Source organism: Geothrix terrae, assembly GCF_022808775.1.
GTDB classification, from domain to species: domain Bacteria; phylum Acidobacteriota; class Holophagae; order Holophagales; family Holophagaceae; genus Geothrix; species Geothrix terrae.
Genome location: NZ_JAKZLA010000005.1, coordinates 54,664 through 110,161 on the forward strand (window position 1 = coordinate 54,664; position 55,498 = coordinate 110,161).

Consider the following 55,498-nt stretch of genomic DNA (forward strand, 5'->3'; position numbering starts at 1 on the left):
GCGAGATCCGCTACGTCCTCGAGAACAAGCGCGTCTTCAAGTTCAAGGAAGACCTGAACACCCAACCCAACTTCTTCTACTTCTACGGGGTGTAGGGCCATGATCACGCTGAAGAACTTCCGGCAGTTCATCACCGACACCCTGCGGATCATCCTGAAGGGCGACCGCCTCTACTACGCCTGGGTGGGGTTCCTCGTGCTCCTCATCGCCATCGGCGCGGCGGCCTACCTGGGCCAGCTCAACAGCGGCCTCATCGTCACCAAGATGCGGGACCAGGTCTCCTGGGGCTTCTACATCGGCAACTTCACCTTCCTGGTGGGCGTGGCGGCGGCGGCCATCATGCTGGTCATCCCGGCCTACATCTACGACTGGGAGCCCATCAAGGAGATCACCATCCTGGGCGAGATGCTGGCCATCAGCGCCCTCATCATGTGCCTGGGCTTCGTGATGGTGGACATCGGCCGGCCCGATCGCTTCTGGCACATCATCCCGCTGGTGGGCCGCCTGAACTGGCCCCAGTCCATGCTGGCCTGGGACGTGATCGTGCTGAACCTCTACCTGCTGCTGAACTGGTTCGTGGTCACCTACCTGCTCTTCTGCGCCTACACCGAGCGCCACTACGTGAAGAAGCTGGTGCTGCCGCTGGTGCTGCTGTCCATCCCCATGGCCGTGAGCATCCACACGGTCACGGCCTACCTCTATAACGGCCTGGCCGCCCGCCCCTTCTGGAACTCCGCCATTCTGGCGCCGCGCTTCCTGGCCTCGGCCTTCTGCTCGGGCCCGGCGATCCTGCTCATCCTCCTGCAGATCCTCAGGAAGACCACCAAGCTCAGCATCAAGGACGAGGCCATCTTCAAGGTGGCCGAGCTGATGGCCTACACCATGGGCTTCAACCTCTTCCTCACCGCGGCCGAGGCCTTCAAGGAGCTCTACTCCGGCACCGAGCACATGGTGTACTTCCAGTACCTGCTGTTCGGCCTCAAGGGCCACACCACGCTGGTGCCCTACGCCTGGGCCTCGATCCTCTGCGGCCTGGCGGCCTTCATCCTCTTCCTGGTGCCCCGCACCCGTACCAACTGGGTGACGCTCAACATCGGCTGCGTTTTGATCTACGCCAGCGTCTACATCGAGAAGGGCATGGGCCTCATCATCCCGGGCCTCACGCCGGACGTGCTGGGGGACATCTACGTCTACCGCCCCTCCTTCACGGAGATCGCCGTGGCCGCGGGCATCTTCGCCACCGGCTTCCTGGTCTTCACCCTCATGCTGAAGGCCGCCGTGCCCATGATGCTGGGCGAGTTCACGATCTCCAAGGGACAGCCCCCGCAGGGGGCCCCGCCACAGAAAGCCTAGAGCTCAGATCCCCGGATCCTCGTCGCGCTCCTCATCGGGGTTCGCGGCGAGGATCGCGGCGAACCGGTCGACGTGGGCCAGGAAGAGATCCACCAGATGGGGGTCGAAATGGACGCCCCGTCCTCTCTGGAGCAGGGCCACCACCTGGTCTTCGGGCCAGGCATCCTTGTAGTGGCGCCGGCTGCTGGCCGCATCGAAGACATCGACCAGGGTGGTGATGCGGGCCTCGATGGGGATGGCCTCCCCCTTCAGGCCCCTCGGATAGCCAGTGCCGTCCCACTTTTCGTGATGGCCGAAGGCGATGCGGGCCCCCATCTGGATGAAGGGCACCTTCGAACCCTTCAGGATGGTGGCTCCCATGGAGGTATGCCGCTTCATGGTCACCCATTCCTCCACCGTGAGGGCTCCCGGCTTCTGGAGGATGGCGTCCGGCACCCCCACTTTCCCGATGTCGTGCATGGGCGCGGCGGCCCGGATGGTCTCGATGGCCTCCTCGTCCCAGCCCAGCAGCCGGCCCATCTCCGCGGCATAGAGGCCGATCCGCCGGACGTGGGTGCCGGTCTCGTGGTCCCGGTGCTCGCTGGCGGAGATGAGACGGAGCGCCACTTCCTCCCGGGAAGCCCGGATCTGCTCGGTCTGCTCGCGGACCTTCTGGGCGAGCTGGGCCTCCCGGTCCCGGAAGGCGATCTCCAGCATCCGCCGCCTCAGCGCGGCATTCACCTGGACCAGGATCTCCCTGGGCTGGAAGGGCTTCAGCACATAACCGAAGGCGCCCTCCTGGAGGCATTCGATGGCCGTCTCGGCCGCCTCGGTGGAGCTCACCATCACCACGGAGATGTCCGGGATGCGGGGCTGGAGCGCCTTCACCAGATCAAGCCCCGAGGCCCCAGGCATCTGGATGTCGCTGAGCACCAGGTCGGAGGGTTCCTCCTCCAGGGCCTTGAGGGCGGCGGGCACATCGCCGGCCGTCCGGCACCGGTACCCCGCCTTCGCCAGGATCCGCTCGAGCGACAGGCGAATGATGGGCAGGTCATCCACGATCAGGATGCTGACCTGCTGGGGCACCACTTGGATGTCTTCGCCCATGGACCTTCCCGGGACTGGGGTTTAACGGCAAGCCTGTCGGATGGCTATCGGGATCGATGATGGCACAGGAGGAAAAAACCATGAAGCCTCGGTGCGGGGCAGGTGCAGGGCGGGTCCGAGGCCGCGCCTTTGCCCCTCCGCTACCGGGCCCACTCCAGGGAGTCCCGCTTGGCCCGGAAGTGGGCGCCCAGATCCAAGCCGATGGCCCGCTCGCAAAGGGCCAGGGCTCCGTGGAAGTCCCCAAGCTCGCTGTGGGCCTGGATGCCCCGCTCGAAGCAGGTGAGGCTCTCCAGCATCCGCCGGTACTCATGCGGGAAGGCCACTTCCAGATCCGGCAGGTGGCCGATCACCGCAGTCACGGATCCGGCGCAGGCCTCCCACTGGCCCAACTGCGCCAGGGCCTCGGCGGTCAGGTCGTGGGCCACGCATTTCACGGCGTTCGGCAGGCTGGCCTGCCCCTCCAGGGTACGACGCAGGTACTTGAGCGCGGATTCCGGCCCACTGAAGGCCGCCTCGCGGTGCCCCGCCAGCAGGTCCTCCAGGATCTCCTTCACCGACTTGCGGATGGGTTCCTGTCGCTTCGCCACTATTCGTACTCGATCGTGGCGGGGGGTTTGGAGGTGATGTCGAAGACCACGCGGTTGATGCCCTTGACCTCGCGGACGATGCGCTGGGCGATGCGGTCCAGCAGCTCGTGGGGGAGCCTCGCCCAGTCGGCGGTCATGAAGTCCTCGCTGGTGACGGCGCGCAGCGCGCACATCCACTCGAAGGTGCGCTCATCGCCCATGATGCCCACGGTCTGCACGGGCAGCAGCACGGCAAAGGCCTGGCTGGTGCGGCCGTACCAGCCGCTCTCGCGCAGTTCCTGGAGGAAGATGGCGTCGGCGTTCTGGAGGATGGTGGCGCGCTCCCGGGTGATGGCGCCCGGCAGGCGGACAGCCAGCCCCGGTCCGGGGAAGGGATGCCGCTGGTTCATCTCCTCGGGCAGGCCCAGGGCCAGGCCCGTGGCGCGCACCTCGTCCTTGAACAGCTCGCGGAGGGGCTCCACCAGCTTGAGCTTCATGCGCTCCGGCAGGCCTCCCACGTTGTGATGGGACTTCACGAGGATGGCGCCGCCGATGCCGCTCGACTCGATGACATCCGGGTAGGTGGTGCCCTGACCCAGGAAGTCGGCCTTCACCTTGCCCGCCTCGCGCTCGAAGACCTCGATGAACTTGCCGCCGATGATCTTCCGCTTCTGCTCAGGGTCGGTCACGCCCGCCAGGGCTCCCAGGAACTCGTCCGAGGCGTCCACCCAGATCACGTTGAGCTCGAAGGGGGCGAAGTAGGCCTGTACCTGCTTCATCTCGTCCTTGCGCATGAGGCCGTGGTCCACGAAGACGCAGGTGAGCTGCTTCCCGATGGCCTTGTGCAGCAGCAGGGCCGCCACGCTGGAGTCCACGCCGCCGCTGAGGCCCAGCACCACCGTGCCCTGCCCCACCTGCTCGCGGATGACCTTGACCTTCTCCTCGATGAAGTTGCCGGCGTTCCAATCCAGGGCCATGCCGCAGCGCTTGAGGAAGTTCAGCAGCAGGGGCGTGCCCTGGGTGCTGTGGGTGACCTCCGGGTGGAACTGGAGGCAGTAGATCCCGCGCTTCGGATCTTCCATGGCCGCCACGGGCACACTGGGCGTCTTCGCCGTGACCGTGAAGCCCGCCGGGGCGACTTCCACATGGTCGCCGTGGCTCATCCACACCTGCTGGGCGTGCGGCAGCCCTTCGAACAGCATCGAGCCCTCAGGCGCGGCCTGGATCTCCGCCTTGCCGTACTCCCTGCTCGCGGAGCGGTGCAGCTGCCCGCCCAAGTTCCGGGCCAGGAGCTGCTGGCCGTAACAGATGCCGAGGATGGGCACGCCGAGGTCCAGGATGGCCGGGTCCAGGTCCGGCGCCCCCGGCTCCAGCACGGAATTCGGCCCGCCCGACAGGATCACGCCCTTCAGGTCCGTCCCCGCGATCTCCTGGGCCGTCGCGCCGGAGTTGTACACCAGGCCGAAGGCCCCCAGCTCGCGCAGCCGCCGCGTGATGAGCCTCGTGTACTGGCTGCCGTAGTCGATGATCGCAATGCGCTCGTGGTGCATGGGGCCCCTGCGGAAGGATCCAGGATGGCCGCCAGCCAGTCCGGATGCTTCCTCCAGTGTGCCCCATTCCCCTCGTCAGCGGGATCCGGCTCCCCTGCCTACAGGTCTTCGGGGGAAGGGTCAGTATCCGGCTTTCCTGGCCTTGAGATGGTCCAGCAGGGCCTTGAGGGAAGGTTTTTCGTAGGGTCCCTTGGCCTTGGGGAGGGCGGTCTTGACCATCTGGATCGCCTCGTCCAGGCGGCCCTGCATCACCGCGAGCTGCACCTCCCGGTGCAGATCGGCCAGGGAGTCCGGCAGCCAGAACTTCAGGGGCTTGGCACCTGCCGGGGCCTGTGCGGGGACGCGGCCCGGCTCGGGCACGGGCGGAGGAGGCGGAACGAACACCTTGGCCATGGATTCCCTCTGCTCCACGACACGGGCCAGCTGTGCCTGATACGAGGCTACGGCCTGCTTCTCCCAGGCCTCGCCGGCCATCCGGGCGGCCTGGTTGCCGATCTCCCTCGCCCCCTCCTCCTGGCCGAGGGACAGAAGCACGCTGCCGAAGTTCAGCCGCATCGCGAGGTCCGAGGGTGCCAGCTTGATGGCGGTCTTCCCAGATTCGACGGCCTTCTCGGTCTCCTTGGGATCCCTCGCGTAGAACCGACAGAGGGCCATGTGGATGCTGGGAAAGTCAGGCTCGAGCTGTCTCGCCTCCTCCAGCCAGCCGAGGATCGCTTCCGGCGAAGCGCCCGGCTGCTGGGTTCCCATCAGGGCGAGCTCCGCCAAGCACAAGGGCACCCGGAAATCCTTGGATCCGGACTCCCGGGCAGTCTTCAGGGCCTGCTCGGCCCCGGACCAGTCCCCGCGGCGGAAGGCAGCCAGGCCCAGGCCGGCCTGGACCTGGGGCGATCGGGCATCCAGAGCTTTGGCCTGGTTGAGCAGGTGCCCCGCCTCCGCCTCCTTCCCTGATTGAGCCAGGACCTCCGCCCGGATCACCAGGGCCTCGGCCTCGCCCACGGGCCGGGCGTGGAAGTCCTTGTCCGACAGGGCGATCTGCAAGGGCAGGTTCATGTAGGAGAGCGCGGGGCGGCCCACATACTGGGCGATCCGCCCCTCGAAGGCGGCCAGGTCGCCTAAACCTGCCTGGGCCGCCGCCAGAGGATCCGGCTGGCTGGAGAGCGCACGGAGGTAGGCGGCGAGCGTGCCCGCCTTCCGAGCCTCCTCGTCCATGAAGAGGTAATGCACCATGGCCCAGCTCTGAGCGTAGAACTGGTTCGCCTTGCTCCCCTCCCGGTACTCCGGGGAATCATGGTTGACCAGCAGGACGGCCTTCAGCGGCATGCGGCCCCGCCGAAGGGTGGCCATGTGGTGAAAGGGAATGCGGCCCAGGTAGACGCGCTTGGAGCGGATCTCGGTGGATCCGTAGAAATCCGCGATTCCCTCGTCCAGCCAGGTCGGCAGCGCCGTCAGGTTGTTGTGCACGATGGCGTGGGTGTACTCGTGGAACACCACGGCGAAGGGCTGGTCTTCCTGGTGCCCCTGGTCCAACCGCACGATGGCCAGGTCCCGATCGCGACCCCGCATGTACATGCCACCAGGTCGCTTGGGATCCTTACCTGAGAACGCGTCAGGAAGGAACCGGGCCATGGAGGCCTCGTTCTCGGCCACGACGACGACCACGGGCTTGTGGAGATCTGTCTGCAGCCCGGGAAGGATCGCCGTGAATACGCTCCGGATGCCCTCGAACCCCTCAAGGGTGCGCCGCGCCTCGGCTTCGCCGGCATCGCTGTAGGCCACGAAGTGCGGTGAGCGGACCTCAATCCACGACCCGGGCCGGGGTGCCCCCGCGAACGACGGCCCCTCGGACCAGGTCAGTAACAGCAGGAGCGCGAGGACTCGCCAGGGCCTATTCCAGCGTGTGGGCATCCCGTCTCCCATCCAGGTGAGGTGTGAATTCGACCGATCCGGCCCTATTGCCAGAGGCTGAAGTCCGCCACACGTAGGAAGGCCTGGCGGAGGCGGTGGAGGAGGCTCAGGCGGGTGGCGCGGAGGGCGGGGTCCTCGCACTTCACCATGACGGCGTTGAAGAAGGCTTCGAGGGGATCCGCCAACTCAGCGAGGTTGTTCAGCGTGACAATTATGTCGTGCTGGGTTTCCACACGATGCAGGTGTTGAATCAGGTCGATCTCCGCAGGCTCCACAAGGAGCGCGGCCTTGAAGTCATTCAGGGGAGCCTCGTCCTTCAGGATGTTGCCGATCCGTTTGGCACTCTGCCCAAGAATGGCAAAACGGGGATCCTCGCTGAAGAGGGACAAATTCTCGCAGCGCAGCTTCAGATCCACCAGATCCATCCATCCGACCGCCATCGTCGACCGACGGACGGAACCCACGTACTTCGCCAGTTCCAGCTGGTAGGCCACGCGGTCTTTGAAGAAGGTCAGCAGGGCCTCGCGGGTGTCGGCCTCGGGCTTGGTGGCCTTCGGAGCCACGACCTTGAGGGCCGCCTCCACCAGGTCCGCCAGGGTCAGAGGCCAGCCCTGCTCCCAGAGGATGCGGACGAGGCCCTGGCCAGCGCGGCGCAGGGCGAGAGGATCCTTGGAGCCGCTGGGAATGAGGCCCACGGCGAAGCAGCCGGCCACCGTGTCCAGCTTGTCGCAGAGGGACAGCAGGCAGCCCATGGGCGTGCCGGGGATGGCGTCCTCGGCGCCGACGGGCCGGTAGTGCTCCTTGACGGCCTTCCACACCTCCTCGTGGGCGCCCTCATGCTTGAGGTATTCGCCGCCCATGACGCCCTGCAGCTCGGGGAACTCGCCCACCATCAGCGTGCGGAGGTCGCACTTGGCCATGCGGGCGGCCTCGAGGGCGCGGTCGATGTGCTCGTCATCCGTGGAGAGACGCCTGGCCAGCGCCTTGGTGAGGGCCACCACGCGGCCTGTCTTGTCGTGGTAGCTGCCCAGCTCGCGCTGGAACGTGAGCGCCTTGAGCTTCTCAAGCCGGTCGGACAGAGGATGCTTCCGGTCCTCCGCGAAGAAGAACCGGGCATCGTAGAGGCGCGCCTTCAGCACCCACTCGTTGCCGGCCTTCACGAAGCCCGCCGGATCGTCCGTGCGGTTGGCGGCGGTGAGGAAGAAGGGCAGCAGGGCCCCGTCCGGACCCTCGATGCAGAAGCTCTTCTGGTGCTCGCGCAGGCTGGTGACCAGCACCTCCTTGGGCAGCTCCAGGAAGTCCGCCGGGAACTCGCCGCGCACGATCTTGGGGAACTCCACGATCTCCGCCAGGGTGTCCAGCAGCTCCGCGTCCGCCACCACGCGGCCGCCCGCTTCGGCGGCCAGCTGGTCCAGCTGCTGGGCGATGCGCGTCCGGCGGCCTTCGAGCCCAGCCACGACGCCGGCCGCCTCCAGGGCCGCCTCGTAGACCTCAGGCGATGCGATCTTCACCGGCTCGGGATGCTGGCGGTGGTAGAGCCGATGACCCCAGGTGGTGGACGTGGCCGCCACGCCATCCACGGTGATGGGCACCACCTGGTCCCCCAGGAGGCAAAGGATGTTGCGGATGGGCCGCACGAACTCGAATTCGGAGTTCCCCCAGCGCATGGCCTTGGGCACGTGCAATCCGGCGATGAGCCCCGGCAGCGCCTCTGCCAGCAGGTCCGCCGTGGGTCGTCCCTGCTTCGTGATCGTCACCACCGCGCAGGGCTCTTTCTTGCCGGCGGGCTGCTCGAAGCGCACGGCACCGAACTCCACGCCCCACTTCTCCGCGAACTTCAGCCCCTGGATCGTGGGCTGGCCGTCCTCCCCCACGCACATGCGCTGGGGCGGGCCGACCTGGGTGTCGGTCTGATCGGGCTGGGATGCGGGCAGGCCCGCCCCTCGCCATGCCAGCTTGCGTGGGGAGAAGAAGATCTCGAGGCCGGAGGTCACGAGGCCCTGCCCCGCGGCCCAGGCCGAGAAAGCCATGGCGAACTCATCGGTCAGCGGCTTCAGGAACCGCGCCGGAATCTCCTCGCAGTGCAGCTCGAGCAGGAAGGTCTTCGCGCCGCTCACTTGGCACCTCCCTTCCCGGCCACCGTGCTTTTCTCCGCGATCTCCGCGTTCCCTGCGGTTGGCGTTTTCCCGTTCTCGAACTCGAGGTACGCCCGAGCGCAGGCACACGCCAGGTCGCGCACGCGCTTGATGATGCCCGGCCGCTCGGTGGTGCTCACGGCGCCGCGGGCGTCCAGCACGTTGAAGGTGTGGCTCATCTTCAAGGCCTGCTCATAGGCGCTGAGGAAGTGGCCGTGGTCCTTGAGCAGCCGCCAGCCTTCCTTCTCGAACGATTCGAAGAGGGTGCGATGCAGGTCCAGGTCGGCGTGCTCGAAGCTGTAGGCGCTGAGCTCGAATTCCTCCCGCTGGCGCATCTGGCCATAGGTGATGGGGAACACGCCGTCGTCGGTGGTCACCTCGCCGTGGATCAGATCGAAGATGTTGTCGTAGCCGCCCAGGAACATGCAGATGCGCTCGATGCCGTAGGTCAGCTCGGCGCTCACCGGCCGGCAGTCCAGGCCGCCCACCTGCTGGAAGTAGGTGAACTGGCTGATCTCCATGCCGTCCAGCACCACCTGCCAGCCCACGCCCCAGGCTCCCAGGGACGGCGACTCCCAGTTGTCCTCCTCGAAGCGGAGGTCGTGCTTGGAGAGGTCGATGCCCAGAGCCTCCAGGCTCTCGATGTAGAGATCCTGCACCTTGGCGGGGCTGGGTTTGAGGATCACCTGGAACTGCAGGTGCTTGTAGACGCGGAAGGGGTTCTCCCCGTAGCGGCCGTCCGCGGGCCGGCGGGAAGGCTCCACGTAGGCCACGTTCCAGGGCTTGGATCCCAGGGCCCCGAAGAAGGTGAGCGGGTTCATGGTGCCCGCCCCCTTTTCCAGATCGTAGGGCTGGCCGATGAGGCAGCCCCGGTCGGCCCAGAACCGCTGCAGGCGGAGGATCAGTTCCTGGATGTGCATGGAGGCCCACCAAAACGAGCATTGTAGCGGGTTTTCGGCCCCTTGATAAGCTGCTGGAATGCTGATCCGCATCGCCCTTCCTTCCGAAGCCCTTGCCCTGGCGGCCCTGGGTGAGCGCCTGTGGCGCGCCACCTACACCGGGCTCATCCCGGCCTCGAATCTGGAGCTCCACCTGGCGGAGACCTTCGGTCCCCGGCAGCAGGCCGCGGAACTGGCCGACCCCGCCTGTCGGGCGCTGGTGATCGAGTTCGATGGCGTCCTCACGGGCTACACCCTCCTGAAGGCCCACGCCCCGGACCTCGCGCATCCGGGTTTCCGCTTCGTCAATCCGCTTGAAGTGGCGCGGTTCTACGTGGAGGCCTCCTTGCATGGCCGTGGGGCCGCCCAGGCGCTGATGACGGCGGCGCTGGACCACGCCACATCCGCTGGCCACGACGGCGTCTGGTTGCAGGTCTGGGAGAAGAACCCCCGCGCCATCCGGTTCTACGCCAAGGCGGGCTTCCAGGATGTCGGCGAGGCCACCTTCCGCGTGGGCGAGCAGGTGGACCGGGACCGGTTGCTGGTGCACAACCTGATGACCCGGAGCCTCTAAAGCCCCCCGCTCCCCCGGCCCGAGGAGTTCGGCTGGGTCAGGAATCCTCGTCGGGCTCGGGCAGCGGAGGCAGGGTGAGGCGCTGGTAGGCCGCCCGGGCCTCCGCATCGCCAGCCTCCATACCCTTCCGGTACCAGGAGAGCGCCTGGTCGATGTCCCTTGCGCCGCCCAGTCCCTGCTCCAGGTAGTTTCCGAGCTTTCCCATGGCGGCCGCGTTCCCGCCTCCGGCGGCCTCAGCGAAGGCGTGCCGGGCCTTTTCCAGGTCCTTTGGAACCGTGCCTTCGCCCGACTCGTAGATCAGGCCCGCATTCCACCAGCTGGTGGCACTGCCCTTGGCACCGGCCTTGAGATACCATCCGAGGGCCATCTCCGGAGCCCTGGGCACGACCAGGCCCTGGGCGTAAAACCAGCCGAGCTGATTCATGGACGCCCCGTTCCCCAGGTCTGCGGCCGCCTGGTAGCACCTCATGGCCTCGGTGAGGTTCACCGGCACACCCTCGCCGTTCTGATGGGCCCAGCCGACCTGATGCAGGGCGGTCACATTGCCCAAGTCCGCCGCCTTGCGGAAATAGTCCAGCGACTTGCCGAGATCCCTGTCCGCCCACCCCTCGGACTTGTAGCAGAAACCCAGCTGCACCCAGGCCTGCACCCAGCCCCGCTCCCCAGCCCGCTGATAGTGGCCGATGGCCGCCTGGAGGTCCTCGGGCCCGCCCCACCCATGCTCCGCGAACCACCCCAGGAGGTAGATCGACCGCGCGGACCCCTGCTTGGCCCCTTGCCTCAGCCAGGTGAGGGCCCGCCGGTCATCCTGGCCGACGCCCTGGCCCTTGTGGTAGAGCCAGGCGAGCTGGGGGAACGCCCCGACGTATTCAAGCCCGGCGGCCTTCGCGTACCAGGAGACGGCTTCCGAGTAGTCCGCCGCCACCCCGATGCCGTATTCGTAGCACTCCCCCAGCCATCCCATGGCCTGGGGAGAGCCCATCCGTGCGGCCTGCCTGCAGAGCAGGACGGCGCGTTCAGGGTCCTTGGGAACACCCTGGCCCCGGATGAGCATCCCGGCCAGCATGACCAGGGCCGAGGGATCCTCGAGTCCCTGGGCCTGCGTGAGCCAGGAGAGGGCTCCCGTCGGGTCCCTGGGCACGCCGATGCCGTCGAGGAGGAACCGCCCCATGAGCCGCGGCCCATCGGCGTAGCCCGCCTCGGCGGCTTGCTTGGCGAACCGGAGCGCCGCTGCGGCGTCCTTGGGGAACCCCAGGCCCCGCTCATGCATCCAGGCGAGCGTCATGGGGTAGAAGCGCGGCTGGGGCTGGCTCGCGGCCCGGCTGAACCAGGCCTTGGCGGCCGAGGGGTCCCAGTCGACGCCGGTCCCGCCATCGAAGCACTGCCCCAGCTCCGCCATGGCATCCGGAGATCCCTTCTCCGCCGCCTGCCGGAGCAGCCTGGCGTACTGGACATGATCCACCGGCACGCCGAAGCCGTTCTGATGGAGTTCCGCCAGGTGGTAGAGACCCCGGGCATTGCCTTTGGCCGCGCTGGCCTTCAGCCATTTCAGGGCCTCAGCAGAATCCCTGGGGATGCCTTCACCCCGGAAGTGCATGCGTCCGAGATGGGCCATGGCCTCGGCATCGCCGGCCTCGGCCGCCGCCCGGTAGCAGGCCGCCGCCCTAATCCGATCGCGCGGACAGCCCTCCGAACCGAGCCAGCGGCGATGCCCCTCGGCCAGCAGGCCGCCTTCGAGGCCGGGGGCGCCCGGTGCCTGGGCGAACGCCATCGCGGCAGGCATGAGCAGCCACGGAAGGAGGGTGGGCCTGAGGATCGAGGGGCGCATGGGTAACTTTTGACATGGTGCAAACATCACGGGCATCCCGGCAAGGAAATTCCGTGAAGTGCCCTGCACTGTGACGCCCGTCCTTTGGCCCGCCCCCCGGGCCCTGTAGAATCCTCGTTTCCCGGGGACCTGCATGACCCGAAAAATCGCCCTCCTGGCCATTGGTGGCAATGCCCTTCTCTCGGCATCCGCTTCGCGAATGCACGAGACGCTCGGCCACGCTGGGGGTGCGCGGTGAATCCTCGCCGGATCGCGCTATTGGCCATCGGGGGGAATGCCCTTCTCAAAGAGAAGGAGCGCGGGCTCCAGGAGGAGCAGCTGGAGAACGCCCGGGAGACGGCGGAGATGCTGGCGCGGGTGGTGGCGGAGGGCTACGCGCTCTGCGTGGTGCACGGCAACGGGCCCCAGGTGGGCAACCTGCTCATCCAGCAGGAGGCCGGATCCGGCCAGATCCCGCCCTACAGCCTGGACATCTGCGGGGCCATGACCCAGGGCTCCATGGGCTACATGCTCGAGCGCATGCTCATCAACCGCCTGCGCTTCACGGGCCTGGATGCGCCCGTGACCTCCGTCCTCACGGAAGTCGTGGTGGACAAAGAGGACAAGGGTTTCCAGGACCCGACCAAGCCCGTGGGCCCCTTCTACCCCGAGTTCCGCGCCCTGGAGCTGATGCGCTCCAAGCGCTGGAAGATGAAGGAGGACTCGGGCCGCGGCTGGCGCAAGGTGGTGCCCTCGCCCAAGCCCATCGAGATCGTCCAGCTGGACGCCATCAAGACCCTGCTCCAGTCCGGCAGCTCGGTGATCGCCGGCGGCGGCGGCGGCATTCCCGTGATCCGCGACGCCAGCGGTTTCCTGGTGGGCGTCGAGGCCGTCATCGACAAGGATCGCCTCAGTGCGCTCCTGGCCGCCCAGCTGGACGCGGACCTCTTCATCATCCTCACGGGCGTGGCCAAGGTGGCCCTGGACTTCGGCAAGCCCTCCCAGCGCTGGGTGGACCGCCTCACCGCCAGCGAGGCCCGGAAGCACCTGGCCGAGGGCCAGTTCCCGCCTGGCAGCATGGGCCCCAAGATCGAGAGCGCCCTGGCCTATCTGGAAGGCGGCGGCCACGAGGTGCTCATCACCACCGCCGAGGCCCTGGCCACCGAGGACCCCGCCACCGTGGGCACCCGCATCGTGCGAGACTGAGGATTCTTGGGAGGAAGCTTCCGATGTACGCCCTCATCCTCGTTCGCTACCGCCGCCCCCTCGCCGAGGTGGAAGCCGTCACGGAAGCCCACCGGGCCTACCTCGACACCCTGAAGAAGCAGGGCATCCTCCTGGCCTCGGGCCCCCTGGATCCCCGGTTCGGCGGCGCCTGGCTGGTGCGGGTGCAGGACGAGAACCCCCTCGCCGACCTGGACACCCTGCGCGATGGCGATCCCTTCCACAAGGCTGGCCTCGCCAACTACGAGCTGCTGCCCTGGAAGGTGATGGCCGGCAAGGAAGCGTTCGACAAGATCTGATCCCCGCCCGCCGGGCCTCCCCTGCGGGCGGAGATCCTCCTGAGCTCCGCTCAGTGGCTGAGCTTGATGTCCACAGGGTTCTTGAAGGTGTCGTAGAGGGGCGACGTCCGCATGACGCAGTCGTGGAGCTCCTGGATCTGCGCCGGGGTGCCGCTGCAGGCGAGGTTCACCTTCACGCGGATCTGGGACAGCCCGGGCCGGATGTTCTTGTCGAGCTCCAGGAAGCCCCGGAGGTCGGAGTCCGTCTCCATGTCGAAGCTGAGGCTGCTGATGTCCAGGCCCATGGCCGCGGCCGTGTAGGCGTAGGTCACGCTCAGGCAGGAGCTGAGGGCGTGCAGGGCCGCTTCCCCGGCATTGGGCGCCAGGTCCGAGCCCAGCAGGGCCTCCGGCTCATCGGCCTCCAGGAACATCGGTGTGGTCCGCTTGTGCTCCATTCCGGCTCCGTAGAGCGAATCGAAGGTGCTCTGGGAGTGCGCCCCGTTGATCCATTTGGCCTTGGACCGGAAGGTGAATTTGGCGAGGGCGGGATTGGCCTTCACCATCGAGACCGTGGTGTTGAGGGCATCCACATTCACGCCGTTGTGGATGGTTGCGATGCTGCCCATGGATCCTCCTCGTGGATCGGGCGCTGCCCGGACGGGGGTCGGGCCTCCGAGGGGAAGCGCGTGTAGGACACCCACAAGGGTCCCGCAAGCCACGGGGCCCCCTGGAAAGAGCCCCCAGGATGGGCCCAGTTGAGCCTGAAACAAGATCGCAAAATTCGAACCAGGGACCCGCTGGTCCATCTGTCGAAGGCACAGCTACTTCGGCGCCGGCGCTGCCTTGGCGGCTTCCACCGCCTGCCGGGCCCGGGTCCGTTCCGCGTCGCTGGGGGTGCCCCAGACGGCCCGGCTGGGCTTCTGCTTCAACAGTTGCAGCAATTCCTCCGCGGAATCCAGGGAACGCCGCAGCGCCTTGAGGCTGGCCTCCAGCTCCGGCTGGTCCTCGGCCCGGAACCGGGCCAGCAGCGTATCCGACTGTTGCAGCACCGACGCCAGGCTCACGAGGATCCGATCCAAGTCCGGCGCGCGCGTTTCGAGGAGGGTCCGGGTCACCGCCAGGCTCTTCTCCAGGTCGACCAGGGCCTTGTCGGCCTCTCCCATGCTTCGGTCCGCATGGGCGGCCAGTCCACGACCCTCCCGGGCCAGGGCCTGGAACTCGCGCAGGGTGGCGTCCATCGATCGCAGGGCCCGGGCCACGGAAGGATGCTCCAGCAGGTCGCCCAGACCCTTCGTCTGGATGCGATCGCGCACCGCGTCCAGGGAGGCGTTCAGGTTGGCCAGGAGACGGTCCGCCCGCTCCAGTACGCCCCCCAGGGAGACCCCCTCCTCGCCCGGGAGCTGGTCGCCCGCGGCCAGGGGCACCGTGCGGGTGTCAGATGGCGGCAGCCGCAGGTCCAGCATCACGCTGCCCACACCCTTGGGGGCCACCACGGCCCGGGTGCCGCGCCACAGCTGGATGTCCGAACGCACGGCCAGGGTGGCCAGGAAATGGTAGTCCGTGCCCTCGCGCCGCATGTCCACCCGTTCCACGGATCCCACGCGATAGCCCTTCAGCTGGACATCCGTGCCGGGCGCCACCCCCTCCATCTGGTCCAGGCGCACCACCAGCGGATAGGTCTTCTCGGTCACGACCGCGGCGTTCTTGTAGGCCAGGAGACCCCCGAAGAAACCCAGCGCCAGGAGGACGAAGAGGCCCAGGCGGGCGTCCTGCTTCTCGAAGTTCATGACGGCTCCGAAGGCGAGTGGGGCGCGTGGAGGTCCAGCGTCTGGAACTCCGGCCCCGGAGGCAGGTCCCTCCCCTCCATGGCCAGGAGGAGGGTGCGGCCGGAATCCAGCGCCCAGCCCGAGATGAGGCCGAGGGCCAGGTCGCGGTCGGTGGCGTCCAGTCCCTCCAGGGGCCCGTCCAGGAGGATCAGCTCCGGGTCCAGGGCCAGCACCCGGGCCAGGTTGGCATGCTTCCGTGCCGCCGCGCTCACCGCATGGGGGCGGAGGTCCGCCACGGACTCCAGCCCGAGTCGCGCCAGGGCCTCCCCAACCCTGCGGGCGACCTCCGCCCTGGGGAGCCCCAGGAACCTCAGCGGGAGGGCCACGTTGTCCACCAGGCTGAGGTTGGACAGGAGCCCGCCGGCAGGGAAGGCGAACCCCATGCGCACCCTTCCCGCCAGCCCGAGGGCGCCCTCTCCCGGCCAGACGGGGATGCCCGCGATCTTCACCTCGCCGGCCCTGGGACGCTCCGTGCCGGCGAGCACCTTCAGCAGGTGGCCCCTTCCCGTGCCCACGGCGCCCGCCAGCAGGAGGTTCCGACCCCGCGGAAGGTCCAGATCCATCCCCTCCACCAGAGGCCGGCCATCGGGGAGATCGTAGGCGAGGCCGCGGACCTGGAGCATCAGAAGTAGAAGCATGCGGCCAGAAGGCCGTCGATGACGAACACCGCCACCAGGGCGGAGACCACCGTCCTCGTGACGGCTTGGGGGACCTCGGTCTGGCTGCGCTGGACGCGGAGGCCGAAGTGGCATGCGTGGAAGGTGATGGCGCCCGAGAAGAAGAAGACCTTCAGCAGGGTGGCCGTGAAATCCAGATTCGACAGCGCCTGTCGCACTGAGCCCATGAAGAAGCCCCAGGTGATGCCGTATTTCAAGCGCGCCACCAGGAAGCCACCGCCCAGGGCCGCCGCATCGAAGCACACCACCAGTGCGAAGACGGCCACGAGCACGCCCGCCCAGCGGGGCAGGAGCAGGTAGCGGTAGGGGTCCACCCCGTGGGCCGCGAGCGCATCGACCTCTCCGTTGAGCTGCATGGTTCCCAGCTCCGCCGCGATGGCCGTGGCGCTCCGGCCGATGACCAGCACAGCGGTCAGCAGCGGGCCCAGCTCCCTCAGGATGATGAGCACCATGAGGGTGCCGATGTAGTTCTCCGCGCCCAGGCCGGAGAGCTGGCTGAACGCCTGGATGAGCGTCACCGCGCCCAGCAGCAGGGCCGTGCCCACCACGAGCGCCCCGGCGTCGAGGCCCGTGAAGCGGATCTGGAGCTTCGTCTGCCCGCCCACCACCGCCAGCTGGCCGGATCGGAGCGCCAGCCCGGAACGCAGGGTCCGCCACACCAGGTGTGCCTGGTCGCCCAGGAACTCCAGGAAGCCGCGCACTGGCGCGCCAATCCGCGCTAGGAAAGCCATCATTCACCCGAGGGATGGTTCCAAGGCTAGCAGAAAACCGTTCAGGGCTGAGCCGCGCCACCCCGGCTGAGGCGCGGCCTCCCCGCCTCCAGGCTGAGGGTCGCCTGGTAGCCGAGGTAGAGGTGGGTCTCCCGGTCGCCCGACAGGTTCCGGCCCGCGCTGATCAGGACGTGGTCCCGCTCCGACAGGTTGAGGATGGCCCCGATGTTGAATCCGGAGGAGGCCACCCCATCCTGCGTGGCCGCCGAGCGCTGGAACAGTTCTCCGCCCAGGGTGATCCGCGCCGACAGATCCCGCTGGAGGAGCCACCCGAGGTAGTGCCAGTTGCGCTGGCCTTCCCCTGGATTCCGCCACCAGCCGTACCCGCCGTAGCTGGTCCAGGGGCCCCAGCTCTTCTGGAGCCACAGCGGGAGGTACACCTGGGTGTGCCCTGCGCCGAGGCCCCGTTCCGCGGCCCCCGTCGGAACCTCCACCAGCGGGAAGACGCCCACCTGCGGAAGGACCTCGGTTTCGCGCAGAAGGCGGATCTTGAGCCCGACCTCCGTATCGCCGTAGCCCCGCGTCACGGGCTCACCCGCGGGCTTGGCGTAGGCGAGGGGCGCCACGAGGTGGAACTGCGTTTCCGGCAGGATGCCGGCGTTGAACTCCACCAGAGGCAGGCTGCCCGACGCGCCACCGGGCGCCCGGAGTCCCATCCAGCTCAGGTAGAGCTCCATGTGGTGGTGCTCCACCGGCTCCGGATCATCCGTGAAGAAGGGCGGCCCCGCCTTCAGGCAGGTCCCCAGGAGCCCGGCCACAACCAGCGCCCGCCACCGTCCGGCCCGCGAAAGGAGGGTTCCAGCCTGCCCCATGCCACGGCCCCTACCGGCTCTCCACGAACCCGTCGGCGTAGTCGATCACCGTCACGGTGCGATAGTCCCTGTGGGGCGCGGAGCCGGCGCCGGCCTGGTGGAGATCCGGATTGAAGAGGTTCTTCCGGTGGCCGCGGCTGGCCACCCCATCGTCGATCAGCAGCTGGATCACCACCTGCCGGGCCTCGTCCTCGCCGGCGCTGATGTTCTCCGCGATGAGCCCCTGCCACCGCCCCAGCCGGTTCAGGCGGTCTCTGAGGCGGCTGCCATCCGAACCGGTGTGCTCGATGCTGCCCTTCGGCCCGATGTCCTGGGCGTGCAGGCGGGCCGCCCGCGCCAGCCCCTCATTGAAGCGCAGGGGACCCACCGGCCGCGCGGACTCGAGGAAGGCGATGGCCTCGTCCAGGGCCGCCACGCCCTCCTCCGTGCGCAGGGGCACGCGGCCTGGGCGGCTCCAGAGGGTGCCGTCGAAATACGGCCGCAGCTCCCGGAGGTACTTCGCGTAGGCCTTCGGCCGCACGCGCGCGTCGCTCATCTCCTGGACCACCGCACGTTCGAAGGACGCGGCCTTCGCCGGTTCACCGGACACCCCGTGGATGGGAAACAGCAGCGCGGCAAGGGACAGGGTGGCGATCCTCATGGGCATCTCCCGACGGACCCTCAAGGATAGGCGCTCTTAGCGCGCCGGTTCATCGGCTCCGGTGGCAAGCAGTTGGGTCGAGGCGCTCCGCACCCAGGGCAGCCAGGGATGGATCCGGCAGGCCAGGCAGAACCCGAAGAAGGCCTCAAGGCCCGCACAGGTTCCCAGGATGAACGCCAAGGCGAGGCCGGGGGACCGGAGGCCGGTCACGAATGCCAGGCCGATGCCGAGAGAGAACAGGAATCCCACCGAGGCCGCGAAGCGCTTGGGGCCCGCGTTGATTCTCCGCTCGGGAAGACCCGTCCGGCGGCGGAGGAAACCTGCCGCGCGGGCCACCGGGCTGAAGGCCGGGCGGCCCGCGGCGCGGAGGAGGAAATCCGCGGCCAGGCCCAGGACCGCCCAGCCCCAGCCCTGCCAGGCGGACACCCCGAGGAGGCCCAGCGACAGGAAGGCGGCAATCCGCCCGGCCGATTCATCGGTCAGATCCGGGGCGATGGGGCAGCTCGGCCCCGGACGGAAGGCCTTCTGGCTCATCGGGGCTCCCTCAGATCGCCGGCCCATCGATCTCGGCGAAGAGCGGATGCGTCAGGTAGCGCTCGCCGGTATCGCAGAGCACGGCCACCACGGTCTTGCCTTCGCCCAGCTCCTTGGCCACTTCCAGGGCCGCGAAGACGATGGCGCCCGTGCTGATGCCCGTGAGCAGGCCCTCTTCGCGGGCCAGGCGGCGGGCGATGGTGATGGCGTCGTCGTAGCCGACGGGACGGACGCGCTGGAAGGCCTTCTTGTTGAGAATGCCCGGCACGAAGTTCGGCCCCAGGCCCTGGAGCTTGTGCGGACCGGCCTTCCCTTCGCTCAGCAGGGGCGACGTCTCGGGCTCCACGGCCACCACGAGGGTGCCGGGCTTCTTCTCGGCCAGCACCTCGCCCACGCCGGTGACGGTGCCGCCGGTGCCCACGCCCGCCACAAAGGCGTCCAGCTCCGGCACCTGCTCGAGGATCTCCAGGGCCGTGGTGCGGCGGTGGACGGCGGGGTTGGCGGGGTTCTCGAACTGGCGCACCAGGAAGTAGGACGGATCGCCATCCGCCAGCTCCTGGGCCTTGTCCACCGCGGCCTTCATGCCGCCCGAACCGGGCGTCAGCAGCAACTCCGCGCCATAGGCCTTCAGCAGCGATCGACGCTCCTGCGTCATGGTGTCCGGCATCACCAGCGTGATCTTGTAGCCCTTGGCCGCCGCCACGAAAGCGAGGCCGATGCCGGTGTTGCCGCTGGTGGCCTCCAGCAGCGTCATGCCGGGCTTCAGCGCGCCGCGGGCCTCCGCGTCCTGGATCATGCTCAGGGCGATGCGGTCCTTCACGCTGCCTCCGGGGTTGGCGCTCTCCAGCTTCACGTAGACCTTGGCCGAGCCCTTGGGCACAAGGCGGTTCAAGCGCACGACGGGCGTGTAGCCCACCAGCTCATAGGCGTGCTCGACGCGGTTGGGGCGTTCAGTGGGGCGGGCCATGGCTTCCTCCAAGCTTCGGACGCTGCCGAGTCCTGGAGTATGAAGAAGAAAAATAGATTGTCAAGTTTGTCAATTTATTTTGTTATATATTAAGCTATCCAGGCTGGAGGGGGGGTCACCATGCGGGGATCGGCCAAGGGGCGCTACGGACTGCAGTTCATGGTGGAACTGGCTCTGCACGCCGGACACGGCCCCGTCCAGGTGGAGGCCGTGGCCCAGCGCCAGGCCCTGCCCCCCAAGTTCCTCCGGGTGCTCCTGGGTCCCCTCAAGGCCTCAGGACTGGTGAAGGTGCAGCGGGGCCCCAATGGCGGTTGCGAGCTGGCCCGACACCCCAGCCACATCACGGCCCTGGAGGTGCTGGAAGCCCTCGAAGGCCGCCTCGGCCCGGCCAGCCTCCCCCTCGACGCGACTCCGGGCGCCCGGGCTGTCCGCGAGCTCTGGACCCGCAGCACCGAGGCTGCCCGCACGGTTCTCCGCGGTACCACCCTCGCCGACCTCGCCTTCAAGCAACAGGCCATTGAAGTGGACAGCCAGGGGTACTCCATCTGACCGGCTCGGAATCCGCCCCCGCGGATTCCGAGCCGGCAGGGGACGCTCAGGGTTCGAAGTCCACCACCATCCCTTCGGTGGCGGGCTGGCCCTTCTCCTTCACCTCGCCGCCGCGGTAGATCGCCCAGCCAGGCAGGCCGCGGGGCACGGTCTTCGTCATGGCCCACTGCTGCACGCGGCTGTTGGCCAGCACGAAGACCATCATGCGCTTGGGGTTCCAGGGGTTGGGGAAGGCGGCCAGCAGACCGTCGTCGGGGCGGCCGTAGGTGCGCCCCTGCCACGTGAACCAGCCAGGGCCGGCTTCGAAGGGCAGCTTGCCCTCGGCCTGGAGGCGGGCCACCACGCCGTTGTCGGCGGGACCGCCGAAGAGCACCAGGTCGCTGGCGGCCAGGTCGCCATCGCCTACTTCGGCATCAGGCTTCAGGGGCAGCAGCACCTCGGTCATGTTGTCCGCCAGTGTCTCGCGGTAGTTCAGCGCCAGCGTGCGCTGGGCCTCGACTTCGCGGGCGGTGCCGAAGACCAGCAGCGCGCGGCTCCAATCGTCCAGGAGATTCCCCGGCACCCAGACATTGGCGCGGGGCATGGGAAGGTCGTTTCCCGCATTGAGGACGAGCCTCGTGGGCTTCGACTCGCTGCGGAGCGTGAAGGCCGCTTTCGCGCCGTTCACCTCCAGCCGCTCCAGCTTCGCCCCCGTGTCCGTCTCCACACTGGCGAAGGCCACGAAGGGGTAGGCGAAGCCGGGCTGTTCCACCTCGACCCTCACCTCGTAGGCGCCACCCGCCTTCTCGACGTGGGCCCGGACCTTGGGCGCGGGCAGGTCCGCCCGCTCCAGCCAGGGCTTCAGGATCGGCGCCACATCCTTTCCGGCGCCCTCCGAGAGGGCCTTCAGGAGCTCGGCGGTGGTGACCGCCTTGCCGGCGAAGCGGCCGTGGACCGACTGCATGGCCTTGGCGAAGGCCGCGTTGCCCAGGTGCAGCCGGAGCTGATGCAAGGCGAAGACGCCCCGGATGCGGGGGATCTGATAGGCCCCATAGCGGTCGTACTCCGTGACCGTCGCCAGCGGGGCCTTGGCCCCTTCCGTGGCGCCCAGCCAAAGGTGGCGGGTGGCAAGATCCGCCAGGGCCGCGGACTGCACCTCGAAGCCCTTGGCGGGGCTGGAGGGCTGATGCTTCAGCTGCTGCCAGTAGGCCGCGGACCCGCTGATGAACCAGTTGTCCGCGTCCGAGGCCGGGCGGGCGGTACCTGTCCAAAGCCCCTTCGCATCGAAGACGAAGGCCTCCTTCACGCCGCCCACCTCAGGTGCTGGCGCGACCTTCGCAGGCTTCTCCTGACTCCTGGCCGCCCGGGCAGCCTGGAGCTTGGCCGTCACCCAGATGGGACTGAAGGCCGTGTAGCCATAGGTGAGGTGCGGCGTGGCGCCGGGCAGATCGGCGATCCACCGGCCCCCCACCATCTTCTCCCGCTGGGTGGTCTTGCCCTGGTGGGCGATGAAGACGAGCTTCTCGGCCATTTCCGAGGTGGTCAGCTTGGCGTCGCAGGCGTGGGGGCGGTTGATGGGGCTGCTGGCCATGAGGCGCGTGGAGGCGTCGATGTCGAAGCCACCCTTGCCATAGGTCCTGAAGGCCTCCTGGAAGGCAATGTCGCGGTTCCAGGTGTTGAAGGCCAGGTCTGCGGGGGCGTTCTCGGGGTTGGCCACGTACTCGCCACGCACGTCCAGGTCCCGGTTGTTGTTGTTGGCCCAGATGAAATCCCGGTGGTTGCCGGGCGTGTCCGCGGCCTTCCCCTTCGTCCCCGTCCGCCACAGGCGGGTCTTCGCGGTGCCCAGCAGGAAGCAGGCGCCTTCGTCGGTCTTGGCGTCCGCCATGGTCCAGTCGTTGGTGTAGAGGCCATTGTTCTGCTTGAAGAGGATCTCCGCGGCCTCGTCGATGCCGCCGGCATACTGGGCGGCCTTGCGGATGCGATTGCTCTGGGGCGTGCCGTCGGGGTTGAAGGGTGTCTGTCCCACGGTGGTCTCGCCCATCACGAGCCCCGCGGCGTTGAGGTACCAGTCCGTGCCGCTGTGGATGCCGCCGGCGAAGGTCTGCATCACAAAGCGGTGGCCCTTCTCAGGGACGACATCCAGCATCACGTTCCACTCGGTGCCCGTGTAGCCGTTCCACATGAACATCTGGGTGAAGATGAAGCGGCCGCTCCTGGTGGCGCCCTTGGTGGCCACGAAGGAGGAGCAGTGGTCGCCCTCGCCGCCCTTGGCCATCTCGTCCTCGCCGGTCATGAAGGTGCGTCCGGTGAGGGGGTTCGCAGCGCGGGCCAGGCCCTCCTGGAGGGAGCTCATGTCCACGGCGCTGTTCAGGGTCACGATGTCCAGCAGGTCCACGGGGCGCCCCTTGAACGCCGCACCCGCCTTCGCCGCGCCGTCCGCGATGCCCTTCATCTCCTCCAGGAACTCCACGTCGTACTTGCGGAAGAAGAGGGCATCGGCCATCTGCCGCTGGTCGGCCCAGCCGCGGGCGGGATCCGCCGCATTCTTCAGCACGCCCAGCTTCGTCATGTAGCGCACGATCTCGTCGGCCATGAGCTCGCCGTGCTGGCGGCCCCGGGCGTAGGGTGCGCCCTCGATGTGCAGGAAGGTCCAGCCGCCCATCTCGTAGCGGAAGCCCTTCCCGGCCCAGCGCACGGTCTGCATGGGAATGAACTGGGTGACGTCCTCCACCTTCTCCAGCTTGACGGCGCTGAAGGTGACGGCGCCGGTGGCCTTCCCGTTGCGGCCCAGGTGCAGCTGCACGCGGTCCGCCGGGGCCGTGGCCAGGAACAGCACGGAGACCTTGCGTTCGGAGGTGCCGGCCACGCTCTGGGAAGCGTTGGTGAAGGGGAAGCTCTCCATGGAGAGGCAGGCGCCCAGGGCCGTGGGGTAGCGAGCCAGCGCGTCGGCCTTCACGCCTTCCGTGCGGAGGGTGGCGCTGAGCCGGTACAGTTCGCCTACCTTCAGCGTCACGGGAGCCGAGGCCAGCGTGGCTTCCGCCCCGGCCGCCGGAGCAATGAGGCGCAGGCCCTGGACCTGGGCCGTGGAACCGGGTTTCAGCGTGAAGCCGGACACGGGGATCTCGGCGGCCATAGGCAGCACCGACAGGGCCATCAGCAGCCCGGCGCGAAGCAGTCGGATCATGGGGGGAGCCTCCACCCTCCAGCATGCCAAAATGCGGCGCCAAATTGCCTCGCTTTTTGAGGCAGCCCCTTTATCGGTTCCACCCACTTGGACAAAACAGGAACGCGAAGAGCGCGAAGGGCTTTTTCGGGGTCTTAGCGTTCCCCTTATTGACGGATCAGACTGCCCGCCGAAGGGGTGAGTTCGTCACACCCGCTACGCTGGAGCCATGACGCTTCGGAAATGGACCTTCATCGTGGACCTTGAGGATGCGGAGCTGCGCCTGGACCAGCTCATCGCGAAACGGACGGAGCTGTCCCGCCGGGCGGCCCGCGAAGCTCTGAAGCTGGGCGGCGTGCAGGTGGACCGCAAGCGCGTGAAGGTGGCGGGCAAGCTGGTGAAGCCGGGGCTTGAGATCCGCGTGGCCTACGATCCCGACCTGCCGCCGGTGCCGACGACGGCCATCCCCATCGTGTTCGAGGACGCATGGCTCCTGGCCGTGGACAAGCCGGCGGGCCTCGCCACCCAGGGCACCTGGGCCACGGACCGCCACGACCTGCTCGCCCTGCTGAAGACCCAGCGTCCGGACCTGAAGCTGTTCCTGCACCACCGCCTGGACCAGGGCACTTCGGGCCTGCTGGTGCTGGCGAAGGACGCCAAGGCGAACCCGGGCCTCGCCGCCGCCTTCGCGGACCGGAACCTGGAGAAGCTCTACCTGGCACGGGTCTCCGAACCCCTGGAAGCCTGCACGGTGGAGGCCCCCATTGGCCGCCTGCGGGGCGCTGATCCCGGCCGCTTCGGCTGCGAGGGCGACCTCATGGATCCGAAATCAGCGCGCACGGACTTCCGCCCTGCCACCGCCGAGGAGATGGCAGGCCTCGTCCCGGGGCATTACATCGTGGCCCGCATCCACACGGGCCGCACCCACCAGATCCGCGTCCACCTGGCCCACCTGGGCCGCCCCATCCTGGGTGACGCCCTCTACGGCGGCGCGCCCTCGGACCGCCTCTGGCTCCACGCCTGGCGGCTGGGCCTGAAGCATCCTGTGACCGGAGCGGACCTCCGGCTGGAAGCGCCACCTCTCCGGTTCAAGGCCTGACCCGAGCGCTGGCCCCAACCTATCTCCTGGTCCAGAATGGGCCCACGGAGCCTCGACGGGCCCTGCACGGAAGGCACGCATGAACCTCCCCGCCCAAGCACCTGTCCGGGTGGCAGTCCTCATCCCCTGTTTCAATGAAGAGACCGCCATCGCCCGCGTGGTGGCGGATTTCCGCGCCGTCCTGCCCGGCGCGGCCATCCACGTCTACGACAACAACTCGACGGATCGCACGGTGGAGGCGGCCCGGGCGGCGGGCGCCCTGGTGGGCTTCGAGACTGCCCAGGGCAAGGGCCACGTGGTGCGCCGCATGTTCGCGGACATCGACGCGGACGTGTACGTGATGGTGGACGGCGACGCCACCTACGGCGCCGCCAGCGCCCCCGCCCTGGTGGACCTCCTCCTGCGCCGCCAGCTCGACATGGTGGTGGGCTGCCGGGTCGAGACGGGGACCGAGGCCTACCGCCGGGGCCACCGGTTCGGGAACCACCTGCTGACCTCCGCCGTGCGCCTGCTGTTCGGCCAGCGCTTCACGGACATCCTCTCGGGCTACCGGGCCTTCTCGCGGCGCTTCGTGAAGAGCTTCCCCGCTCTGTCGAGGGGCTTCGAGACCGAGACGGAACTCACGGTCCACGCGCTGGAACTGTCCATGCCCGTAGCCGAGCTGGCCACGCCCTACGGGGCCCGCCCCGAAGGCTCGGCGAGCAAGCTGCGGACCTACGCCGACGGATTCCGGATTCTCCGCCTCATCGCCTCGCTCTACCGGAACGAGAAGCCGCTCCAGTTCTTCTCCGTGCTCTCGACCCTCCTGGCCCTGGCCGCCATCGGCCTGTCGGTCCCGATCTTCGTGACCTACTTCCGCACAGGCCTCGTGCCTCGGTTCCCCACGGCGATCCTCACCACCGGGATGATGGTCATCTCGGCCCTGGGCTTCACCTGCGGCCTCATCCTCGACACGGTCACCCGGGGCCGCAAGGAGCTGAAGCGCATGGCCTACCTGGCCATCCCGCCGGTGGAAGCCGGTCCGGCGGATCCGGAGGGCCACCGATGACCCTGCTCCACCCGCGTGAAGGATGGGCGTCCCGGCTGAGGGCCTGGGCTGCCCCGGGAGGCCTCCTCCTCTATGCCCTGCTCCTGTTCGGGGGCACCGCCTGGCTCCAGCGGGGTCTCTTCGAGCGGGACGGCTACTTCCACGCCCGCTTCGCGGCGCTGATGCCCACCCAGGGCCTGTCGCGGGCCTTCCCGTGGACCCAGCTGAGCACCTGGCGGGAGCACTTCTGCGACAAGGAGTTCCTCTACCACCTGGCCATGGCCCCCTTCGCGCGGATCGGCGGCGACCCGATCCTGGGGGCGCGGATCTTCGGCGTGCTGCTCTCCGTGGCGGTCCTGGCCGCGCTCTATGCGGTGCTCCGGGCCCACCGCGTCCGCTTCCCCGCCTTCTTCGCGGCCCTGACGCTGGCCACGGGCGGCCTCTTCATCGCCCGCCTGGGCATGATCCGCTCCCACGTGCTCAGCATGCTGCTGCTGGTCCTGGGCCTGCACTTCCTGCTGCGGAAGCGCTGGAAGGCCCTCCTCGTCCTGGGCTTCGTCTATGCCTGGGCCTACACCGTCCCCTTCGTGCTGCTCATGACGGCGATCCCCTTCGTGCTGGGGGCGTGGCTCGGCCGCGAACGGCCGGACCTCCGGCTGCCCCTGGCGGCGGGCGCCGGCTCCGTGCTGGGGCTGGCGATCCATCCCTACACGCCCCTCACGCTGGAGACCTTCCTCACCTACATCCAAGTCTTCCGCCTGGGCCTGCAGGGGTCGGCAGCCTCCGGCTTCGAGCTGGGGAACGAGCTCTATCCCTACTCTTGGCCGGTCTTCTGGGACATCTACCCCCTCCTGCTGATGCTGGCCTTCGCGCTGCCCCTGGTCCTCCTCCTCACGCGGAAACGGCTCGCCCCGGGCACCCTCGGCCTGGGCGCGGCCGCCCTCTTCTGGTTTGGCCTGACCATCGCCACCCCCCGGTTCGCCGAATACTCGGCCCTGCTCATACCCGCGGCCTGGGCGCTGGTGGTCCGCGACCTGTGGCCCCTCCTGGAGGCGTCGGCCTGGTGGACCGCCCGGCGCCCCATCCGCCTGGCGGCGGGCGCGCTGGCCCTGATCGCCCTCGCAGGGTTCCACGCGAGATCCCTGACGTTCTACCGGGTCTACCAGATCCAGGCGTCGCCTCCCCGCTTCTTCACCGGCGCCTGCGCCTGGATGGCCCGGAACCTGGCCCCGGGCGAGACGGTCATCAACCTCTACTGGGACGACTTCCCCGAGCTGTTTTACGACGGGTACCGGCAGAGGTTCCTCTGGGGCCTGGATCCCACCTATTCCCTGCGCGACGACGCGGACCGGGCGAGGCTCCTCGAGCGCCTGCGGCGGCACCAGATCCGCCTGGACGCCGAGCAGATGAAGACCCAGTTCCACGCGCGGTATCTGGTCCTCCGCGCCGCCCGGGCGGCCGGCTACCCCGAGCTCCGGCAAGCCCCCTTCCGGGTGGCCTACGAGGACCCCACCGCCCTGGTGGTCGCCCTGGATTGAGGGGGCGAGCGGGTATCCTCGCCTTATGAGACTTCCGATCCTCTTCAATCCCGCCTCGGGCACGACCCCGAAGGATCCGGACGCCCTGCTGCGGCCACTCCCGAAAAACCTGCGGGACCGCGTGGAGGTCCTCCCCTTCGGGCCGCCCTGGGACTTCGAACCCGCCATCGACCAGGCCCGGCGGGCGGAAGGGCCCCTGCTCGTGTGGGGTGGGGACGGCACCATCCACCACGCAGCCCGGGCCCTGTTCGAGCGGGGCTGCCCCGTGCCCCTCGGGGCCATCCCCGGCGGCAGCGGGAACGGGCTGGTGCGGGGCCTGAGGACCCCGCTGGAGCCCGCCGGCGCCCTGCGGCGGCTGCTCGAAGGCCGGGAAGTGCGCATGGACCTCCCCTGCCTGGATGGCGCCCCTTTCGTGAATGTCTGCGGCACCGGCTTCGAAGCCGCCGTGGCACACCGCTTCGCGGGCCTCCCGGGCCGCGGCTTCGCCGCCTACGCCCGGGCCACCCTGGAGCTCTGGCGCACCTGGAAGCCGACCACCCTGGCCTGGGAGGCCGAAGAGGCGCCCATGCCCCCCTCGGACGGCCGGATCGAGCGCATCCGCGCCGCCTTCCACCCCGGCGCATCGAAGCTGCCGGAAGCCGCCTGGAGCCTCTGCTTCGCCAACCTCCCCACCTACGGCAGCGGCCTGTGGATCGCCCCGTACGCCGACCCCACGGACGGCTGCCTCCAGTGGGCCACCCTGGCCCGGCCCACCTGGCTCACCCTGTTCACCGAAGCGCCCAGGCTCTTCCAGGAGGGCGGGCACACGGCCCTCCGCCACGAGGGGCGGATCCGCCGCGCCACCCTGCGCCTGGAGCGCCCCCTGCCCTGGCACCTGGACGGCGAACCTGTCGCAGAGCGCGACCGCGCCGAGCTCACTGTGGAGCCCCGGGCCTTCCGGATGTGGGTGACGGGAGGCTGCCCCTGGCAGTAGGCGTAGCCCAGCGCAGAAACGGCCCCGAACGGGGCCGTTTCTGCGCTGGTGAAAAAGGTGAGTCAATGCGGAAAGACCGCGGGCCCGGTGAGGCTCGGTCCGCGGAACTCGGCGCTGACACTGGGGCTGGCGCCCCAGAGGCCGGCCACCATCTTCACCCCGCTCAGATCCACCGTGGCGGGGTCCCAGTTCCGGCGGACGACCAGGGTGTAGGGGTCCCGGGCGTCTGACCACCAGGCGGGATCATCCACGATGACGTAAACGGCCGTGGCCTCCTTGTGGGGGTTCTTGTAGGTCACGAGGATGGGCTGGGGCGCATAGGCGGCCTGCATCATGCCGGGCCCGGGCTGGCCCCACTTGTCCACCAGCATGAGCCGGAACCAGGCCAGCTTGGTGTGCTGGACCTCGACCTGGACGGTCCCCCCCGCGGGGACGGAGACGCCGTAGGCGCGCCACCCGGCGGGAACCTGGACATAGTCCGAGAGGGACTCCACGGTGCCGCCCAGGGGTGTCACGGGGATGTAGCCTCGGCGGGAGAGCCACTGGATCTCCGCCATGATGTCGCGCCGCTGCCAGTAGCGGACCGAGGGCATGGCGGAGCAGCGATTCCAGGCCGGGGGCACCACCACCTGGGTGCCCGGGTACAGGCTGATGCGGGTGGCCCGGGGGGCGAGATCCGCCGGACGGGGATCGACCCGGGGCGTGCGGATCCCCGGGTGGCGCTCCGTTCGATCCATCCGATCGGCCGCCACGGGCCCGGCCAGGTTTCGGGGACTGTCAGACCGTGAGGCGTCGGGAGCGGGCCGGTCGGCCGTGGGACGCATGGGCTGTGGCGTTGCGCGACGGCCCCGCTCCTGCTGTGGCGAAGCACCACAGACGGGAGCCATGGCGAGAAGACAGGAAAAGAGCGCGGTGGCGCGGAGTTGCGTATCGAGCTTCCTCATCACACACCCCCATGGTTCCGGTAGGAACCCCATCAGGATGCCAGAGCCATGCCAGGAGCTGGGGTATCCTGACACCTGCTTAAACATGGGGGCCTCCAGGTGTTCGGCAAGATCCAGCACATCCATTTCGTGGGCATCGGCGGCATCGGGATGTCCGGCATCGCGGAAGTGCTCGCCAACCTGGGCTACCGGGTGTCGGGCTCGGACCTGCGGGAGACGGCCGTGACCCAGCGCCTGCGGGGCCTGGGCATCGAGGTGCACCTGGGCCACCGGGGTGAGGCCATCGAAGGCGCCCAGGTGGTGGTGATCTCGTCGGCCGTGAAGGGTGACAATCCGGAAGTGGTGGCGGCCCACGCCGCCAAGGTGCCCGTGATCCCACGGGGCGAGATGCTGGCGGAGCTGATGCGCATGAAGTACGGCATCGCCATGGCCGGCTCCCACGGGAAGACCACCACCACCAGCATGGTGGCCCAGGTGCTGAGCCACGGCGGCCTCGACCCCACCATCGTCATCGGCGGCAAGCTGGGCACCATTGGCAGCAACGCCAAGCTGGGAAAGGGCGACATCCTGGTGGCCGAAGCCGACGAGAGCGACGGCAGCTTCCTCATGCTGAACCCCACCCTGGCCGCGATCACCAACATCGACCGTGAGCACCTCGACCACTACAAGGACCTCGAGGAGATCCAGGACGCGTTCGTGGTGTTCGCGAACAAGGTGCCCTTCTACGGCTCCGTATTCCTCTGCATGGACGACCCCCACGCCGCCGCCGTGCGCCCGCGCCTGAAGCGGCAAGTGCGGACCTACGGCACCCACCCCCAGGTGGACATCCGCGCCCAGGAGATCCGGCAGGAGGGCTTCCGCACCCACTTCAAGGTCCGCGCCTACGGCGAGGATCTGGGCGCTTTCAGCCTGGGCGTGCCGGGCCACCACATGGTGCTGAACGCCCTGGCCGCCATCGGCGTGGCCCTGGAGCTCGAGGTGGACCGCGAGATCATCCGCACCAGCCTGGCCAGCTTCACGGGCGCCGACCGGCGCTTCCAGGTCAAGGGCGAGAAGGACGGCGTGCTGGTGGTGGACGACTATGGCCACCACCCGACGGAGATCGCCGCCACCCTTGCCGCGGCCCGGGCCGGCTTCCCCGAGCGTCGCATCGTGGCCGCCTTCCAACCCCATCGCTACAGCCGCACCAAGGCGCTGCTGGAAGAGTTCAGCACGGCGTTCTTCGAGGCGGATTCCGTGGTGGTCACCGACATCTACCCCGCCGGCGAGCCCCCCATCCAGGGCGTGGACAGCGCCGCCGTGGTGGAGGCCCTGCGCGCCCACGGCCAGAAGGACGTCCACCTCGCCGGGCGGATCGACGATCTGCCCGAAGTCCTCAAGCGCCTGACCCGCAGCGGAGATCTCCTCATCACCTTCGGCGCGGGCTCCATCACACAGGCCGGGCCGGCCTTCCTGGGCCTGGCCTGAGGCGCGCATGAGGCGGCGCTCCCTCCTCCTGCCTGCCCTTCTCGCCCCGGCCTGCGCCGCGATCAGCCTCATGGCCGGCCTTCCACCCGGCCTGCTGCCGGCCGGGGACCGCCGTCCCGACGTGCCCCGGCCGGATCTGGGCACCCGCTATACCTCCCACCACGACCTGCTGGCCTACGTCCGGGCCCTGGCCGCGACGGCGCCGGACCGCGTGAAGCTCCTCACCCTGAACGTCACGGAGGAGGGGCGGGAACAGCCCTTCCTGGTCATCAGCTCGCCGGAGAACCTGAAGCGCCTGGATGAGCTGCAGGCCCTCAACGCGAAGCTCGCGGACCCCCGGACCTGCGGGGAGGACGAGGCCCGCCGCATCGCGGAGTCCAACCCCGCCTTCGTGTGGCTGGGCTACTCGGTCCATGGGTCCGAGGCTTCGGGTTCTGAGGCCGCCCTGGCGGTCGCCTACCACTTCGCCTCGGCCCGCAGCCCCGAGGTGGTGAAGCAGCTTGAACGCGTGGTGCTGCTCATGGACCTCACGCAGAACCCGGACGGGCTGGCCCGGCACCGGCAGGCCGTGGCGGAAGCCTCGACCCCCTTCAACACCAACGACCCCATGGACGCCCAGAACACCGGACGCTGGCCCGGGGGACGCTTCAACCACCGGCTCTTCGACCTGAACCGCGACTGGGCCTGGCAGACCCAGGGCGAATCCCGGGCCAAGGCCGCGGCCTTCCTGCGCTGGAACCCCCAGGTGCTGGCGGATCACCACGAGATGTGGCCGGAGGCCACCTACTACTTCCCGCCCACCATGCAGCCCATCCACGAAGCGCTCCCCGCGGCCTTCTCCGGCCGCTGGCAGGCGGCCTTCGGGAAGGGCGTGGCCCGGGCCTTCGACGCCCATGGCTGGGCCTACTTCAGCCGGGACGTGTTCGACCTCTTCTACCCCGGTTACGGGGATTCCTGGCCCACCTTCCAGGGCGCCGTGGGCATGACCTTCGAAGTGGCGGGCCAGGGCGGGCCCGCCTACAAGCGGCAGGATGGCGAGATCCTCACCCTCGAGGGGCGCATCCAGCGCCACGTGGCCTCCAGCCTGGCCACCGTGGCCACCGCCGCCAGCGAGCGCCAGGCCCTCCTCTGGGACTACCAGCGGGCCCACCGCGAGCGCGTGGCCCTGGGCGACCGCGCCGGGGCCTTCCTCCTGGCGGAGGGGGACGATCCGGGCCGGACGAGGGCCCTCGTGGACCTGCTGGGGCGGAACGGCATCGAGGTGCTGCGCACCACCGCCGATCTCGGGGCCAATCCAGCCGCTGGCGGCCTGGAGCCCATCGGCCTCGCCAAGGCCCACGGCCTGCCCGCGGGCAGCTACCTGGTGCCCCTGGACCAGCCTCGGGGCGATCTGGCCCAGGCCCTGCTGGAGGGCGAGGCCCACATGGGCCCCAAGCCCACGTACGACCTCACGGCCTGGAGCCTGCCCCTGGCCTTCCATGTGCCCGCCTGGCGGGCGAAGGCCCGCCCCAGGGTCGCCACGGCGCCCCTCACGGTGGCCGGGGAGGGAGCGCTCCCCGAAGCGGCCTGGGGTTACCTCATCCCCGCGGGCCACGAGGGGGTCGAACGCACCGTGGCGGCCCTCCTCCAGGAAGGCTTCAAGGCCACGGTCCTGGCCGAACCGGCCACCTACCGGAACCAGCGGTTCGGAGCGGGCACCATCATCCTGCCCCGGCGCACCAACCTGGAATCCCTGGCCGGGCGGCTGCAGGCCCTCGCCCGGGAGAACCACCACCCGGTGGTGGCCATGGACACCGCCCAGATGGACTCGGGCCCAGATCTGGGCTCCAACCGGACCCTGGTCCTGCGGACCCCCCGCATCGCCATCCTCATGGACCGACCCGCCAACCCCATGGCCTTCGGCGCCCTCGCCCACACCCTCACCGAGGCCGGCCTGCCCTTCGTGCAGCTTCGGGCCGACCGGTTCGGAGCCGTCCCCCTGGGCCGGTTCACCCACGTCCTCGTCGTGGACGATGGCGCCCAGGGCAAAGCGTGGCAGCAGGCCCTCGGCGAGGGCGGCGCGGCCAAGCTGAAGGCCTGGATCACCGAGGGCGGCAGCCTCCTGGCCTTCCAGGGCGGCGCGGCCTACGCCTCCCGGGCCGGTCTCACCCCCACGGGCTACCACCTGCTCGCCAAGGCCGCCGAGGAGGCCCGGCTCAAGGAGAAGGATCCCAAGCGCGAGGCGCCCAAGGCCGATCCCGCGGACCTGGTGCGCCCCTGGGACAAGCGCGAGGAGCGGGCCCTGGAGGAGAGCATCCCGGGCGCCTTCCTGAAGGTCCAGGTGGACGGCGGCCATCCCCTGGCCTGGGGCCTCCACGCCGAGGGCGGCGCGGCGGTGCTCGACACCAGCGACCCCATCCTCGAGCTGAGCCAGGGGGGCGAAAACCCCGTCCACTACGGCAAGGAGGAGCTGAAGGTGTCCGGCCTGGTGCCGAGGGCCATGGAAGCCAAGCTCCAGCAGACCGCCTACGCCTTTCGCGAGAAGCTGGGCCTGGGCGCGGTGATCCTGGTGGCGGGCGATCCGGTCTTCCGCGGCCAGGAGCCCTTTACGCGGCGCCTGCTGTTCAACGCCATCTTCTTCGGGGCCTACCGGCCTGCTCCCGAATGAATCCCGGAATGAGGGACGCCCGATGACCAACTCCAGCGGCCGCCGCTTCACCCTCGCCATCACCGGCGCTTCCGGCTCGGCCTTCGGCGTGGCCGTGCTGCGGCGCCTCTCCGCCAGCCCCGCCGTGGCGCAGATCGCGCTGCTGCTGTCGCCCACGGGGAAGCGCTGCCTGCTGGACGAGACCGGCCTCACACCCAAGGACCTGGCGGCCCTGCCGAAAGTCGGCCTGCGGGACGAGCGCGACCTGGGCGCGGACATCTCCTCGGGCTCCCACCGCCACGACGGCATGGCCATCGTGCCCTGCAGCGCCGGCGCCCTGGGCCGCATCGCCGCCGGCGTGAGCGAATCCCTCGTGAGCCGCGCCGCGGACGTGTGCCTGAAGGAGCGCCGCCCGCTGGTGCTCTGCCTGCGGGAAACCCCCCTGAACCGCATCCACCTGGAGAACATGCTTCGCGTCCACGACGCGGGCGCCATCGTGATGCCCCTCATGCCCAGCTTCTACACCGCCCCCAAGGGCCTCGACGACCTCTACGACACCTTCGCCACCCGGGTGCTGGACCAGCTGGGACTGGCGGAGGCGGACCCCCGCCGGTGGAAGGAATGAGCTCCCTCGAGGTGGTCGTCGTCGGGTGCGCGGGCCTCGACACCAACGTGTACCTTCCGCCGGAAGGCATCGACTGGACCGTGGAGGGGAACTTCACGGAGAACCTGGACTGCGTGGGCCAGGCCGGGGGCTACGCCAGCCTGGGCTACGCGGCCCTAGGGCGGCGCGTGGCCTTCATCGGCCATGTGGGCGAGGACGCCGCTGGCGGGGCCGTCCGAGCGCGGCTCGCCGGTGCGGGCGTCGACCTGCGCGGCCTGGGTCTGGACCCTGCGGGAACCGCCCGGAGTGTGAACCTGATGTATCCCGATGGGCGGCGGAAGAACTTCTACGACGGGAAGGGGCACCCCGCCCTCGATCTGGACCTGCCGCGCTGCCGCGCGGTGATGGCCGGCGCCCGGCTGGCGCACGTCAACATCCCGGACTGGGCGCGCCGCCTGCTGCCGGTGGCGAAGGGGCTGGGCCTCACCGTGGCCTGTGACCTCCAGGATGTCATCGACCCGGCGGATTCCTATCGGCGCGACTTCATCGAGCAGGCGGACATCCTGTTCTTCTCCGCCGCCAATCACGGCGATCCCAGCCCTCTCATCCAGGCCTTCCTGGAGGGGCACCCCGGCCGCATCGTGGTGTCGGGCATGGGCGCGCAGGGCTGCGCCCTGGGCACCCGCGCCGGCATCACCTTCTTCCCGCCCGTGGCCGACGAACGCCCTGTGGTGGACACCAACGGCGCCGGCGACGCCCTCGCCGTCGGGTTCCTCACCAGTTACGTGCTGGAAGGACGATCGTTGGAGGCGTCCATCCGGCGGGGCCAGATCGCCGCCCGCCACGCCTGCACTCTGCGGGGAACCTCGTCCGGCCTCATCACGGCCCCGGAACTGGACGTCCGGTCCCGCTGAGGCCCGGAATCAGCCCGCGCTCTCCATCAGCGCGGCCTCGGCGCGCTGAGCCCGGCGGGTGCTCCAGAAGGCCCAGAGCGCGCCCAGGGCGCCGGTGGCGGCCCCCACGAAGGCGAGCAGCGCCATGCTGCCGGCGGAGAAGAAGCCCAGGCGGGCCAGATCCACCAGGAGCGGCGAGAGGCCGCCCAGGCCCCGGGAGACGGGCAGCCACAGTCCGAACAGGCCCAGCAGGGCCAGGAGGCTGCCCCCGAGACCCAGCGCCGCGCCTTCCAGCACCAGGGGCGTGCGGATGAAGCTCTCGGAGGCGCCCACCAGGCGCATGATGCTGATCTCCTCCTCCCGGGCCAGGATGCTCATGCGGATGACGTTCCCCGTGGCGAAGCCCGCGGCCACCAGGAGGAGCGCGCCCAGGCTGGCCAGGGCCGAGCGCAGCATCCGGGCCATGCGCTGGAGCTGCTCCAGCCGTTCCTGGTCCGCCAGCACATCGCCCACGCCGGGAAGATTCCGGAGGCTCGCGGCCACCTCCACCGCCTTGGCGCCTTCGGCGAGGTCCTGGCGGAGGCTCAGCTCCAGGCTCTCCGGCAAAGCATCCTGGCCAGCGCTCTCCAGCAGCAGGCCCGCTTCGCGCGTGGCCGACTGGAAGCGCTTGCGGTTCTCCGCGGCGGTCACCCGGCGCACCTCCCGGAAGCGGGGATCCCGGCGGAGCCGCGCTTCGGCCTCATCGAGAGTCTTGCCATCGGCGGCGTAGACCACCACCTTGGCCATGTCCTCCAGGCGCCCCACGAAGCGGTCGAGGCTCTCCACCAGGAGCAGGCCGCCGCCCGCCAGGAGGAGGCCCGAGGCCAGGGTGAGCACGGCGAGGAAATACTGGCCCCGGTGCCGGAAGAGGTCTCGCAGCACGTCCTGGAGCAGCAGTCCCAGGAGGCGGAGGGCGGTCACGAGGCGTTCCCGTCCACCGCCACTCCCTTGAAGAGGGCGGTGGTGGGCGAGGCGGTGATGGTCCTGGCCGCGGTGCCGCCCATGGGCGACTTCCACAAGTCGATGGTGGCGAAGGCCGTGGCGCCGTTTCCGCGCAGGCCCACGAGCCAGTCCTTGGTGCCGGCGTGGGCGAGGACCCGGAGGTTGGGCTGGTCCGTGGCGCTTCCCAGGGTCGCGGTCGGGGCCTGATCATAGGCCTGGCCGAACATCCCGGTCGTGAACACCAGGATCGGCGCCGTGGAAGCGCCGGCATCGGTGTTGTGGCGGGCCACGAAGAGGTAGCCGTTGCCCGAGTCCAGCGCGAGGGCGCCGTACTGGCCGAGGAGCGTCGAGGGACCGATGATCGTGTTGGCGCTGACGAAACCCGAGGCGGTTCCTTTCCGGAGGCGGGGGCCCGTGTAGGTCGTCACGGTTCCCACGGTGTCGCCCGAGAGCATGAAGGCGTAGACCGAACCTGAGGCGGAGGCGACCCCGGTCCCGCCGGTGTCTCCGCTGACCATCAGCGCCTGGAGCGTGATCGTGGCGCTCTGGGGCTGGGTGCTGGCGTTGCTGACGACCCAGATCTGGGTGCCGCTGGTGCCGTTCTCGGTGATGTAGAGGGTGTCGGTCTGCGGGTCCAGGCTGGCCTGCCCGAACGTCGAGCTGGAGAGCCGGCCCGTGCTGGACAGGCTGAAGGAGACCACGTCGGAGCTGGCCACGTCGCCGCTCTGCGTCCGGATGTTGCTCACGCGCACGATGGTGCCGGTGTCCGAGACCATGTAGAGGTAGCCGTTCTGCCGGTCGAAGCAGAGCCCGCCCCAGGCCAGGCTGCCGATCTTGGTGCTGAACACCGAGGAGGTGATCGTCTTGCTGGGGGCCACCGAGGTGGCGGTGCTGTCGTACAGGGCGCTCAGGTCGCTCCAGACGAACACCGAGCTCGTGGTGCTGTCGTAGGCGTACAGGGCCACGCCCGCGGTCCCGCCGGAACTGCCATCGGGTTCCTTGCACCCCATGGCCACCAGCGAGAGCACTGCCGCAAGACCTGCGAGAAGACGTCGGATCATAGAAACCGCCTACGTGGTGGCGAGGGGCGCCTTGAGATGGATGCCCACGGCGCGCGCGATGTTCCCGGTGCCGGACACCGGTGCGGGTAGAGGTCGGATCATGGGAGACCGCCTACTTGGTGGCGAAGAGCGCCTTGAGGTGGGTGTTCAGGGTGCGCACCATGTCCGCATCGCAGCCCGCATCCACGGCTCCGCGGCTGATGGCCAGGGCGAGGTTCTTCACCGCCTCCGGGCCGTCGCCGGAGATGATCTGCTGGGTGGCCTTGGCCTGGTAGCGGTGCACCATCTCGTGCTGGGCTTCGGGAAGCACCATCTTGGCCGCCTGGGCGATGCGCTGCGTGAAGTTCATCAGCTTCACCATGCGCTGGGGGTCGTCCGCCGGCGCGGGCTTGGCCGGGGCGGGAGCCGGCATTCCGGCGATCCCTCCGCCCACGGTCTCCGGGAGCGGCTCGGCGTTCTCCGGGAACCCGGCGGCGATGGGGGCGGCCTGGGGAAGGGACGGCCCCCCCGCATCCACTTCCCGGATGTCCGGAAGGGCCTGCGGTGATCCGGCTTGGGGTCCAGGCTGGGGTGCGGCGGGGGCATCGATCTTGGGGGGTTTGCCGGACCGGATGCCCTTCAGCGTGACGTGACCGGCCATCACCAGCCCATAGAGATCCTTGGCGATGGTGAGCACGGGCTTCTGCATGGCCTCGGCCACCTCGGCGACGCTGTAGTACCCGGTGGCGAGCGCCAGGACCCGGGCCTCCCGGGCGTTCACGCCGTGCGGTGTCTCCCCAGGAAGCAGGGTGGAGGCGGGGTAGAGGTCCACCGAAGGGACCTTCTGGCTGATGACGCGCCATTCGTCCATGCGCCGGCCCAACTCCATGAGAATGGAGGCGTTGGGTTTGGTGATGGTGGCCGGGACGTCGGGCACCAGTTCCTCGAACCGGTAAGTGCCGTCGAGCCACAGGGCCACTTCCATGAGAGCCTCGAACCCTTCCCCGGCGTGGGTCACGGCGTGGATGATCCGCCCATCCCTGAGATAGATGCGGGCGCGGGAGGCCTCCTGCTGCACGTGGAAGCACCCCGATTTCCCGCCCTGACTCACGAGCTGGATGATGTCGGGCAGCGGCGCCTCACGCATGGAGCCTTGGATCACACCCTGGGACATGGGTCGTTCCTCTCGGGAAAATGAAGGCCTACAGAAGATGGTCAACCTTACCATGGAGTGCGCCCTTCCCCCCCGGGTCCTCCTGAGCGATCCTGATGGGTCTATGAGCACCCGTCCCGACTCCCCCTTCGCCTCCATCGAGGAAGCCATCGACACCATCCGGCAGGGCCGCATGGTCGTGGTGGTCGATGACGAAGACCGGGAGAACGAGGGCGACCTCACCCTGGCCGCCGAGCATGTCACCCCGGAAGCCATCGCCTTCATGGCCACCCATGGCCGCGGCCTCATCTGCGCCGCCCTGGAAGGCCCCGTGCTGGACCGCCTCCAGATCCCCCTCATGGTCCGGGACAACACCAGTCCCTTCGAGACGGCCTTCTGCATCTCCGTGGAAGCCCGCGAAGGCACCACCACCGGCATCAGCGCCCAGGACCGGTCCCGCACCATCCAGGCCCTCATCGCCCCGGACGCCAAGCCCCAGCACTTCGTGAAGCCCGGCCACGTGTTCCCCCTGCGGGCCCGGCCTGGCGGCGTGCTCACGCGCACGGGCCAGACCGAGGCCAGCGTGGACCTGGCGCGCCTGGCGGGTCTGCATCCCAGCGGCGTCATCTGCGAGATTATGAAGGATGACGGCACCATGGCCCGGGTGCCGGACCTGGTGCCCTTCTGCAAGCAGCACGGCCTGCCGCTGGTGACCGTGGCGGACCTGGTGGCCTACCGCCTCCGCCAGGAGCCCCTGGTGACGCATCTGGGGGCCCGCGACATGGTGAGCCAGTGGGGGGCCCTCAAGGTCCACAGCTTCCGGAGCCTGCTGGACGGCGGCAGTCACCTGGCCTTCGTACTGGGCGATCTGGGGGGCGACCCGCCCCTGGTGCGGGTGCATGTGGAGACGCTGCCCGACGACCTGCACGGCTTCGAGACCGGCCTCTTCCAGCGAGCCATGGCCGCCCTGGCCAAGGAGGGCCGCGGCGCCATGGTCTACCTGCGCCGTCACGCCCACACCCCGGGGGTGGCCGAGGAGGGCCACGCCCAGCTTCAGGCCATGAATGACCGGGATTTCGGCGTGGGCGCGCAGATCCTGCGCCAGCTGGGGGTTGGAAAAATGCGCCTCCTCAGCCGTCACGAAACCAAGTACATTGGACTCCGTGGCTTCGGCCTCGACATCTGTGCCCACGTGCCCTTGGAACCTTCCTCGGATCCCCGGTGATCGACGCCCGCTTCCTGACCCAGTCGCCCCTGTTCAGGAACCTGGACGAGGTGGAGCGCGCCCAGATCCTGATCATCGGCCAGAAGCGCCAGGTCGCGGCCGGCGAGGTCATCTTCCGGGAAGGGGATGCCGGCGACGGCCTCTTCATCGTGCTGAAGGGCTCGGTGCGGATCTCCAAACGCGGCGCCACCGGTGAAGAGGCCCTCGCCGTCCTTGCCCCCCCGGCCTACTTCGGCGAGATGGCCCTCATCGACCTGGCCACCCGGGCGGCGGACGCCATCGCCAACGAGCCGTCCGAGCTGTTCTTCATCCCCCTGCAGGATCTCCGGTCCTTGATCGAAACCCAGCACAAGATCGCGCTCAAGATCCTCTATGCCCTCTGCGAAGTGCTCGCCCAGCGCCTGCGGGAGACCAACGACCGCTACATGAGCATCTTCACGATCGCCCAGTGGGGTGGCGCCAATCCCGGCGGCCCCATTCCCGTACCCTGAACTTGAAAGGAGTTCCCATGTCCGACCTCGTAGCGCACATCACCGACGCTGAGTTTCCCCAGGCCGTCGCCCAGGGTGTCACCCTCGTGGATTTCTGGGCCCCCTGGTGCGGCCCCTGCAAGATGATCGCCCCCGTCCTGGACGAGCTGGCCGCCGAGATGAAGGGCCAGGCCAAGTTCGTGAAGATGAACGTGGACGAGAACCCCCAGGTGGCCGGCCAGTTCGGCATCATGAGCATCCCCACCCTCATCGTCTTCAAGGACGGCAAGCCCGTGAACAAGCTCATCGGCGGCCAGCCCAAGCCCCAGCTCAAGGCGTTCGTGGAGAGTGCGTTCTGAGAGCTATCAGGTGTCAGCTATCAGTAAAAACGCCGGGGCGACCCGGCGTTTTCTTTGGCTGAAAGCTGACAGCCGACAGCTGATAGCTACTTCCTTCTCAGCACCAGCCTCACCTGGTTCCCCTTGTCGTTGAAGTGGACTTCGTCCATCACGAGGAGGATGAGGGGCAGGCCGCGCCCGCAGTGGGGAGCCATCTCCGAATCGGGCTGGGGCGGAGAGAGCCGGCCGGCGTCGAAGCCACGGCCTTCGTCGCTGATCTCCACCTCGAACCGCTCCGTGTCCATGGCCAGGCGGACTTCGATGAGCCGCCCCGCATATTCGGGATCCGCCATGCGTTTGGTGCGGAGCGCCGCGTAGGCATCCTCCTTGGCGAAGAGATCCCCCTTCAGCCGCGAATCCAGGTCGAGGTTGCCGTGCTCCAGGGCGTTCACCAGCGCCTCATGCATGGCCATGGCGATGACGTCGATGTTGCCGACGGAGGCGAACCCCATGGGCACCAGCCGGTCCGTGAGGTGGTGCGTGAGGCTCGGGATGTCCAGCTCGTCCGACCGGAACAGGAAATGCCGCCGCTCGTTCACCAGCCCGCGCAGACCGTCGTCCGCCTTGCGGAGATCCCGGTGCAGCTCCACCAGGTGGAACACGCTGTGCACCAGATCCTTCATGGCGATGGGCTTCATGAACAGGTTGGAGGCGCCCAGCCGCATGGCCTGGATGGCGTAGTCCACCGAGGCCTGGCCGGTCATGAGCACCACGGGCAGGTGGGGGTGCGAGGCCTTCACCTTGTGGACCACCTCGAACCCGTCCATGCCCTCCATGTTGATGTCGCTGATGACCAGGTCGAAGGGCGGGGCCTTGGGGTTCTGGAGGAGTTCCAGGGCCTGGGCGGCGTCGGGGTAGCCGTGGACTTCCATGCCGTAATGGGCGAGGGCGGACTGGACCATCTCGAGCACCGAGGGGTCGTCATCGATCAGGAGGATGTGCGTCCCGCGGCGGGTCATGGCGGCTCCACGCTTCAGAATACTCGATGAGGTTCCAGCCGGCTGGCGGCCGGAAGGGCGGCCAGATAGGGCTCCACAAGTCCCAAGGTGCGGTCCAGCGTGCCCCTCAGAGCCTCCGGCAGCGGGGCTGGGCCCCCTGAGCGCAGCGGCGCGGCGGCCAGGGTCGCCTCCAGCGCCGCGCCAAGTCCGACGGCAGGAACCACCTGGAGCAGGCCTGCTTCGCGCAGGGGTGGCACCAAGTCTTCGAAATTGGCGAAACCCGGGCCCACCAGGGCCGGAACCCCCGCGCGGACGGGCTCCAGCGGGTTGTGCCCGCCATCCGCCGCCCAGCCGCCGGCCACCAGTGCCACGGTGCCTTCGGCGTAGGCGGCCGAGAGCTCGCCCAGGGTGTCCAGGAGCAGCACGTCCGTCCCCGACCAGGGGGCGCCCTCCGCCCATCCGCCGGAAGCACGGCGGAAGGCCAGGCCCTCACCGGCCATCAGGCCCGCCACAGCATCGAAGCGACGAGGCTGACGGGGGGCCAGGATGAGTTTCAGGCCAGGGTGCTTCGCCCGGGCCTCACGCCACGCGCCGATGATCAGCCCCTCCTCGCCTTCCACCGTGTTGCCCGCCACCACCACGGGCAGGCCCACCCAGGCTTCGCGCAGCGCGGTCCAGCCTTCATGCAGGGGACGCGGGGGCGGAAGGTCGGCCTTGAGGTTGCCGCCCAACCGCACCTCCGGGGCGCCCAGGCGCCGGAAAGCCTCCGCGCTGGCTTCGTCCCGGGCCGCCACCAGGCTCAGCCGCGAGGCCGCCCGCCGCATCCAGGGGCCGCCCTTCCGGAGGGACTTCTCCGTGAGCCGCCCATTCACGATGACCCGCGGGACGCCACGAACCTCCAGCGCCTGGAGCAGCCCCGGCCAGATCTCGGTCTCCAGCGCCAGGAACAGGCCCGGCGGGCGCCGCAGGAACGGCTCCAGACCCTCGGGGTCATCCAGGGGAAAGGCCCCGCCACTGACCCGCCCCGTGCCGGCGTTCCAGCCCGGCAGCCGCTTCGCCATCAGCGCCAGCCCCGCCGGCGTGCCCGTGCTCAGATGGACACGGTGGCCGGCGTCGCGCAGGCGCGCCACCAGGCCGTCCGCCAGCAGCAGCTCGCCCACGCTCACCGCGTGCAGCCAGATCCAGCGGCCCGCAGGCAGGTCCGGCGCATCAGCCTCCAGCCGCAGCCGCCAGCCCTCTGGCAGGCCCCGGGCGCAGGACCGGGCCATGGCCCCCGCCAGGGAGACGGCCGCGAGGTAACTCAGGTCTAGGGCATCCATCCGTTTACGCTCTCACACTTGGTCGCGCCAGGACAAAGGAGACCTTGAAAGGACGAACGCGAAGGGCGTGTTCGCGGTCTTCGCGTTCCGCTTTTCCTCCAGGGCATGATGGAGGCATGCCCGATCGCGCTCCGCTCGAAGTCCTCATCGTCACCGGCCCCCTGGGCGCCGGGAAGACCACCGTCGTGAACCGGCTGCTGAAGGCCGAAGTCGCCGCCGGCCATCGGGTGGCCGTGCTCATCAACGAATTCGGCGCCATCAGCGTGGACGGCACGCTCGTGGACGCCGAGCGCCCCGAGCTGGCGGGTGTGGAGAACCTGGTGAACGGCTGCGTCTGCTGCAGCCTCCGCAACGACGTGGTGGCCACCCTCCAGGCCTGGTGCGAGCAGCCGGACGGCCAGCGGCCCGAGCGGGTGGTCCTGGAGACCACGGGCCTGGCGGACCCCACGGACCTGCTGGACCTGGAGGTGGAACCCGCCCTGGCCGGGCGCCTGCGGTTGGCCGGCCTGCTCACGGTCGTCTCCTGCCTGGCTCCCGTGGACCACCTGAAGACCAAGCCCCTACTCCATCGGCAGGCGGCCCTGGCCAGCCTCATCCACCTCAGCAAGGCCGATCTCGATCCCTCGGCGGCCGTAGCCTGGGAGGGCGAGCTGCGCACGGCCTTCAAGCACATCCCGTTGATCCCCACGCGCCACGGGCTCGCCCCTGAGGGCAGTCCCGATCCCTGGCGCGGAGACCTGCGCCCCATGCCCGAGGGCTGGGAAGCCTCTGGTGGCCCCAGTTTCGCCGAGGCCCGATCCCTCACGCTGCACTGGGACCATCCCGTGGATCCCGCGGCGCTGGAGGCCCTCCTGCTGGCACCGCCGGAATCCGGCGAACTGCTGCGCGCCAAGGGCGTCTGCGCCTTCGCGGGCTGGGCCGCCAGGAATGACGGCAGTGACCGCTGGGCCTTCCAGCTGGCGGACGGGCGCCTGGAGATCTCGCCCCTGCCCCTCCTCGCAGACGGCTCGGCTCCTGCCTGCGCGGCCGTGGTCATCGGCACCGGTCTGGACGGAGCCCACTGGAAGAAAGCCCTGCGCTCGCTGGAGCGGGCCCCCGCAGGCGCGCGTCGCAAGGCCATTCTCTAGCGCGGATCTGCCGCATCGCCGGATCCGCGTCGGGCTTGGTATCATCGCAGTTCGCCCGGCCCCCGGGATGCAAGGAGCAAGTGTGGATCAAGTGCTCGACCTCATGGCCAAGGAGCTCAAGCTCCCCCGCGCCGGCGTGGCCGCCATCGTGGCGCTGTTGGAGGAGGGCAACACCGTCCCCTTCATCGCCCGCTACCGCAAGGAGGCGACGGGATCGCTCGACGAAGTCGCCATCCGCGCCGTCGAAGACCGCAACGCCTACTACAAGGACCTGCTGGACCGCCGGAAGACCGTGCTCAAGTCCATCGACGAGCAGGGCAAGCTCACGCCCGAGCTGAAGGCCAAGATCGAGGGCACCTGGGTGAAGGCCGAGCTGGAAGACCTCTACCTGCCCTACAAGCCCAAGAAGCGCACCAAGGCCACGGTGGCCAGGGAGCGAGGCCTCGAGCCCCTGCTGGACTCGCTGCTGGCCGACGAGAGCGGCGCCGACCCCTTCCTCATCGCCGAGCCCTTCATCAAGGACGAGGACGGACTGCGCTCTCCCTCGGAATGCATGGAAGGCGCCGGGCACATCCTGGCCGAGCGCCTGGCGGAGGATGCGGAGATCCGCGCCTGGCTGCGCCTGGAGTTCCACGAGCAGGGCGTGCTGAAGTCCGAGATCCGCGAGGAGCGCAAGGCCGACCAGGCCGCGCTGCGGTTCAAGCCCTACTTCGACTTCTCCGAGCCCATCCGCAAGATCCCCAGCCACCGCCTGCTGGCTCTGCGCCGCGGCGAGAAGGAGGAGATCCTCACCGTGAAGCTCCTGGTGGAGCGCGAGAATCTGGTCAGCCAGCTCGTCTCCAAGGTGCAGGTGAACCCCGCCAGCGGCTACCGGCGCTTCCTCAACGAGGTGGCCGGCGATGCCTTCGACCGGCTGCTGGCGCCCACCATCGAATCCGAAGTGCGCTACGAGGCCAAGAAGAAGGCCGACGGCGATGCCATCAAGGTGTTCCAGACCAACCTGGACCACCTGCTCCTGGCCCCGCCCGCGGGCCAGCGCTGCACCCTGGGCGTGGACCCCGGCATCCGCACCGGCTGCAAGCTGGTGGTCATCAACCGCCTGGGCCAGCTGGTGCAAAACGAGGTGATCTACCCCCTGGAGCCCAAGCGGGACCTGGAGGGCAGCCGCGCCATCCTCGAGAAGCTCTGCACCGAGAACCCCGTGGAGGCCATCGCCATCGGCAACGGCACCGGCGGCCGCGAGGTGGAGGCCTTCATCCGCGAGTGGCTGAAGGAGACGAACCGCCAGGGCCTCATCTGCGTGAGCGTGAGCGAGGCCGGCGCCTCGGTCTACTCCGCCAGCGACATCGCCCGCGAGGAGTTCCCCGAGCACGACGTCACCGTGCGCGGCGCCGTGAGCATCGCCCGGCGCTTCCAGGATCCCCTGGCCGAGCTGGTGAAGGTGGATCCCAAGAGCATCGGCGTGGGCCAGTACCAGCACGATGTGAACCAGACCGCCCTCAAGAAGGGCCTGGATGACGTGGTGGAGAGCTGCGTGAACCGCGTGGGTGTCGATCTGAACAGCGCCTCGTACAAGCTGCTGGCCTACGTGGCCGGCATCGGCGAGGGGCTGGCGAAGAACATCGTGGCCCACCGCTTCGAGCACGGCGCCTTCAAGCGCCGCGAGCAGCTCCTGGAGGTCGGGCGCTTCGGCGCCAAGGCCTTCCAGCAGGCCGCGGGCTTCCTGCGCATCCGCGACGGCGAGGATCCCCTGGACGCCTCCGCCGTGCATCCCGAGAGCTACCCCGTGGTGCAGCGCATCTGCCAGCTGGCCGGCAAGACCGTGCCCGAGCTCATCGGCAATGACGCGGTGCTGGAGGGCCTGGATCCCAAGCTCTTCGTGGACGAGAAGGCCGGCGTGGAGACCGTGAAGGACATCCTCGCCGAGCTGAAGAAGCCCGGCCGCGATCCCCGCCACCAGTTCGAAGCGGTGCAGTTCCGCGAGGGCGTCAACAAACCGAGCGACCTGGAAGTGGGCATGGAGCTCCAGGGCATCGTCACCAACGTCACCGACTTCGGCGCCTTCGTGGATGTGGGCGTCCACCAGGATGGCCTGGTGCACCTCTCCGAGATCGCCCACCGCTACGTGAAGAACCCGGCGGACGCCCTCAGCGTGGGCCAGGCCGTGAAGGTGAAGGTGCTGGCCGTCGATCTGGAGGCCAAGCGCATCGCGCTCTCCATCAAGGCCCTGCTGGCCGCCCCCGAGGGCGCGGAGCGGCCGCAACCGCACCATCGCCATCCTCAGGGCCGCCCTCAGGGCCGGCCCCAGGGTGCTCCCCGTCCGCCCAGGCCCCTGGGCGCCCCCCAGGCGGGTGCCCGGCCCCAAGGCCCCCGCCCGCCCCGCCCCGAGGGCCAGCGTCCCCCGCGACCCGAGGGTTCCCGGCCACCTCGGCCGGAAGGTACCCGGCCCCCGCGCACCCAGGAGGCCCGCCCGGCCCGGCCCGAGCGCGAGGCCCGACCGCCCCAGCCCAAGCGTGAGCCGGCGGTTCCGGCCTCAGGCGCTTCGCTGACCGACCTGATGGCCAAGTTCAACAAGGGACCCCGTTGATGCGTCCGCCCCTGTCCCTGCTGGCGCCCGCGGCCCTGCTGCTGGTGCTGGCCTGCCAGCCGCGCCCCGCCGCCCCCATCTACGGTCCCTGGGAAGAGGGTCTGACCCTGGCCTTCGAGGATCCGTCCCGACCCCAGCCGGAGCGCTCCACGGACCGCCTGCAGGTACGCGTGGCCCGGTCGTCCATGGCGCCAGGTTCCCCCCGGGTGGTGCAACTGGACCTCACCAGCCTCCGCGGCCACATGAGCCTGCTGCTCCGCCACCAGGACGGCGGCATCGCCCTCCTGGGCGAGGACGGCCAGGTGCTGGCCCAGACCCTGCCGCCAGGTTTCCCTTCCACCTCCACCTGGGAGGACCGGGGCACCCGGTTCCGCGTCGTGGGACGCGCCACTTGGGAAGGTGCCGCCCTCCTGCCGACCACCTCGGACCCCGTCGGCGTATGGGTGGAAACCCAGCCGCCACACGGGCCCCGGCGCCGCACGCTCTACCTGCCGAACCTCGGCGAGGTGGAGTCCCAGGAGGAACGCGACGGCGCCTGGGTGACCATCAACCGGCTGGTGGCCCGCGGCTTCGTGGACCTGCCTGCCGCCCCCCTCCCCGGCCCGTTCCCCGGCCAACGTCCCTGATCGACCAATCCCGGAGCCGACATGGCCGCTGAACCCGCTTCCGACACGTCCACCGACCTCGAGGTCGAGCTGCCCCCCGGCGCCGCCAAGGGCGCCGTCCGGGACAACCTGGAAGTGATCTGCTTCGCGATGATCCTGATCCTGTTCTTCAAGACCTTCGTGGGCCAGCAGTTCAAGATCCCCTCCGCCTCCATGCGCAACACGCTGATGATCGGGGACCACCTGCTGGCCAACAAGTTCATCTTCGCGGAGCCCCAGTGGGCCTGGGAGGAGAAGCTCTTCCCCATGCGGGGCGTGAAGCGCGGCGACATCATCGTGTTCCGCTACCCCATCGACCGCGACCAGGACTACGTGAAGCGCTGCGTGGCCCTGGCGGGAGACACCGTGGAGATGCGCAACAAGCGGCTCTACGTGAACGGCAAGCTGGTCACCGGCCCCTTCGAGTTCCAGTTCGGCCGGAGCCCCGAGGGTCCCACGCCCGGCCCCTGGCCCCTGACCCGGAACGCCGGCGAGGCGGAGCACCCCGTGGGCCTGTGGCGGCACGCGGATCCGGAGGTGCTGGCCCTCCATGACCACAACCAGATGCAGTCCATGAACAGCCTCATCCAGGATGGCTTCAAGGACAACCTGGGCCCCGTCACCGTGCCGCCGGGCCACATCTTCGCCATGGGCGACAACCGCGACAACAGCATGGACAGCCGCTACTGGGGTTTCCTGCCCATGGACCACCTGCGGGGCCGGCCCTTCATCGTGTGGTGGAGCTTCCGCGAGGGCGACACGGACAACGACAACGGCCGCGTGCCCGAGGGCCCCATGGACGTGGCCACCGATTTCATCGACGCCGCCCGCCACTTCTTCACCCGCACCCGCTGGGAGCGCACCGGGACCATTCCCGAGTAGTCCTGCATGAAGGCCACCCTGCTCGCGCTGCTCCTGGCGGCCCTTCCCCTCTCCGCCTGGGGCGACAAGGGTCATCGCGCCACCTGCGCCCTGGCCCTGAAAGGCCTGCCACCGGAGGTCCGCGCCTGGTACGCGGGACGGGAGGGCGAGGTGGAGGACCATGCCTCGGACCCGGACCACTGGCGCCAGGACCGCAAGGAGGGCCCCCGCCACTTCCTCGACATGGAGCCCTACGGGGGACCGGATCATCTCCCCCGCACCGTGGAAGAGGCCCAGGCCCGCCTGGGCGGCGACTTCTACCGCACGGGCGTGGTGCCCTGGATCATCCAGGACCGCTGGCGGGACCTGGTGGAGGCCTTCCGATCCGGCGACGCCGCCCGGGTGGCCATGGCCACGTCCATCCTGAGCCACTACGTGGCGGACGCCCATGTGCCCCTGCACACCACCGAGAACCACGACGGCCAGGCCACAAACCAGCGCGGGGTCCACAGCCGCTGGGAGACGGGACTGGTCGAGCGGTACGTCCAACCGGAGACGCTCAGCCCGCTTCCCGCCGAGGTGGATCCGCGCTTCATGGAGCGCCCCTGGGATTGGCTCCGCGCCTCCCACGCCCTCATCCCCCAACTCCTGGAGGACGACCGGACCGCGGACCGCACCACACCCTCGGACACCCGCGACCGGACCAGGCGCACTCCCGCCTACTGGATGATCTTCTGGGCCAGGCAGGGGCCGGTGGTGACGAGGCAGCTCCAGCTGGCGGGCAAGCACCTGGGAGACGCGGTGCTCAGCGCCTGGACCGAGGCGGGCCGGCCTTCACCCCCGGCAAAGCCGGTTCACTGAACTCGCTGCGAACGCGGTGAGTTCAGCAGCGGCCGTCCCTAGGGAGCTTCCTCCCATCTCCGGCGGTCCAGCCAGACCTGCTCGGCCTTGCCCTGGGGGTCCCGGCCCTGCCAATGGAGCTTCCGGGGCCCTGCGGCATCCTTCTTCAGCACGGACACGCCCGGACCTTCCCCCAGGCGGAGCATGCGCAGCAAGGCCTCGACGCTGGCCACCTGGGGCAGGAAGGGCAGTGGCAGCTCCGCCAGGGTGGCGGCCCGCTGGTCGACCTTCTGCCGGGGCACCCGGAGCCGGTAGCCAGAGGCGCGGTCGCCCTCCAGCAGCAGAAGACGCTCGCCGAGCCCGTGCAGCTCCGCCACCAGCCGGCCGGAGACCGGTTCCATGAGCAGGTTCAGGGTGCCGGTCCCCTCGCCGCCGGAGCCGGAATACCCCCAGCCGTACTGGGCGCGCACAGGCGCCGCCGGGGTCGGCGTCACATCAGCGGGGGGAACCTGGAAAAACATCATGATCATTCCTCGTCGTCGTCATCGGGAGTGGCGTCCGGTGCGGGTGCCTGGGCCTCTCCGACCTTCCGGGCCTGCTCCCGGGCCAGGCGGACGCGGAGCTCCCCCAGCCGCTTCTCCAGGGCGGGACGGTCCGGGAAGACGAAGGCCAGGGCCCGTTCCCACTGCTCGGCCGCCTCGGCCAGCTTGCCTTGCTTCACCAGCACTTCGCCCAAGTGCTTCCGCACCTCGGGGCTGAAGGGACTCAGCTCCGCGGCGCGGCGGAGGGTGGCCTCCGCCTCCGCGATCTTCCCCAGCTTGAACTGGGCCCAGCCCAGGCTGTCGATGACGTTGCCGTTGTCCGGGGTGGCCTTGGCGCTGGCCTCGATGAGCGAGGCGGCCTCCTCCAGGTCCTGGCCCTGCTCCAGCAGCTGGTATCCCAGGTTGTTCTGCACCATGGGGTTGCCCGGATTCGCCTTCTGGGCCTCCCGGAGCACCCGGAGGGAATCGTCGGCCCGCCCCAACTGGTCATAGGCGCTGCTCTGCATGATCAGGATGTCCACGTTCTTCACGGGCCCCAGGCTGCGGGCCCGCTCGAGCGCCTCCAGGCACTTGTCCCAGCGGCGGAACTCGGACCAGATGCCCGCCATGCCCTCCAGATGGAGCTGCTCCAAGGCGGCGCGGGTCTCCTTCCGCGAGAAGAAGCGGTATTCCAGGCACTCGGGCGGAAGCTCCGCGGCCTGCTGGAAGAAGGGCACCTTGGGGAACCGCGTGATGCCGTCCTTCAGCGCGGCCAGGGCGCTCTTCCAGTCGTTGCGGCTGATGAGGGCCTGGCAGGCGAACACCTGCAGCTCGCCCGCGACCTGCTCCCGTCCCGGGTGCTCCTTGAGGTAGGCCAGCAGGGCGCCGCCCTTGCCCTGGAGGAGGAGCGTCTCCGCATAGAGGGCCTGCGACCCGTCGGCGATCCAGTCCTCCTGGATCTTGCCGGCGAGGAGCGTCGCGAGCCGGCCCTCGGCCTCCTGGAAGCGTCCCAGGTTCATGAGGGCGCGGGCCGTGTTGAAGGTCGTCCGGGGCGTCACCTTCAAGGCTTCCGCCTTGCCCAGGCTCTCCAGCGCCTCCTCGAACCGCGAGGTCTGGAGGCGCACCAGGGCGACGTTCTCCCAGAGGCCCGCCTCCCGCGGCAGGTGCTGGGCGAGGAGGAGGAAACTCTCCTCGGCGTGGGCCAGGTAGCCCGCCTGGATCTGATCCCGGGCCAGCTCTTCCAGCATGCGGAGATGGCGCTCGTCGGGGTTGCGGGCATTGAGGGCGAGCACGGACTCCCGCCGCCCCTCGTAGTTCTGGAGGGCCCGCGCGTGGATGACCGCCCGCTCCCAGGCCGCCTGGAAGCTGGGACGGAGCCGGCCCAGATGCAGCCAGGCCTGGAGGGCCCCCTCGCCATCCTTCAGCTTCTCGGACACCTCGCCCAGCCGGGCCCACAGTTCCGGATCCTGGGGCAGCAGGGCCGTCGCGGCCCGCAATTCCTTCGCGGCCTCCGCCGCCATGGCCTCATCCGACTGGGAGAGCTGGTACAGGAGCAGGCCCAGGTGGGCCCGCGCCTCCGCGTTCCGGGGCGCCAGGGCCACGGCCCTGCGGGCCGGCGCCAGGGCGCCTTGGGGGTCCTGGGCCTCCTGGAGGGCCTCGGACAGCCTCAGGTGGACCTCCGCGCTCTCGGGCACCTGGGCCGCCACCCGCCGGTAGATGGCCACCGCGGCGGCGGGATCCGAACCGCCGCCGCGCAGCTGCAGGGCACGGGCCTGGAGCATCAGGGCCCGCACATCTTCCGGCGGCGCCGCGGCCAGGCTGGCCGCCAGCAGGGCGGCGAGGAGAGGAAGGCGGAGATCAGGCACGGGGAGCCTCCCGGTGAAGCAGATCGACAAGACGGGCATGGGGGGACTCCCAGGCCCCGGGAGCCAGGGTGCGCTGGATCGCCGGCTCTCCGAAGCGGGGAAGGATGCAGTGGATCTCCGTGGCCGACGCGTCCTCTGCGGCCCCGGGAACGTGCCTGGCCTTCTTGTCCCGGTGCAGCAGGGGGAGGCAGGCCGACCAGGGGGCGACCATGGGCGCCAGCGGGGCGAGCCGCCGGGCCAGGGAAGCGAGGAAGGCGGGGGGGAAAGGCTTGAGGCCGAGGTCCTCCGCCAGGAGGCAGGAACCCAGCAGACCCAGGCCCACGGCCTCCCCATGGAGCAGGTCGTAGCCCGATGCCGCCTCGAGGGCGTGGCCGAGGGTGTGGCCGAGGTTCAGCAGCCGCCGCTCGCCCGCCTCCCGCGGATCCCGGTGCACCACGCCGGCCTTGTAGGCCAGGGCCCGCTCCACCCAGGGGATCTTCACAGGTCCGTCCTGCAGCATCTCCGTGGCCCAGGACATCTCGCTCTGGATGAGGGCGGTCTTGACCAGCTCCCAGCGGCCATTCTCCAGGTGCCGCTCGGGCAGAGTCGCCAGGAAGGACGTGCAGGCCACCAGGCGCCTGGGGGCGTGGAAGGCCCCCACCAGGTTCTTGCCCGCGGCGAGGTCCACGGCGGTCTTGCCGCCCAAGGCCGCGTCCGCCATGGCCAGCAGGGAGGTCGGCCAGACCTGCCAGGCGATGCCCCGAAGGTAGAGGGCCGAGGCCAGGCCCGCCATGTCCGACAGGACGCCGCCGCCCAGGGCCACCACGGTGGCGTCCCGGTGCAGGGGCACCCGGGCCCAGTGCTCCAGCCAGGGGAGAATGGTCCGCAGTTTCTTCTCCTCCTCGGACACCGACACCCACAGGGCGTGGCTGGGCTCGGGGAGGCCTGCGCGGGTCCAGGCCTCCCTCAGGTGCAGGTCGCCCACCAGCGTCCAGGGCCCCTCGGGCAGCAGGGCCGGATCCGGCGCCTCCTGGAGGAAGACCTCGGTGGCGAACCCAGTGGGGGTGGCGAGTCTCATGAGCGGCCTTTCAGGGTGGCCTCGGCCTGCATGGTCTGGTCTCCCCGGAGCCATCGGACCACGGCCTTGTCGCCGGGCTTGTGGGCGCCGAGGGCGTCCATGAAATCGTAGATGTTCTTCACCGGCCGGCCACCGAAACTGATGATGATGTCGCCGGCCTGGAGCCCGATGGCCTCGGCCGTGGAGCCCCGGGATACCCCGTTGATGCGGAAACCCCGCGGATTGTCCGCGTAGTCGGGGAGGGTGCCGAAGGCGACCCGCAAGGGCCCGCCATCACCCCGCAGGACCACCTTGGCGGTGTCGGGATCGAAGGCCGGCACCGTGTCCGCGTCGGCGAGATCCAGGGCCACCGCGCGTCCGTAGGCCGCCAGGGCCGCCATGCCGGCGACGTTGATGCGGTCCGCCGTGTCCGTGGGCCGGTGGTACTCGCCGTGGACTCCCGTGAAGAAGAAGAACGTGGGGATCTTCGCCTGGGCGAAGGTCATGTGGTCCGAGCCGCCCACGGCCGCCCCCACGTCCCCGCTGATGGAGAAGCCTTCCGGCGCCAGCTTCTTCGCGGCCTCCAGGGCGGCTTTCGGCGCGCCCAGGCCGCCCATCAGCAGCTTCGGGGCGGCGGGATCCAGCCGGCCCACCATGTCGAAGTTGAGCATGAACTTCACGGACTCGAGGGGGTGCGTGGGGTGCTGGACCCAATAGCTGGAGCCCAGCAGGCCCTCTTCCTCGCCGCCGAAGTGCATCAGCAGGATGGAGCGCCGGGGGCGGGCCTGCTTCAGCTCCCGGCCCAGCTCCACCACCAGGGCCGCGCCCGAGGCATTGTCGTCGGCGCCGGGATGCACCTGCCCGCGGGCTTCCACCCCACCGAGGCTGTGGCGCTCGCCCAGGCCCAGGTGGTCCAGATGCGCGCCGATGACGATGTATTCCTTCTGCAGCCTGGGGTCGCGACCGGGGATCACGGCCACCACGTTGGGCACCTGGGCCTCTTCGCGGCGGAGCCTCAGCTTCAGGGTGAGCGTGGTCCAGGGGGCATAGATGAAGTCCTGGCTGGCGGGCTTCCCCGTGTCCCGGATGGCCTTGAGGCGGGCCTGGAGGTCCCCGCAGGCGTCCCCGAGGGCGCCCACCGAGAGACTGAGCACGGGGATGTCCAGCTTCACGGGCCCCTCCTCCCGCTGCAGGGGCCGGGCCGGGCCATCCTCCAGCACCAGGACCGCGGCGGCCCTCCCCGCCTCCAGGCGCTTCACGCGGGCCAGCAGGCTCCGCTCGCCCCGCGGCAGGTGGGCGAAGGCGTCCACATCCGGCAGGGTGCGGGCGATGACCACCACGTGATCCTTCACCTCGAGGCCCGCGAGATCGTCGTAGCCGCCGGGGATCTGCACGCCGAAGCCGGCGAAGGCGAGGGGCTTCATGCGGAAGTCCCCGTCCCCGCTGTAGCCGATGGCCTCGATGTCCCGGCCCCAGACCAGCGGCCGGGCCGCCTCGCCGTGGGTCAGGAGGGCGCCCTGCGCCTCCCGGACCACCTTGGCGACGAACGGGAACCGCTGGACCTGCGCCTTCAGGCCCAGGGCCTTCCACTCCCGCAGGATGTGTGCGGCGGCCTGGTCGAGCTCCGGATACCCATTCCCCCGGCCCTTGAGGGCGGGCGAGGCCAGGTATTCCACGTCCCGGCGCAACCGTCCCTCGACCGCATTCCCAGACTGCGGCACCTGCGCCACGAGGGTGGCGGCGAGGAAGGCGGGAATCCAGGGGCCCATGACGTCTCCGGCAATCTTCTACTTTACAGGCGCGGGCCCGATCCGTCCTGGCCTCGACGGGAATCGGGGCGCCTGTGGGAGAATGGCCCCATGTCCGAACAGGAAGCCTACTTTCAATCCGACCGGATGGACCAGCGGCCCATGCGCCACACGCTGCTCTGGCGCCTCGCCGGCTACCTCCGTCCGCAGTGGGCCGCCCTCCTGGCCCTGCTGTTCCTGATGGCCCTGGGCGCCTTCCTGGAGGTCATGCCCTCGGAACTGACGCTCCGGCTCATCAACCGGTTCATGGCCCAGGGCAGCCTGGGGGGCGCGGCCCCCATGATCGCCGGGTTCTTCGGGGTGCTCATCGCCGGGTTCCTCGTCAGCTTCGCGCGCTACTTCCTGCTGGCCCGGGTGGGCCAGAAAGCCATGCTCGACCTGCGGGTGCAGCTCTTCGAGCACCTCATGGGCCGCAGCACAGACTTCTTCCACCGGAACCCCGTGGGCCGCCTCATGACGCGGGTCACCAGCGACGTCCAGAACCTCAACGAGATGTTCGCCTCGGGCTTCGTGGCCATCGTGGGGGACGCGCTCTCCCTGCTGGCCATCGTGGCCTGGATGTTCTGGACCCATCCGGGCATGGCCCTGGTGGCCCTGGGCATCCTGCCCTTCCTGCTCGTGGCCACGGAGATCTTCCGTCGCCGGGCCGGCGAGGCCTTCCGAGAGACCCAGCGCCGCTACGCGAGCATCAACGCCTTCCTCCAGGAGCAGATCTCCGGCATGGGTCTGGTGCAGGTGAACGCCCAGGAGGCGCACAGCGACGCCCAGTTCAAGGGCCTGAACGAGGACTACTTCCAGGCCTTCCTGCGAACCATCTTCGCCTACGCCGTGTTCTTCCCCGTGGTGGAGTTCATCACCTCCGGCACCCTGGCCGCCCTCATCTTCTACGCGGGCTTCAAGCTCCAGGCCGGGGCCATCACCTGGGGCCTGCTCCTGGCCTTCATCCAGCAGTCGGGACGGTTCTTCCGGCCCATCCGGGAACTGGCCGAGCGCTACAACGTGATGCAGACGGCCCTGGCCTCCAGCGAGCGCATCTTCCGCCTGCTGGACAACCAGGAGGAGATCCCGGAGGCGCCCGAGGCGAAGCCAGCCACGTTCGCCGGCGAGGTGCGCCTGGAGAACGTCTCCTTCGCCTACGAGGAGGGCGGCCGGAAGGTGGTCCGCGAGCTGAGCGGCGTCATCCCCAAGGGCCGCCGCGTGGCCGTGGTGGGCCACACGGGCGCCGGCAAGAGCACGCTCATCAACCTGCTCATGCGCTTCTACGACGTGCACGAGGGCCGCATCACCGTGGACGGCGTGGACGTGCGGGACCTGAAGATCCGCAGTCTGCGCGACCTCTTCGGGCTGGTGCTCCAGGATGTCTTCGTCTTCTCCGGCACCCTGCGCGACAACATCGTGCTGGACCGCGCCCTCGACGAGGCCCGCCTGGCCTCGGTGCTGGAGCAGAGCCAGCTGAAGGACCTGGTGTCCCGCCTGCCCCAGGGCCTGGAGACCCAGGTGGGGGAGCGGGGCCAGAAGCTCAGCGCCGGGGAGCGGCAGCTCCTGGCCTTCGCACGCATGCTCTACCTGGAGCCCGCCGTGCTGCTGCTGGACGAGGCCACCGCCAACATCGACTCCGAGACCGAGGCCAAGATCCAGAACGTCATCGAGCACGTGAGCCACCGCCTGACCACCTTCACCATCGCCCACCGTCTCTCCACCATCCGGGACGCGGACGAGATCTGGGTCATGGACCAGGGCGTCCTCGTGGAGCGCGGCAACCACGACGCCCTCATCGCCCAGGACGGCGTCTACGCCAAGCTCGTGAAGCTCCAGTTCGCGGATGGGGAGGCGGCCTAGCGAGCAGGTCGGGAGCCTGGTCTGTAGACTGATTTCCCATGCTCCACCTCCCGCCCCTCTACCCCATCACTGATGCCTCGCGTCCCGAGCCGCTGTCGGCCCAGATCCGCCGCCTGGGCGAGGCGGGCTTCCCGCTGGTGCAGTTCCGGGGCAAGCCCCTGGATGCGAGGTCCCAGTGGCTGGAGCTGCGCGCGGCTCTGGCGGACGCGGCGGCGAACGGCGGCTGGCCCTTCATCTGCGTGAACGACCGGGCGGACCTGGCCCTGCTCGCGGCCCAGGAGGGGCTCGCCCCCTGGGGCCTCCACCTGGGCCAGGGCGACCTGCCCGCGGCCGAGGCGCTCC

Annotated in this window: 50 protein-coding genes (2 of these 50 running past the window's edge); 24 read left to right on the forward strand and 26 right to left on the reverse strand. The window is 69.5% G+C overall.

Going from position 1 to position 55,498, the window contains the following annotated elements; all coding sequences use genetic code 11:
• Both MLE42_RS10745 and dsrP read left to right on the forward strand, forming a co-directional pair.
• Positions 1–95 carry the 3' portion of a 4Fe-4S dicluster domain-containing protein gene (locus MLE42_RS10745; RefSeq protein ID WP_243287886.1) on the forward strand. Its footprint begins 832 nt before the window's first position, so only the last 95 of its 927 coding nucleotides appear in the window; its start codon lies beyond the left edge, outside the window; the stop codon is at positions 93–95.
• 4 nt (positions 96–99) lie between these two features.
• Positions 100–1,353, forward strand: a complete 1,254-nt coding sequence (gene dsrP, locus MLE42_RS10750) for a sulfate reduction electron transfer complex DsrMKJOP subunit DsrP (protein WP_243287887.1) — start codon at positions 100–102, stop codon at positions 1,351–1,353.
• 3 nt (positions 1,354–1,356) lie between these two features.
• Here the strand turns inward: dsrP and MLE42_RS10755 are convergent, their stop codons facing one another.
• The 6 genes from MLE42_RS10755 to MLE42_RS10780 all read right to left on the reverse strand — a co-directional run bounded on the left by MLE42_RS10755 (position 1,357) and on the right by MLE42_RS10780 (position 9,515).
• The gene (locus MLE42_RS10755; RefSeq protein ID WP_243287888.1) at positions 1,357–2,439 is read right to left on the reverse strand and encodes an HD domain-containing phosphohydrolase; all 1,083 of its coding nucleotides are present in this window, start codon (positions 2,437–2,439) and stop codon (positions 1,357–1,359) included.
• A 140-nt stretch (positions 2,440–2,579) separates the two neighbouring features.
• Positions 2,580–3,026 carry a hypothetical protein gene (locus tag MLE42_RS10760; RefSeq protein WP_243287889.1) on the reverse strand — a complete coding sequence of 149 codons (447 nt, stop codon included), beginning with the start codon at positions 3,024–3,026 and terminating at the stop codon, positions 2,580–2,582.
• On the reverse strand, positions 3,026–4,555 hold the full coding sequence (gene guaA, locus MLE42_RS10765; RefSeq protein WP_243287890.1) for a glutamine-hydrolyzing GMP synthase: 1,530 nt from the start codon (positions 4,553–4,555) through the stop codon (positions 3,026–3,028). Before guaA ends, MLE42_RS10760 begins: the two co-directional genes overlap by 1 nt.
• 120 nt (positions 4,556–4,675) lie before the next feature.
• Positions 4,676–6,460, reverse strand: a complete 1,785-nt coding sequence (locus tag MLE42_RS10770; RefSeq protein ID WP_243287891.1) for a DUF1570 domain-containing protein — start codon at positions 6,458–6,460, stop codon at positions 4,676–4,678.
• Between the two features lie 44 nt (positions 6,461–6,504).
• A complete protein-coding gene (gene glyS, locus MLE42_RS10775) occupies positions 6,505–8,577 on the reverse strand; it encodes a glycine--tRNA ligase subunit beta (protein ID WP_243287892.1) in 2,073 nt (690 codons plus the stop codon).
• Positions 8,574–9,515, reverse strand: coding sequence for a glycine--tRNA ligase subunit alpha (locus MLE42_RS10780; protein ID WP_243287893.1), 942 nt, complete (start codon positions 9,513–9,515; stop codon positions 8,574–8,576). Before MLE42_RS10780 ends, glyS begins: the two co-directional genes overlap by 4 nt.
• Positions 9,516–9,573: 58 nt before the next feature.
• Here MLE42_RS10780 and MLE42_RS10785 point away from each other — a divergent pair, with 58 nt between their 5' ends.
• Positions 9,574–10,107, forward strand: a complete 534-nt coding sequence (locus MLE42_RS10785; RefSeq protein ID WP_243287894.1) for a GNAT family N-acetyltransferase — start codon at positions 9,574–9,576, stop codon at positions 10,105–10,107.
• Between the two features lie 37 nt (positions 10,108–10,144).
• Here the strand turns inward: MLE42_RS10785 and MLE42_RS10790 are convergent, their stop codons facing one another.
• Positions 10,145–11,935, reverse strand: coding sequence for a tetratricopeptide repeat protein (locus tag MLE42_RS10790; RefSeq protein WP_243287895.1), 1,791 nt, complete (start codon positions 11,933–11,935; stop codon positions 10,145–10,147).
• Positions 11,936–12,169: 234 nt separating this feature from the next.
• On the opposite strand from MLE42_RS10790, the gene MLE42_RS10795 reads away from it, so the two are divergent.
• Both MLE42_RS10795 and MLE42_RS10800 read left to right on the forward strand, forming a co-directional pair.
• Positions 12,170–13,120 (forward strand): carbamate kinase, encoded by a 951-nt coding sequence (locus tag MLE42_RS10795; RefSeq protein ID WP_243287896.1) that lies wholly within the window; start codon positions 12,170–12,172, stop codon positions 13,118–13,120.
• A 23-nt stretch (positions 13,121–13,143) separates the two neighbouring features.
• Positions 13,144–13,437, forward strand: a complete 294-nt coding sequence (locus MLE42_RS10800; protein WP_243287897.1) for a YciI family protein — start codon at positions 13,144–13,146, stop codon at positions 13,435–13,437.
• Between the two features lie 50 nt (positions 13,438–13,487).
• Here the strand turns inward: MLE42_RS10800 and MLE42_RS10805 are convergent, their stop codons facing one another.
• The 8 genes from MLE42_RS10805 to cysK all read right to left on the reverse strand — a co-directional run bounded on the left by MLE42_RS10805 (position 13,488) and on the right by cysK (position 19,642).
• The gene (locus MLE42_RS10805) at positions 13,488–14,042 is read right to left on the reverse strand and encodes an OsmC family protein (protein WP_243287898.1); all 555 of its coding nucleotides are present in this window, start codon (positions 14,040–14,042) and stop codon (positions 13,488–13,490) included.
• Between the two features lie 195 nt (positions 14,043–14,237).
• Positions 14,238–15,203 carry an MlaD family protein gene (locus tag MLE42_RS10810; RefSeq protein ID WP_243287899.1) on the reverse strand — a complete coding sequence of 322 codons (966 nt, stop codon included), beginning with the start codon at positions 15,201–15,203 and terminating at the stop codon, positions 14,238–14,240.
• Entirely contained in the window at positions 15,200–15,880 is a 681-nt protein-coding gene (locus MLE42_RS10815) for an ATP-binding cassette domain-containing protein (protein WP_243287900.1), read from the reverse strand. Before MLE42_RS10815 ends, MLE42_RS10810 begins: the two co-directional genes overlap by 4 nt.
• Positions 15,865–16,650 (reverse strand): MlaE family ABC transporter permease, encoded by a 786-nt coding sequence (locus MLE42_RS10820; RefSeq protein WP_243287901.1) that lies wholly within the window; start codon positions 16,648–16,650, stop codon positions 15,865–15,867. Before MLE42_RS10820 ends, MLE42_RS10815 begins: the two co-directional genes overlap by 16 nt.
• Before the next feature lie 41 nt (positions 16,651–16,691).
• Positions 16,692–17,501 (reverse strand): transporter family protein, encoded by an 810-nt coding sequence (locus MLE42_RS10825; RefSeq protein ID WP_243287902.1) that lies wholly within the window; start codon positions 17,499–17,501, stop codon positions 16,692–16,694.
• 10 nt (positions 17,502–17,511) lie between these two features.
• A complete protein-coding gene (locus MLE42_RS10830; protein ID WP_243287903.1) occupies positions 17,512–18,141 on the reverse strand; it encodes a CAP domain-containing protein in 630 nt (209 codons plus the stop codon).
• A gap of 36 nt (positions 18,142–18,177) precedes the next feature.
• Positions 18,178–18,675: a DUF4395 domain-containing protein gene (locus MLE42_RS10835; RefSeq protein ID WP_243287904.1), complete on the reverse strand. Its 498-nt coding sequence runs from the start codon at positions 18,673–18,675 to the stop codon at positions 18,178–18,180.
• Between the two features lie 10 nt (positions 18,676–18,685).
• Positions 18,686–19,642 carry a cysteine synthase A gene (gene cysK, locus MLE42_RS10840; protein ID WP_243287905.1) on the reverse strand — a complete coding sequence of 319 codons (957 nt, stop codon included), beginning with the start codon at positions 19,640–19,642 and terminating at the stop codon, positions 18,686–18,688.
• Positions 19,643–19,762: 120 nt separating this feature from the next.
• Between cysK and MLE42_RS10845 the strand changes: the two genes are divergently transcribed.
• Positions 19,763–20,191, forward strand: coding sequence for an RrF2 family transcriptional regulator (locus MLE42_RS10845; RefSeq protein WP_243287906.1), 429 nt, complete (start codon positions 19,763–19,765; stop codon positions 20,189–20,191).
• A gap of 46 nt (positions 20,192–20,237) precedes the next feature.
• Here the strand turns inward: MLE42_RS10845 and MLE42_RS10850 are convergent, their stop codons facing one another.
• Entirely contained in the window at positions 20,238–23,354 is a 3,117-nt protein-coding gene (locus MLE42_RS10850; protein WP_243287907.1) for a C45 family autoproteolytic acyltransferase/hydrolase, read from the reverse strand.
• Positions 23,355–23,562: 208 nt separating this feature from the next.
• Here MLE42_RS10850 and MLE42_RS10855 point away from each other — a divergent pair, with 208 nt between their 5' ends.
• From MLE42_RS10855 to MLE42_RS10870, 4 genes are all read left to right on the forward strand, one after another.
• A complete protein-coding gene (locus MLE42_RS10855; RefSeq protein WP_243287908.1) occupies positions 23,563–24,432 on the forward strand; it encodes an RluA family pseudouridine synthase in 870 nt (289 codons plus the stop codon).
• A gap of 79 nt (positions 24,433–24,511) precedes the next feature.
• Positions 24,512–25,480 (forward strand): glycosyltransferase, encoded by a 969-nt coding sequence (locus tag MLE42_RS10860; protein ID WP_243287909.1) that lies wholly within the window; start codon positions 24,512–24,514, stop codon positions 25,478–25,480.
• Positions 25,477–26,997 carry a hypothetical protein gene (locus tag MLE42_RS10865; protein WP_243287910.1) on the forward strand — a complete coding sequence of 507 codons (1,521 nt, stop codon included), beginning with the start codon at positions 25,477–25,479 and terminating at the stop codon, positions 26,995–26,997. Before MLE42_RS10860 ends, MLE42_RS10865 begins: the two co-directional genes overlap by 4 nt.
• A gap of 25 nt (positions 26,998–27,022) precedes the next feature.
• The gene (locus MLE42_RS10870) at positions 27,023–27,970 is read left to right on the forward strand and encodes a diacylglycerol/lipid kinase family protein (RefSeq protein WP_243287911.1); all 948 of its coding nucleotides are present in this window, start codon (positions 27,023–27,025) and stop codon (positions 27,968–27,970) included.
• 62 nt (positions 27,971–28,032) lie between these two features.
• On the opposite strand, the gene MLE42_RS10875 is transcribed toward MLE42_RS10870, so the two are convergent.
• Positions 28,033–28,707 (reverse strand): hypothetical protein, encoded by a 675-nt coding sequence (locus MLE42_RS10875; protein WP_243287912.1) that lies wholly within the window; start codon positions 28,705–28,707, stop codon positions 28,033–28,035.
• A 306-nt stretch (positions 28,708–29,013) separates the two neighbouring features.
• Between MLE42_RS10875 and murC the strand changes: the two genes are divergently transcribed.
• From murC to MLE42_RS10895, 4 genes are read left to right on the forward strand one after another with little or no spacing between them, the layout of a single operon-like run.
• Positions 29,014–30,381 carry a UDP-N-acetylmuramate--L-alanine ligase gene (murC, locus tag MLE42_RS10880; protein ID WP_243287913.1) on the forward strand — a complete coding sequence of 456 codons (1,368 nt, stop codon included), beginning with the start codon at positions 29,014–29,016 and terminating at the stop codon, positions 30,379–30,381.
• 7 nt (positions 30,382–30,388) lie between these two features.
• Complete coding sequence (locus MLE42_RS10885; RefSeq protein WP_243287914.1) at positions 30,389–33,028, forward strand: M14 family zinc carboxypeptidase; 2,640 nt, start codon at positions 30,389–30,391, stop codon at positions 33,026–33,028.
• 22 nt (positions 33,029–33,050) lie between these two features.
• Positions 33,051–33,632, forward strand: a complete 582-nt coding sequence (locus MLE42_RS10890; protein ID WP_243287915.1) for a UbiX family flavin prenyltransferase — start codon at positions 33,051–33,053, stop codon at positions 33,630–33,632.
• Entirely contained in the window at positions 33,629–34,525 is an 897-nt protein-coding gene (locus MLE42_RS10895; protein WP_243287916.1) for a carbohydrate kinase family protein, read from the forward strand. The genes MLE42_RS10890 and MLE42_RS10895 overlap by 4 nt, the downstream gene beginning before the upstream one ends.
• Before the next feature lie 9 nt (positions 34,526–34,534).
• Here MLE42_RS10895 and MLE42_RS10900 read toward each other — a convergent pair whose 3' ends face one another.
• From MLE42_RS10900 to MLE42_RS10920, 3 genes are all read right to left on the reverse strand, one after another.
• Positions 34,535–35,464 carry a cell division protein FtsX gene (locus MLE42_RS10900; RefSeq protein ID WP_338029968.1) on the reverse strand — a complete coding sequence of 310 codons (930 nt, stop codon included), beginning with the start codon at positions 35,462–35,464 and terminating at the stop codon, positions 34,535–34,537.
• On the reverse strand, positions 35,461–36,546 hold the full coding sequence (locus tag MLE42_RS10915) for a hypothetical protein (protein WP_243287917.1): 1,086 nt from the start codon (positions 36,544–36,546) through the stop codon (positions 35,461–35,463). The genes MLE42_RS10900 and MLE42_RS10915 overlap by 4 nt, the downstream gene beginning before the upstream one ends.
• A gap of 112 nt (positions 36,547–36,658) precedes the next feature.
• The gene (locus MLE42_RS10920; RefSeq protein WP_243287918.1) at positions 36,659–37,699 is read right to left on the reverse strand and encodes a DUF4388 domain-containing protein; all 1,041 of its coding nucleotides are present in this window, start codon (positions 37,697–37,699) and stop codon (positions 36,659–36,661) included.
• Between the two features lie 103 nt (positions 37,700–37,802).
• Here MLE42_RS10920 and ribB point away from each other — a divergent pair, with 103 nt between their 5' ends.
• Genes ribB through trxA form a run of 3 tightly spaced genes read left to right on the forward strand, consistent with a single transcriptional unit; the run spans position 37,803 to position 39,732 of the window.
• Positions 37,803–38,903: a 3,4-dihydroxy-2-butanone-4-phosphate synthase gene (ribB, locus tag MLE42_RS10925; RefSeq protein WP_243287919.1), complete on the forward strand. Its 1,101-nt coding sequence runs from the start codon at positions 37,803–37,805 to the stop codon at positions 38,901–38,903.
• A complete protein-coding gene (locus tag MLE42_RS10930) occupies positions 38,900–39,394 on the forward strand; it encodes a Crp/Fnr family transcriptional regulator (RefSeq protein WP_243287920.1) in 495 nt (164 codons plus the stop codon). The genes ribB and MLE42_RS10930 overlap by 4 nt, the downstream gene beginning before the upstream one ends.
• A 17-nt stretch (positions 39,395–39,411) precedes the next feature.
• Complete coding sequence (trxA, locus tag MLE42_RS10935) at positions 39,412–39,732, forward strand: thioredoxin (protein WP_043483480.1); 321 nt, start codon at positions 39,412–39,414, stop codon at positions 39,730–39,732.
• A gap of 86 nt (positions 39,733–39,818) precedes the next feature.
• On the opposite strand, the gene MLE42_RS10940 is transcribed toward trxA, so the two are convergent.
• The gene (locus tag MLE42_RS10940) at positions 39,819–40,730 is read right to left on the reverse strand and encodes an ATP-binding response regulator (RefSeq protein WP_243287921.1); all 912 of its coding nucleotides are present in this window, start codon (positions 40,728–40,730) and stop codon (positions 39,819–39,821) included.
• A 14-nt stretch (positions 40,731–40,744) separates the two neighbouring features.
• Entirely contained in the window at positions 40,745–42,028 is a 1,284-nt protein-coding gene (locus MLE42_RS10945) for a 3-deoxy-D-manno-octulosonic acid transferase (protein ID WP_243287922.1), read from the reverse strand.
• A gap of 116 nt (positions 42,029–42,144) precedes the next feature.
• Between MLE42_RS10945 and MLE42_RS10950 the strand changes: the two genes are divergently transcribed.
• From MLE42_RS10950 to MLE42_RS10970, 5 genes are all read left to right on the forward strand, one after another.
• Positions 42,145–43,155, forward strand: coding sequence for a CobW family GTP-binding protein (locus MLE42_RS10950; RefSeq protein ID WP_243287923.1), 1,011 nt, complete (start codon positions 42,145–42,147; stop codon positions 43,153–43,155).
• A gap of 82 nt (positions 43,156–43,237) precedes the next feature.
• Positions 43,238–45,742, forward strand: a complete 2,505-nt coding sequence (locus tag MLE42_RS10955) for a Tex-like N-terminal domain-containing protein (protein WP_243287924.1) — start codon at positions 43,238–43,240, stop codon at positions 45,740–45,742.
• Positions 45,742–46,368, forward strand: coding sequence for a hypothetical protein (locus MLE42_RS10960; RefSeq protein ID WP_243287925.1), 627 nt, complete (start codon positions 45,742–45,744; stop codon positions 46,366–46,368). Before MLE42_RS10955 ends, MLE42_RS10960 begins: the two co-directional genes overlap by 1 nt.
• Before the next feature lie 21 nt (positions 46,369–46,389).
• Complete coding sequence (gene lepB / locus MLE42_RS10965) at positions 46,390–47,268, forward strand: signal peptidase I (RefSeq protein WP_243287926.1); 879 nt, start codon at positions 46,390–46,392, stop codon at positions 47,266–47,268.
• 6 nt (positions 47,269–47,274) lie between these two features.
• Positions 47,275–48,108: a S1/P1 nuclease gene (locus tag MLE42_RS10970; protein ID WP_243287927.1), complete on the forward strand. Its 834-nt coding sequence runs from the start codon at positions 47,275–47,277 to the stop codon at positions 48,106–48,108.
• 38 nt (positions 48,109–48,146) lie between these two features.
• Here MLE42_RS10970 and MLE42_RS10975 read toward each other — a convergent pair whose 3' ends face one another.
• Genes MLE42_RS10975 through MLE42_RS10990 form a run of 4 tightly spaced genes read right to left on the reverse strand, consistent with a single transcriptional unit; the run spans position 48,147 to position 53,278 of the window.
• Positions 48,147–48,617, reverse strand: coding sequence for a hypothetical protein (locus MLE42_RS10975; protein ID WP_243287928.1), 471 nt, complete (start codon positions 48,615–48,617; stop codon positions 48,147–48,149).
• Positions 48,614–50,473, reverse strand: a complete 1,860-nt coding sequence (locus MLE42_RS16305; RefSeq protein ID WP_338029969.1) for a tetratricopeptide repeat protein — start codon at positions 50,471–50,473, stop codon at positions 48,614–48,616. Before MLE42_RS16305 ends, MLE42_RS10975 begins: the two co-directional genes overlap by 4 nt.
• Positions 50,466–51,530, reverse strand: coding sequence for a 3-dehydroquinate synthase (locus MLE42_RS10985; RefSeq protein WP_275975869.1), 1,065 nt, complete (start codon positions 51,528–51,530; stop codon positions 50,466–50,468). Before MLE42_RS10985 ends, MLE42_RS16305 begins: the two co-directional genes overlap by 8 nt.
• Positions 51,527–53,278, reverse strand: a complete 1,752-nt coding sequence (locus tag MLE42_RS10990; RefSeq protein ID WP_243287929.1) for a M28 family peptidase — start codon at positions 53,276–53,278, stop codon at positions 51,527–51,529. Before MLE42_RS10990 ends, MLE42_RS10985 begins: the two co-directional genes overlap by 4 nt.
• 90 nt (positions 53,279–53,368) lie before the next feature.
• Here MLE42_RS10990 and MLE42_RS10995 point away from each other — a divergent pair, with 90 nt between their 5' ends.
• Positions 53,369–55,156, forward strand: a complete 1,788-nt coding sequence (locus MLE42_RS10995) for an ABC transporter ATP-binding protein (protein ID WP_243287930.1) — start codon at positions 53,369–53,371, stop codon at positions 55,154–55,156.
• 38 nt (positions 55,157–55,194) lie between these two features.
• Positions 55,195–55,498: the beginning of a shikimate kinase gene (locus MLE42_RS11000; RefSeq protein WP_243287931.1), read on the forward strand. 848 nt of this gene lie beyond the right edge of the window; 304 of the gene's 1,152 nt are visible here — the first part of the coding sequence; the start codon lies at positions 55,195–55,197; the stop codon falls past the right edge of the window.

What these genes read in the sequence shown, in the direction of transcription:
- MLE42_RS10790 (WP_243287895.1), bottom strand. Translation starts at nt 11,935, where the DNA reads ATGCGCCCCTCGATCCTCAGGCCCACCCTCCTTCCGTGGCTGCTCATG.
- MLE42_RS10805 (WP_243287898.1), bottom strand. Translation starts at nt 14,042, where the DNA reads ATGGGCAGCATCGCAACCATCCACAACGGCGTGAATGTGGATGCCCTC.
- MLE42_RS10970 (WP_243287927.1), top strand. Translation starts at nt 47,275, where the DNA reads ATGAAGGCCACCCTGCTCGCGCTGCTCCTGGCGGCCCTTCCCCTCTCC.
- MLE42_RS10885 (WP_243287914.1), top strand. Translation starts at nt 30,389, where the DNA reads ATGAGGCGGCGCTCCCTCCTCCTGCCTGCCCTTCTCGCCCCGGCCTGC.
- MLE42_RS10820 (WP_243287901.1), bottom strand. Translation starts at nt 16,650, where the DNA reads ATGGCTTTCCTAGCGCGGATTGGCGCGCCAGTGCGCGGCTTCCTGGAG.
- MLE42_RS10780 (WP_243287893.1), bottom strand. Translation starts at nt 9,515, where the DNA reads ATGCACATCCAGGAACTGATCCTCCGCCTGCAGCGGTTCTGGGCCGAC.
- lepB (WP_243287926.1), top strand. Translation starts at nt 46,390, where the DNA reads ATGGCCGCTGAACCCGCTTCCGACACGTCCACCGACCTCGAGGTCGAG.
- MLE42_RS10860 (WP_243287909.1), top strand. Translation starts at nt 24,512, where the DNA reads ATGAACCTCCCCGCCCAAGCACCTGTCCGGGTGGCAGTCCTCATCCCC.
- ribB (WP_243287919.1), top strand. Translation starts at nt 37,803, where the DNA reads ATGAGCACCCGTCCCGACTCCCCCTTCGCCTCCATCGAGGAAGCCATC.
- MLE42_RS10960 (WP_243287925.1), top strand. Translation starts at nt 45,742, where the DNA reads ATGCGTCCGCCCCTGTCCCTGCTGGCGCCCGCGGCCCTGCTGCTGGTG.
- MLE42_RS10845 (WP_243287906.1), top strand. Translation starts at nt 19,763, where the DNA reads ATGCGGGGATCGGCCAAGGGGCGCTACGGACTGCAGTTCATGGTGGAA.
- MLE42_RS10945 (WP_243287922.1), bottom strand. Translation starts at nt 42,028, where the DNA reads ATGGATGCCCTAGACCTGAGTTACCTCGCGGCCGTCTCCCTGGCGGGG.
- MLE42_RS10940 (WP_243287921.1), bottom strand. Translation starts at nt 40,730, where the DNA reads ATGACCCGCCGCGGGACGCACATCCTCCTGATCGATGACGACCCCTCG.
- MLE42_RS10800 (WP_243287897.1), top strand. Translation starts at nt 13,144, where the DNA reads ATGTACGCCCTCATCCTCGTTCGCTACCGCCGCCCCCTCGCCGAGGTG.
- MLE42_RS10950 (WP_243287923.1), top strand. Translation starts at nt 42,145, where the DNA reads ATGCCCGATCGCGCTCCGCTCGAAGTCCTCATCGTCACCGGCCCCCTG.
- MLE42_RS10770 (WP_243287891.1), bottom strand. Translation starts at nt 6,460, where the DNA reads ATGCCCACACGCTGGAATAGGCCCTGGCGAGTCCTCGCGCTCCTGCTG.
- MLE42_RS10915 (WP_243287917.1), bottom strand. Translation starts at nt 36,546, where the DNA reads ATGATCCGACGTCTTCTCGCAGGTCTTGCGGCAGTGCTCTCGCTGGTG.
- MLE42_RS10850 (WP_243287907.1), bottom strand. Translation starts at nt 23,354, where the DNA reads ATGATCCGACTGCTTCGCGCCGGGCTGCTGATGGCCCTGTCGGTGCTG.
- MLE42_RS10985 (WP_275975869.1), bottom strand. Translation starts at nt 51,530, where the DNA reads ATGAGACTCGCCACCCCCACTGGGTTCGCCACCGAGGTCTTCCTCCAG.
- MLE42_RS10895 (WP_243287916.1), top strand. Translation starts at nt 33,629, where the DNA reads ATGAGCTCCCTCGAGGTGGTCGTCGTCGGGTGCGCGGGCCTCGACACC.
- MLE42_RS10830 (WP_243287903.1), bottom strand. Translation starts at nt 18,141, where the DNA reads ATGAGGATCGCCACCCTGTCCCTTGCCGCGCTGCTGTTTCCCATCCAC.
- MLE42_RS10815 (WP_243287900.1), bottom strand. Translation starts at nt 15,880, where the DNA reads ATGCTTCTACTTCTGATGCTCCAGGTCCGCGGCCTCGCCTACGATCTC.
- MLE42_RS10995 (WP_243287930.1), top strand. Translation starts at nt 53,369, where the DNA reads ATGTCCGAACAGGAAGCCTACTTTCAATCCGACCGGATGGACCAGCGG.
- MLE42_RS10785 (WP_243287894.1), top strand. Translation starts at nt 9,574, where the DNA reads ATGCTGATCCGCATCGCCCTTCCTTCCGAAGCCCTTGCCCTGGCGGCC.
- MLE42_RS10875 (WP_243287912.1), bottom strand. Translation starts at nt 28,707, where the DNA reads ATGGATCGAACGGAGCGCCACCCGGGGATCCGCACGCCCCGGGTCGAT.
- cysK (WP_243287905.1), bottom strand. Translation starts at nt 19,642, where the DNA reads ATGGCCCGCCCCACTGAACGCCCCAACCGCGTCGAGCACGCCTATGAG.
- MLE42_RS10835 (WP_243287904.1), bottom strand. Translation starts at nt 18,675, where the DNA reads ATGAGCCAGAAGGCCTTCCGTCCGGGGCCGAGCTGCCCCATCGCCCCG.
- MLE42_RS10870 (WP_243287911.1), top strand. Translation starts at nt 27,023, where the DNA reads ATGAGACTTCCGATCCTCTTCAATCCCGCCTCGGGCACGACCCCGAAG.
- MLE42_RS10865 (WP_243287910.1), top strand. Translation starts at nt 25,477, where the DNA reads ATGACCCTGCTCCACCCGCGTGAAGGATGGGCGTCCCGGCTGAGGGCC.
- dsrP (WP_243287887.1), top strand. Translation starts at nt 100, where the DNA reads ATGATCACGCTGAAGAACTTCCGGCAGTTCATCACCGACACCCTGCGG.
- MLE42_RS10755 (WP_243287888.1), bottom strand. Translation starts at nt 2,439, where the DNA reads ATGGGCGAAGACATCCAAGTGGTGCCCCAGCAGGTCAGCATCCTGATC.
- MLE42_RS10975 (WP_243287928.1), bottom strand. Translation starts at nt 48,617, where the DNA reads ATGATCATGATGTTTTTCCAGGTTCCCCCCGCTGATGTGACGCCGACC.
- MLE42_RS10990 (WP_243287929.1), bottom strand. Translation starts at nt 53,278, where the DNA reads ATGGGCCCCTGGATTCCCGCCTTCCTCGCCGCCACCCTCGTGGCGCAG.
- MLE42_RS10825 (WP_243287902.1), bottom strand. Translation starts at nt 17,501, where the DNA reads ATGGGGCAGGCTGGAACCCTCCTTTCGCGGGCCGGACGGTGGCGGGCG.
- MLE42_RS10810 (WP_243287899.1), bottom strand. Translation starts at nt 15,203, where the DNA reads ATGAACTTCGAGAAGCAGGACGCCCGCCTGGGCCTCTTCGTCCTCCTG.
- guaA (WP_243287890.1), bottom strand. Translation starts at nt 4,555, where the DNA reads ATGCACCACGAGCGCATTGCGATCATCGACTACGGCAGCCAGTACACG.
- MLE42_RS10890 (WP_243287915.1), top strand. Translation starts at nt 33,051, where the DNA reads ATGACCAACTCCAGCGGCCGCCGCTTCACCCTCGCCATCACCGGCGCT.
- MLE42_RS10920 (WP_243287918.1), bottom strand. Translation starts at nt 37,699, where the DNA reads ATGTCCCAGGGTGTGATCCAAGGCTCCATGCGTGAGGCGCCGCTGCCC.
- trxA (WP_043483480.1), top strand. Translation starts at nt 39,412, where the DNA reads ATGTCCGACCTCGTAGCGCACATCACCGACGCTGAGTTTCCCCAGGCC.
- MLE42_RS10855 (WP_243287908.1), top strand. Translation starts at nt 23,563, where the DNA reads ATGACGCTTCGGAAATGGACCTTCATCGTGGACCTTGAGGATGCGGAG.